Here is a 55,642-nt window from a genome sequence, read left to right on the forward strand (position 1 = left end):
GAGCACGCGCAGCTTGGCGCGCAAAAGCTCGCCCGCGCCGATGAGGACCACCGGACCGGCCTTGAGATCGAGGAACACCGGCAAGAACCGCATACGATACTCGCTTCCCCCACATCCGGGGTTGACTGGAATTATTTTCTATATATGTGTCGTTTCGAGCGCGCAAAGAGAAAATTTTTTCTTCTCTTCTGCACCGCAACTATAGAAAATTCGCCTCCAAACGCAAAGTGGCAGAGATGCATCTTCTCAGGACCGATTCCGGTGCAGATGGGCGGGACTCCCGGACTCCCGTTTCCGAGCAAATTCCCGTCGGGCTGACTGCCCCCAGCATGGATCATCTCGACCAGCTCGAGGCGCAGAGCATCTACATTTTCCGCGAGGCCTTCGGCCGCCTGAAGAAGATCGCCCTGCTGTGGTCGCTCGGCAAGGACTCCAACGTCATGATCTGGCTGGCGCGCAAGGCGTTCTTCGGCCGGCTGCCGTTCCCCGCCCTCCACGTCGACACCGGCAAGAAGTTTCCGGAGATGTACCGCTTCCGCGACCACTACGGAAAAGAGTGGGATCTCGATTTGCGCGTCGAGCCCTGCCCGCCCATCGATGCCGTCGACCCAACGCTGCCGCCGGCCGCCCGTTCCGCCGCACGCAAGACCGAGGGCCTCAAGATGGCACTCGGCAAGTACGGTTTTGACGGCCTGATCGCCGGCATCCGCCGCGACGAGGAAGCAACCCGTGCCAAGGAGCGCGTATTCTCGCCGCGCGGTCTCGAAGGCAATTGGGACGTCCGCGACCAGCCGCCGGAGTTCTGGGATCATTTCAATGCGTCGCCGCCGCAAGGCGCGCATTTGCGCATCCATCCGATCCTGCATTGGACCGAGGCCGACATCTGGGCCTACACCAAGCGCGAGAACATCCCGATCATCCCGCTCTATCTATCGCAGAACGGCAAGCGATACCGCTCGCTGGGCGATCAGGACATCACCAACCCGGTGAATTCGACCGCGTCGAACATCGACGAGATCCTGGCCGAGCTCGAGCAGACCAAGGTGCCGGAACGTGCCGGCCGTGCGCTCGACCACGAGACCGAGGACGCCTTCGAGCGCCTGCGCGTCGCCGGCTATCTCTGATCAAGGACGCGAGCGCCGCATGAACATGATCGTCACCCCCGCTTCGCCTGCCACTCCGAACGGCACCACGCGTCCGCAAGTGCGCATCGTCATCGTCGGCCATGTCGACCACGGCAAGTCGACCCTGGTCGGCCGCCTGCTGCATGAGACCGGCAGCCTGCCCGACGGCAAGCTTGAAATGCTCAAGGCCGTCAGCGCGCGGCGCGGCATGCCGTTCGAATGGTCGTTCCTGCTCGATGCGCTCCAGACCGAGCGCGACCAGGGCATCACCATCGACACCACGCAGATCCGCTTCCGCACCAACTCACGCGACATCGTGCTGATCGACGCGCCCGGCCACGCCGAATTCCTGCGCAACATGATCACCGGCGCCTCACAGGCGGACGGGGCAGTGCTGATCATCGACGCGCTCGAAGGCGTGCGCGACCAGACCAGGCGGCACGGCTATCTTCTGCACCTGCTCGGCGTGAAGCAGGTCGCGGTCGTCGTCAACAAGATGGACCGCGTCGACTTCTCCGCCGACCGCTTCAAGGAAATCAGCGACGAGATCTCCGCGCATCTCAACGGCCTCGGCGTGACGCCGACGGCGGTGATCCCGATCTCGGCCCGCGACGGCGACGGCGTCGCGGAGCGCACCGACCGCATCGGCTGGTACAAGGGCCCGACCGTGGTCGAGGCGCTGGACCAGCTCGAGCCGGCGCGTCCGCTGGAAGCGCTGGCGCTGCGGCTTCCGGTGCAGGCCATCTACAAGTTCGACGACCGCCGCATCGTGGCGGGCCGTATCGAATCCGGCAGCCTGATTGCCGGCGACGAGATCGTGATCATGCCGGCCGGCAAGATCACCAAGATCAAGACGGTCGAGAGCTGGCCGGTGACGCCGGTCGCGGGACGTCAGGGCGCGGGCCGCTCGGTCGGCATCACGCTCGACCGCGAATTGTTCATCGAGCGTGGCGACATCGTCGCGCATGCCGGCTCCGCGCCGCGCGAAACGCGCCGTCTGCGCGCGCGCATCTTCTGGCTGCACGACAAGCCGCTCGCCAAGGGCGACCAGCTCCTGGTCCGCTGCGGCCCGAAGGAAAGCCGTGCCACCGTCGTCGCCATCGAGAAGGCGGTCGATCCCGGCGAGCTGTCGAGCACCGAGAACAAGGCGATCGGCCGCAACCATGTCGGCGAGATCGACATCTCCCTTTCGAGCCCGATTGCTGCCGATCCCTACACCGAGAACCCGCGCACCGGCCGTCTCGTGATCGAAGTCTCCGGGCGCATCGCCGGCGGCGGTCTCGTGCTGTCGGTCGATGCCGGCCAGCGCGCGGTGCCTGTCGATATCGTGCCGGTGGAATCGGCGCTGCGTCCCGACGAGCGCTCCGCGCGCTACCAGCACAACGGCGCGGTGGTCTGGCTGACGGGTCTGCCGGCCTCCGGCAAGTCGACGCTGGCCAAGGCGCTGGAGCGGCGGCTGTTCACCAATGGCGGCTCGCCGATCCTGCTCGACGGCGACACGCTGCGCGCCGGGCTCAACAACGATCTCGGCTTCTCCGCCGCCGACCGCAGCGAGAACATCCGCCGCCTCGCCGAGGTCGCCACGCATCTCGCCCGCAACGGCCACATCGCGATCGTCGCCGCCGTCTCGCCCGCGCGCGAGGACCGCGCCGCGGCGCGCCGCATCGCGGACACCGCGTTCCGCGAGATCCATGTCGCGACACCGGCAGAGGTCTGCGAGGATCGTGATCCCAAGGGTCATTACAAGAAAGCCCGTGCCGGCGCGCTCGCGTCGTTCACCGGCATCGGCAACGACTACGAAGCGCCGCAGGCCGCCGAGCTCGTGATCGACACGTCGACGCGGACGGTCGCCGAGGCGGCAGACGAGATCGAACAGATGCTGAAGACCACCGGCGTGCTGTTCGACGAGATGGTGGATCTCGCCGCGAATATTTGATTGAGCCCGCCTAATCCCCGCTGTCGTCGCCCGGCTTGACCGGGCGACCCAGTATTCCAGAGACAGCGTTAGGATACGGAGAAGCCGCGGCGTACTGGATTCCCCGCTTTCGCGGGGAATGACACTGGTGCGTGGGGCCTCCCACACCTCTTCTTGACATTTTGACAGACCTTTAGGGGTCTTCTCACCGCCCCGATTTTGGGGCTAATAGGCCCTGAAAGCCGCCCCCAGTGGGCGCATTTTGCTGCTGTCGGGTCAAAAGCAGCCAAAAAACAGTCATTTCCAACAAGAAAGCCCATCATGAAACGCGTCGACGCCCACGGATTGAAGATCGCTCCCGTCCTGTTTGACTTCATCGCCAAGGAAGCGGCCCCGAAGACGGGGATCGCGCCGGATGCGTTCTGGGCCGGGGCCGCCGCCATCATCAAGGATCTGGGGCCGAAAAACCGCGCGCTGCTCGCCGTACGCGACACGCTGCAGGCCAAGATCGACGACTGGCACCGTGCCAACAAGGGCAAGGCGTTCGACCTCGATGCCTACACCGCGTTCCTGAAGGAGATCGGCTATCTCGTCCCCGAGCCGGCGACGCAGAAGGTCGAGACCGCCAATGTGGACGAAGAGATCGGCAAGATCTGCGGCCCGCAGCTCGTCGTGCCGCTGACCAATGCACGCTATGCGCTGAACGCGGCGAACGCGCGCTGGGGCTCGCTCTATGACGCCTTCTACGGCACCGACGCGATTCCGCACGATCCTTCCGAGAGCGGCAAGGGTTACAACAAGGCGCGCGGCGACAAGGTTATCGCCAAGGCAAAAGCCTTCCTCGATGCCGCCGCGCCGCTGGCGACCGGCAGCCACACCGACGTCACCGCCTATAGCGTCGTCGCGGGCCAGCTCGCGGTGAAGCTGAAGAGCGGCAATGCCACGGCGCTGAAGAACGCGGCGCAGTTCGCCGGCTTCCAGGGCGATGCGGCAGCGCCGTCCGCCGTGCTCCTCACCAACAACGGCCTGCACGTCGAGGTCAAGATCGACCGCAGCAGCACGATCGGCAAGGACGATCCGGCCGGCGTCGCCGACATGATCATGGAATCCGCCGTGTCGACCATCCTCGACATGGAGGACTCGGTCGCCGCGGTCGACGCCGAGGACAAGGTGCTGGTCTATCGCAACACGCTCGGCCTGATGAACGGCACGCTGTCGGCCGATTTCGAGAAGGGCGGCAAGACGCTGACGCGCTCGCTCAATTCCGACCGCAGCTACAAGACGCCTGATGGCAAGGGCGAGGTCAAGCTGCACGGCCGCAGCTTGCTGCTGATGCGCAATTGCGGTCACCACATGTTCACCGACGCGGTGCTCGACGAGGCGGGCGAGGAGATTCCGGAAGGCCTGCTCGATGCCGCGATCTCGGGGCTTCTTGCCATTCATGACTTGAAGGGCAACTCGAAGACCAAGAACAGCCGCACCGGATCTGCCTACATCGTCAAGCCGAAGATGCACGGCCCGGACGAGGTGTCGCTGACCTGCGAGATCTTCGACCGCGTCGAGAAGATGCTGTCACTGCCCGAGAACACGCTCAAGGTCGGCATCATGGACGAGGAGCGGCGCACCACCGTCAACCTCAAGGCCTGCATCCAGCGTGCCTCGAAGCGCATCATGTTCATCAACACCGGCTTCCTCGACCGCACCGGCGACGAGATCCACACCTCGATGGAAGCGGGTCCGATGATCCGCAAGAACGAGATGAAGGCGCAGGCCTGGATCAAGGCGTATGAGGACTGGAACGTCGACATGGGCCTGATCGACGGCCTGCCCGGCCACGCCCAGATCGGCAAGGGCATGTGGGCCGCGCCCGACAAGATGGCGGACATGCTGGCGCAGAAGCTCGCGCATCCGCAGGCCGGCGCCACCACCGCCTGGGTGCCCTCGCCGACGGCGGCGACGCTGCATGCCCTGCACTACCATCAGGTCAACGTGACCGCGCGCCAGCAGGAGCTGACCAAGGGCGGCCCGCGCGCAAAGCTCTCGGACATCCTCACCATTCCGGTGTCGAAGTCGAACTGGGCCCCCGACGACGTCAAGCAGGAGATCGACAACAACTGCCAGGGCATTCTGGGTTATGTCGTGCGCTGGATCGACCAGGGCGTCGGCTGCTCCAAGGTGCCTGACATCCACGATGTCGGGCTGATGGAAGACCGCGCCACCTTGCGTATCTCCAGCCAGCATCTCGCCAACTGGCTGCACCAGGGCGTCATCACCGAGGCGCAGGTGATGGAATCGCTCAAGCGCATGGCCGTCGTCGTCGACAAGCAGAACGCGGGCGATGCCATCTACAAGCCGATGGCGCCCGCCTTCGACGGCGTGGCCTTCAAGGCCGCCTGCGATCTCATCTTCAAGGGCCGCGCACAGCCGAACGGCTACACCGAGTACATCCTCACCGCCCGCCGGCGCGAAGCCAAGGCGGCTGGCTGACAAGGCGCTTGGATAACAAGGTCGGCTGTGTTCAGTCATCGGAATGTCAAAAGCCCCGGCGCTGGCCGGGGCTTTTTTGCTGGGCGAAACGTCGCGGCGCGCGAAGGAACGGCCGCCCACGCCTCGCGTTGTCGGGCCATCAGCAACGGGAGATGCACATGGACTGGAATCGCATCGAAGGAAACTGGAAGCAGTTCAAGGGGTCGGCCAAGGAGAAGTGGGCCAAGCTCACCGATGACGACCTCACATTGATCGAGGGCCGCCGCGAGCAGCTCGAGGGCCGGCTCCAGGAGCGCTACGGCAAGGCCAAGGACCAGGTTCGTCAGGACGTCGACGACTGGCTCAAGGGACTGCATTAAGCGCAGAACAAATGAAGCCCCGGCTCAGGCCGGGGCTTTTTGTTTGGCACTGCAATACCGCAGCTAGAACACCGTCAGGTATTTCAGCAGCGACACCACGCCGATAATGATGACGATCACGCGTGCGATCTGCTTGGCGCGGCCGTCCATCGGCAGCATGTTGATGAGATAGAGCACGAGAATGACGACGAGAAAGGTGACGAGTACGCCGACCAGCATCGCGAGGACCCCCCTTCAGGCAAATTGCTGACGGTGCTCTAACGTCCATCTCCCACGCAGGTTCCATCGAAGCAAGCCACTGCAACTTCTAGTAAATACGTACTTCTACGATCGGCCGACCTGCCTAAAAACTTTACCCTTTTCGTTTCAGATGCGGAAACCGTTTGGGTCATGCGCCGCAAACGGCATGCGATTGCCGATCTGCGTGCCCCTCCGTTTTCGATGTTGCCGGGGCGTCTCGACGAACTTTGCAATGGGAATTCATGGGGGCTTCGATGCTGAATCGTCTGACCGTGTCCGCGCTGCTGAAGGCGGTGATCGCCATCACGTCGGTCTGTGTGGTGATCGCGCTTTCACTCACCGCCTACGCGTCCTGGGACCGCCTCAAGACCGCCAACCGCATCTCGCAGATCGCCGACGCCTCCGCCGATCTGTTCAAGGCGATGCACAATCTGCGCACCGACCGCTCGACCACGTCGCGGCTGCTGAACGCGACCGAGCCGATGGACTCCGAAATCGAGAAATATCTGCGGAGCCTGCGCGATGCGCAGATGCCGGCGATGGCCCGCGCGCTCGAGCTGCTGCCGAGCATCGACTTCCCGCAATCGGGCACGCTGGTGCCGGAGCTCGCACGCCTCTACAAGCTGCTGGGCGAAGAGCAGAAGCAGTTCTGGGAGGATGTTGCCAAACCGAAGGACCAGCGCCGCGCCGGCCTGCCGAAGGAATACATGGAGACGACGCAGGGCCTGCTCGAGACGCTCGACAAGCTCTCGGGCGTCCTCGCCGCCACCGTCAACCACCAGGATGCCGTGATCGACCAGCTGCTGTCGATCAAGCAGAATGCCTGGCTGCTCCGCAACACCGCGGGCGAAGCCTCGCTGGTCGTCTCGACCGGCCTCGCCGCCGGCAAGATCACGCCCGAGGCCCGCTATAACTACACCCAACATGTCGGCGGCACGGCGGCGATGTGGAAGGCATTGGAATTGGCGACCTCGGGCATGCAGTTGCCGCCCGCGCTCGCATCCGCCATGACCGCGGCCAAGACCGCCTATTTCGAGCCGCAATATCTCACCCTGCGCGACCGTCTCGCGGACACGCTGGTCAAGGGCGAGAAGGCCGAGATGACCGCCAATCAGTGGAGCCCGCTCACGGTCGGCCGCCTGGCGAGTGCCGTCGCGGTGGCGGAAGCTGCGCTCGACGGCGCCAAGGTCCATACGCTGGAGCAACGCGGCGCCGCGCAGCGCGCGCTGATCGTGCAGCTTGCGCTTCTGGCGCTCGCCATCGGCCTCGCCGTCGGCGCGGTCATGCTGGTCAGCCGCCGCGTCATCCATCCCCTCAACACCATCCGCGACGCCATGCTCAAGGTTGCCGGCGGCGACCTCGCCGTCGACAGCGGCTATCTCGACCGCCATGACGAGATCGGCGCGCTGGCCGGCGCGCTGGAAACCTTCAAGCAGCAGGCGACCGAGAAACTCAAGATCGAGGAGCACGAGCGCGAACGCAACGTCGGCGCGGCCGCGCGCCAGCGCGCCGTCGAGGCCTATGTCGGCGAATTCGAGGGCGCGGTGCGCAAGACGCTGGGCGAGCTCAGCGAAGCCTCCGGAGAAATGCGCAAGACTTCGGGCGATCTCTCCGCCGTGTCACGCCAGACCAACGACCGCGTCCAGGTCGCCGGCAAGGCCTCCAATGACGCCTCCATGAGCGTCGACAGCGTCGCGGCTGCAGCCGAGGAGCTCTCGGCCTCGATCAACGACATCAGCCAGCAGGCGGCGCACGCCGCAGGCATCGCCGGCCGCGCCGTCACCCAGGCGCGCGAAACCGACGGCACCGTGCAGGGTCTGGCAAAATCTGCCGGACGCATCGGCGAGGTCGTCGGCCTGATCAACACCATCGCGGCGCAAACCAACCTGCTCGCGCTCAACGCCACGATCGAAGCGGCGCGCGCCGGCGAGGCCGGCCGTGGCTTTGCGGTCGTCGCCTCCGAGGTGAAGTCGCTGGCGAGCCAGACCGCGAAGGCGACGGAAGAGATTTCCGAGCAGATCGCCGACATCCAGAAGGTCGCGGGCGATGCCATCAACGCGATCCAGACCATCGGCGGCATCATCGGCGAAGTGAACGAGGTCGCCACCGCAATCGCCGCCGCCGTGCAGGAGCAGGGTGCGGCGACCCAGGAGATCACGCGCAGCACGCAGTTTGCGGCGCAGGGCACCAAGAACGTCTCGGACAACATCACCGGCGTGAAGGCCGATGCTGACGCTGGCGCAGCCGCCGCGGACAACGTGAAGCAGGCCTCCGAGATGCTGGAGAACCAGAGCCGCCAGCTCGGCCATGAGGTCAGCGACTTCCTGGGCAAGATCCGCGCCGCCTAAGGCGGCGCCCGTAATTTTACGGCAGGAACACTGTCTAAGTTTTTACCCTTTTCGGGCCAAATGCGCTTCAAGCGCCTGCCGAAGGCAGGCGCTTCCGCATGCATCCCTTTGGTCGTTCGAAGTTCGTAGGGGGCTGCCGGCGGCCACGAACTTCGAAACGCGTACCGGGGTGTCCAATGCTCAATCGCCTGACCGTATCCACGCTGCTGAAGGCGGTGGTCCTCTCCACCGCACTCGTCGTCGTCATCGGCTTCTCGATCAGCGCATGGAGCTCATGGGGCCGGCTTCAGCAGGCCAACCGGATCGTCGCGGTTTCGGCGGCCTCGGCCGAGGTGTTCAAGGCGATGGCGAACATCCGGGCCGACCGCTCGACCAGCAATCGCCAGCTCACCTCCGATGTCGCGATGGACAAGGACATCGAGAAATACATCCGCGAGATTCGCGATGCGCTGATGCCGGCGCTGGCCCGCACGCTCGAGATCCTGCCCACGACCGACGTCGTGCAGCGCGAGGCCTTCCTCGCCGACCTCGGCACGCTGAACAAGACGCTGCTTGCAGCACAGGCGGAGTTCTGGACCGAGGTCGTCAAGCCCAAGGCCGAGCGCCGCGCAGGCCTCGCCAAGGAATATGTCGCGACCGAGGACACGCTGATGGCGCAGCTCGACAAGCTCGCCGGCGCGCTCGCAGCGAGCGTCAACCACCAGGACGCGACCATCGACCAGCTCCTGACCATCAAGCAGATGGCCTGGCTGCTCCGCAACACCGCCGGCGAGTCCTCGCAGATCGTCGGCAACGCGCTCGGCAGCGGCAGGATCGCGCCCGAAGTGCAGCTCGCCTACACCAAATTCATCGGCGGCACGGAAGCCGCATGGACTGCGATCGAGCTGGCCGCATCGGGCATGCAGCTGCCGCCGGCACTGGCTTCCGCGATCACCGAGACAAAATCGACCTATTTCGACCCGCAATATGCCTCGACGCGCGACGGCGTCATCGCGACGATTGCCAAGGGCGAGAAGCCGTCGATGACCGCCAACCAGTGGAGCCCCTATTCGGTCCCCCGCATGATGACCGCAGTGAGGCTCGCCGACGCGGCCCTGCAAGCCGCCAAGGACCACTCCGCCGCCCAGCGCGCGGCCGCGGTGCAGCTGCTGCTGGTCAATACCGCCCTGCTGGTCGCCGCGATCGTCCTGACCGGCGCCGCCATGCTGGCGGTCAGCCGCCGCGTGATCACACCGCTGCATAAAATTCGCGATGCGATGCTCAAGGTCGCCGGCGGCGATCTTGGCGTCGACAGCGGCTATCTCGACCGCAAGGACGAGATCGGCTCGCTCGCCGGGGCGCTCGAAACCTTCAAGCAGCAAGCGATCGACAAGCTCAAGATCGAAGAGCAGGAGCGCGAGCGCAATGCCGGCGCCGCCGCGCGCCAGCGCGCGATGGAGGCCTATGTCGGCGAATTCGAGGGCGTGGTGCGCAAATCGCTGGGCGAGCTGAGCGAGGCGTCCGGCGAGATGCGCAAGACCTCGGGCGACCTCTCCGCGGTGTCGCGCCAGACCAATGAGCGCGTCGAGATCGCCGGCAAGGCGTCCAACGACGCCTCTACCAGCGTCGAGAGCGTTGCGGCAGCCGCCGAGGAGCTCTCTGCCTCGATCAACGACATCAGCCAGCAGGCCGCCCATGCCGCGGGGATCGCCAGCCGCGCCGTCAACCAGGCCCGCGAGACCGACGGCACCGTTCAGGGGCTGGCGCAATCGGCGGGACGCATCGGCGAGGTCGTCGGGCTGATCAATACCATCGCGGCGCAGACCAATTTGCTCGCGCTCAACGCCACGATCGAAGCTGCTCGCGCCGGCGAAGCCGGGCGCGGTTTCGCCGTGGTGGCATCCGAGGTGAAATCATTGGCGAGCCAGACCGCGAAGGCGACCGAAGATATCTCCGAACAGATTGCCGACATTCAGCGGGTCGCGGGCGATGCCATCAACGCGATCCAGGCGATCGGCGGCATCATCGGCGAGGTCAACGAGGTTGCGACTGCGATTGCCGCCGCCGTGCAGGAGCAGGGCGCCGCGACGCAGGAGATCACCCGCAGCACGCAGTACGCGGCACAGGGCACCAAAAACGTCTCGGACAACATCACCGGCGTGAAGGCCGACGCCGACACCGCTGCCGGTGCGGCGGACAACGTCAAGCAAGCCTCGGAAACGCTGGAGACGCAGAGCCGGCAGCTCGGCGAGCAGGTGAGTGATTTCCTGGGGAAGATACGGGCGGCGTAGGGCACGCTAGATTAGCGCGCCACTCTCGGTGTCGTCCCCGCCTAGTGCGCAATTGCGCACGGGGACCCATAACCACAGGGAGCAGTTGCAGCGCGAGCTGGCAACGCCGAGTCTTCGCCAAACGTCTCCCTGTGGTTATGGGTCCCGGGTTCACGACTTCGTCGCGCCCCGGGACGACAGTTTTTGTCGGGCGACTAGCGTCGCCAACTCAGCCGACGCCATCCCTACTCCTTCGCGACCACCGGCACCTGGCGGAATCTCGCGCGCACCGATTCCGGCAGCGGCGAAAAGTTCATCGCGACGCCTTGGCGGTCTTTGGCGTTGCGGTTGGCGACCACCAGGCCATCGCTGCCGGCAACGATGTCACCCTTGCGCAGGGTGGGATCGTCCTCGACCTTGACCTGGGCGAGGCCGACCGGATCCTTGCCGTTGCAGGTGCAGCCCGCAACGATCTCGTTGCGGTATCGGAACGCGTTGGGCAGGTCGGAATAGGATTTTCCCTTGTCCGTCGTGGCGTCGTCGATATTGCTGCCGTAGACCAGCGAGGTTTCGGACGTCGGGCAGAAGCTCTTGCAGGATTGCGCCTTGCTTTCGGCATCGTTTCCTTGCGCCGGGAAGTAGCGGCCATCGCAACCGCGCACGCAATAAGCAGTGCCGCCGCCATAAGAGGCCCGCTGGCGCGGCGTGTCGTAGCGCGGCATGTCACCGGTCGGGAACGGAATGCGGATCTCCGGCGCGGAGCGCGCGCGGAAGCCGCCGAACAGCGCCGAGAAGAAGTCTTCCGCATGCGCCGGCGGCGTCAACGCGAGGCCAAACAAGGCGACGGCGAAGCATGCCGCCGCGCCGCCGGCCAGTCTGCCGATCGAACGTCTCTTCATATCACCTCGCTCAACTCTCAGTTCACGGCCGACGTCGCGATGGTCAGCGCCTGCCGTCCCGAAGGCAGCGTCGTCACCGGGCGCTTGCGCACGGGGTCGCCCCCCCTGTCGTAGCCCCTGGCCATCAGCGGGGCGTTCTTCGGCAGCACCACGACCCTGGCGCCGACATTGACACGGCCAAACAGGTCCGTGACGTCCTCGTTGGTCATGCGAATACAACCGGAGGAGACGAACTTGCCGATCGTGGTGGGATCGTTGGTGCCGTGGATCCGGTATTCGCTCGAGCCGAGATACATCGCGCGCGCGCCGAGCGGATTGCCGGGACCGCCGGCGACGAAGCGCGGCAGATAAGGCTGACGCGCGATCATCTCGGCCGGCGGATGCCAGTCCGGCCACTCGGCCTTGCGGCTGACACTCTGCACGCCGGCCCAGGTGAACCCTTCTCGGCCGACGCCGACACCGTAACGGATCGCGCGGCCATTGCCGAGCACGTAATAGAGATAGGTGTTGCCGGTATCGATGACGATGGTCCCGGCCGGCTCGCTCCTGTCGAAGCTGACGATCTGCTTGCGCAGCCGGTCGGGCAGCGCGGCATCCTCGTCGGCGGCCCGAGGCTCCGCGGTGACATAACCCTGCGAATAGCTGGGGGCCTGCGGATATCCCAGCGGCTGCATCGGCGCGTAGCCGAGCGTCTGGGCCTGTGCCGCGAAGGGCATGGTCAGCAATACTGTCGCGAAGGCAATGGCGGTAGCGGCGCGCGGCGAGAAGCGGCGACGAGCTGGAGAGAACCTTGTCATGTGCTGCCCCGTTGGATGTGTGCATCAGGGTGATGCGGCTTCCCAGCAACGCAGTCGCACCGACTCAAGTTCCGCCGCTCGTTGCGGCAGCGAGGTCACAGTCAAGCGAGCAAAACTTCACGAAACCGCGATGGAACCGCAAAGTCCTCCCGGACGTTTTAGTGTCAACAATGGGCGCGCGGAGGCTTCCGTGCGGGAGAGATATTGTGCGCGTCCTTCCCACCGAACGTCTGATCTCCGGCAATAGCGAGGGCGACCCGCTTCCCGACAGCCATGTCGAGCGGCCACCGGTAATCCGCCGCACCGAGTTCGTCGCCTTTGCGCTCGCCGGGCTGTTCCTGATTGCCGTGGTCGCGGTGCTCTACGTCGCCAGGGCGTTCTTCCTCCCGGTCGTGATGGCCATCGTCGCCGGTACCATGTTGTCGCCGGCCGCAAGCTTTCTCGAGCGGCGCCATGTGCCGCGCGCCCTCGGTGCCGTGCTGATCGTGATCGCGGTGACGATGATCGTCGCCTTCGTCGTCGCGCTGATTGCCGCGCCCGCGATGGAGTGGAGCTCGCGCCTGCCGGAGCTCGGCGCGCAGTTGAAGGACAAGCTGCACGTGTTCGACCGACCGCTGGCACTGTGGAGCGAGCTGCAAACCATGGTCGGCGGCTCCGAGGGGCTGCCCAGCCTCCAGCTGCCGAAATTCGAATGGGTGCAGCCAACGCTGGAATTCCTGTCGCCGACCTTCGCCGAATTCCTGCTGTTCTTCGCCACGCTGATCCTGTTCATCGCAAGCTGGCGCGACTTGCGGCGGGCGCTGATCATGACGTTCGCCGACCGCGATGCGCGGCTCCGCACCCTGCGGATCCTCAACGAGATCGAGGTCCATCTCGGCAATTACCTCTTGACGGTGACCGTCATCAATATCGGCGTGGGCGTCGCGACCGGCATCGTCTGCGCCCTCACCGGCATGCCCAATCCGGCCGGGCTCGGTGCGCTCGCCGCGGCGCTCAACTTCATCCCGATCATCGGACCGATCGCGATGTTCGTCGTTCTGGTCGTGGTGGGGCTCGTCGCCTTCCCGACCCTCGGCGGCGGCCTGATGGCGGGGCTGGCTTTCGGCGGCATCACCTTCATTGAAGGGCACTTCGTCACGCCGACCATCATCGGCCGGCGGCTGGCGCTGAACGCGCTCGCCGTCTTCGTCGCGCTGGCATTCTGGACCTGGCTGTGGGGGCCGATGGGCGCGTTCCTCTCGTCGCCACTGCTGATCGTCGGGCTGATCCTGAAGGAGCATCTCCTGCCTGAGAATTCGCCGCAGCTCCCGCAGGCATGACCGGTTTCACCGAACGGAACTTACCCGAGGACGAAACGTTTTCCGGCTATCTCAGCCGCCAACAGTTTTGGAGCTCCTGATGTCAGTCACCAATGGCGAAACCGGGATGAGAGACTGGACCGACAAAGCCACCAGAGAACGCCTCGAGAAGGATGTAGCAGCCGTGAAAAGCGATATCGCCGCCCTCACCGATCAGATCACCGACGCGCTCAACACATTTGCCAATTCCACCAGCAAGCAGGCCCGCCGCGGCTATCGCCAGGCCCGCGAGAACGTGGATTCCGCGGTCGACGACATGTCGGATCGCGGCAGCGCCATGATGGAAGCTGCGCAAGACGCCTACGGCTCGATCGAGGAGACGCTGGAAGACGCCATCACGCAGCGGCCGCTCGCGACCGTCGGGCTCGCGCTCGGCATCGGCTTCCTGATCGGCGTCGCCTGGCGCCGGTAGCGCGGACGCGAGACCTTGATGCCACGGCGGCGCTGATGCGCCGTCGCTGCCGGCTTGTGGGGATCTGAGGAGCAAGGCCATGTTACAGCGCATCATCGACGGCATCAGCGCATCGACCGGCACGACCGTCCGCCTGACATCGCTCGCCGCGGGCGCAGCATTCGCGCTCTTCATCACCACGTGCTTTCTCTGCGCGGCCGCCTTCATCTCGGTCCTGGAGAAATATGGCCCCGTACAGGCCTGCCTCGCGGGCGCCGGCATCTTCTTCCTGCTGACGCTCACCGCGGCGGGGAGCTATTGGGGCTACAAGCGTCAGATTCAGAAGCGCGCCCGGATCGCCGCGGAGCGCGCCGCAAGATCGACCGCGCAGAGCATGCTCGCCGACCCCATGCTGCTGGCAACAGGCCTCCAGATCGTTCGTGCCATCGGCGTCAAGCGGCTGTTGCCTATCCTGGCCATCGGCGGCGTCGCACTTGGAATCATGGCGAGCCGCGCCGGCGCATCCGACGAAGCATCGGCTGAACCGGCTGAATAGCGGCGAATATCCCGGTCTTGCTGCCTCAGTCCCGGCTACGGACGATGCAGAGCGCCGCCACCGCGAGCGGAATAGTCAGCGCGCCCCAGGACAAGGGTAGCCATATCCCGGTCTGGCCGATCAAGGCCGCCAGCAGGCCGAATACACTCAGGGCAGCAAGCAGAGCCGGCCAGCGCCAGATCAAGGCGAGCGAGCGACGAGCCGTCATTCGGCACCGCCCGGCGATGGCAGCGGGATCGCAGCCGAGGAGCGGCTCGGCTTCGTGGCCGGCGATCGCGCAAACCAGAGGTACAAGCCGCTGCCGAGCACGAAGATCGTCACGAGGTCCAGCAACACCCAGATGATCTTCAGCGGCATGCCGCCATAGTCGCCGAAATGCAGGGGGCGCGAGAGCTCGAGCGCACGCAGATACCAGGGCATGGTGACCGCCGAGACCAGAGCGCCGCTTCTGGCGTCCACCAGTACCGGGCTGAACAGGCGCGACGTCAGTGGCTCCTTGCCCTTGGTCCAGACCACGTAATGGAACGGCGATCCGAACGGCGAGCCGGGATACACCACGCTGGTCGCGATCATCTCGGGGAACGCCGTCTTCACGGTGTCGTAGGCTGCTTGCGGCGACGACAATTCGGATGTCTGCGGCACCGGCTTGCCTTGCAGCGGCGCCAGCATCGCGCGCACGTCGGTCTGCTGCCATAACGCGAACAACGGCGTCGAAAGCTCGTTGATCACGCCGGTGGCGCCGACCACCAGCGCCCAGCCGACCGTGACGACGCCGAGCAGATTGTGCAGATCGAGCCATTTCAGGCGCCGCGATCGGGCCGCACGCACCGTGCCGAAATCGAGCTTGCGCATGAACGGCCCGTAGACCGCGATCCCAGAGACGATCGCCACGACGAAGAGCAGTGCCATCGCACCGAGGAACAGCTCGCCCGGCAACCCCATGAAGATATCGCGGTGGAGTATCAGCATCAGTTGAAGGAACGAGAGGCCGTCCGCGCCGAACGGTTTCGTCTGCTTCAGCACGTCACCGGTGTGGGCGTCGAACCGGATCGAGTACAGCGCTTTGCGGTTGGCGTTGAAGGCCTCCCAAGAGCTCGCCATATACACCATGATCCTGGGCTCGTCGTCGTCGACGAATACGGAGATGATGGTCTCGCCGGGATACATCTTCCGGCTGGCATCGACGACCCGGTCGAGACTGACATTGGGCGTGCCCTCCGGCACCTGCGCGTAGGGCAACGCATCGTCGAGCAGGCTGTTGATCTCCTCCCGCAACACCAGCGGCAAGCCGGTGATGCAGACGAGGAGCAGGAACAGCGTGCAGATCAGGCTCGTCCATTTGTGCACGAAGAGCCAGCGCCGCAACGCGGGCTTTCGTTCGTACACGCGTTCCCCGAAGACTGCCTGATCGCTCATTCCGCTCCCCTCCTACCAGCGGTATCGCAGCGTCGCAATCACGTTGCGGCGCAGGCCGTAATAGCAACCGATGTCCTGGCAATAGGTCACGTAGGTCTTGTCGAACAGGTTGGTGGCGTTGACCTGCGCCGAATAACCCTTGAACATCGGCCCGAGCGCGGAGAAGTCGTAATGGATCGCCGCGTCGAACAGCGTCACATCAGGGACATAAAACGTATTGACCGTGTTTCCCGGAAGCTCGCCGATATAGCGGACGCCACCCGACAGACCGAAACCGTCGAGCACACCGCCACGGAAGGTGTAATCCGCCCAGACCGAGGCAGAATTCATCGGAAACCCGACCGGATGCTTGCCGAGCTGGGTAGCGGTGTTGGTCCTGGTCACGACGTTATCGAGATAGGTATACGAGGCGAGCACCGTCAGTTCGCGATTGATCTCGGTCTTGGCCTCGAACTCGACACCGCGCGACCGGATCTCGCCGGTCTGGACGCGCGCGGTCGGGCCGTGTGTCGGATCGGGGTCGGGCGTCACCACGTTCTGCTGGACGAGGTTGAACGCCGCAATCGTGTAGAGCGACTTATCGTTGGGCTGGTACTTGATACCGGCTTCCTGCTGCTTGCCGGTCGTCGGCGCGAACGGCCGACTGAAGAAGTCCGTGCCGGCGGTCGGCTGGAACGACTCCGTATACTGAATATAAGGTGCGACACCGTTGTCGAACTTGTACAGAAGCGCGCCGCGCTTGGTGACCGCAGTGTCGGACTTCGGGGCGATCGTAGTGATGTTTGTTGCGAATGACAGGCTCTCGGTGCGGGACTGGGCGAGATCGTGGCGGATGCCGAGCAGCGCCACCCAGTGATCGTACTTGATCTGGTCCTGGATATATTCGCCGAGCTGCTCGATCCGCTGGCGATTGTTGGTGGTGAACGGCACCGAGCCGAACGGCGTGCCATAGACCGGGTTGAAGGCATTGATCGGCGCCACGACCGCAATCGTGCCATTGAGGGTCTTATCGAGGCCGTTGCGGTAATCGACGCCGGCGAGCACGGTATGCTCGATCGGACCGGCATAGAATTTCGCTTCGGCCTGGTTGTCGACGGCGATGGAGCGCATGGTCTCCTGTGTAGTGTAGGCGCCGCGGGCCAGGTTGGTCGGATCCGAGCCGGAGGGAGACACCACCGCGAAATCTGTGCTGAGGTCAGTGTAGCGCAGGTTCTGCCGGACCTTCATATTGTTGTTGAAGCTGTGCTCGAACAGATAGCCGACCGAGCCGTAGGTGCGGTCGGTCTTGTCGAAGCCCGGCTCGCCTGAATAGAAGCTGGTTGGAATGAAGCTGCCCTTGTAGGGCGTGATGGTGCCGATGCCGCCTGGCGGCAACTGATTGTAGAAGCCGGCCTTGGGATCGCGCTGATAGGTGCCGAGCACCGTCAGCGTCGTGTTGTTGTCCGGCCGCCAGGTCAGCGACGGCGCGATCGAGATGCGCTGGTAGTCGCCATGATCGACCTGGCTGCCGACGTCGAAGCCCGACGCTGTAAGGCGATAGAGAAACTCCTTGTTCTTGTCGATCGGTCCGGACAGGTCGACGCCGGCCTGCACGCGATTGTAGCTGCCTGTGGAAACGAACATCTCGTGATAGGGCTCGAGCGTCGGCCGCTTCGAGACCATGTCGACGAGGCCGCCCGGCGAAGACTGGCCGTACAGGATCGAGGCCGGGCCGTGCAGGACCTCGACCCGCTCGAGATTGAACGGCTCGACCAGCGAATAGGCGAAGATGCCGAAGTTGAGCAGTCGCAGCGAGTCCAGATATTGGTCGGCGAGGAAGCCGCGGACATAGACGGCATCGGTGCGGGCATCGGCGCCGGCGAACTCGCCGCGCGTCCCCGGGGTGTAGCGCACCGCCTGCGCGATGCTCTGCGCGCCCTGGGCCTGGATCTGATCCTGGGTGATGACGGAAATCGCGGCCGGGGTCTCGATCAACGCCGTATCGGTCTTGGTGCCGGTGCCGCTGCGGGTGGCGACCATGCCATCGACATGGCCAAAGGCCGATTCCTTGCGACCCGCCCCGGCCCCGGCAGCCGCTGCAGTCTCAGCGCTGCCAGCCGCATTCGTTCGCGGGACCACGCGCGCGCGTCCCGCGCTGCGGCTGCGCGAGAGTGATGAGTTGGCACGTTTGCGCGCTTCGCTTGGCTGGACGACGACCGCACCGAGGTCGGTGCCCGCCCCGGCGGATGACGCCGTTGTCGATGATTGAGCTGACGCCCCTCCCGTACCGATGATCAAAACGATCGAGCTGACGGCTCCCACGAGCCGCCAGCGCCGCACTTCCAAGACGCCCACTGCAACTTCCCCACTTCCGACGGCCGCATCGATGCGGCCGGAAGGAGGAGTTACCGCAGCGGTTCAATGCTGCCTGCTAGAAGCCCTCCAGTCTGGAGATTTACTAGTTCCAGACTTCAGAGGTGCTACAGCCACACGCAGAACGATGCAGCCACGACCACGGACTGGTGAGCCGACTCACCTGGAAGGTCGCGACGGAAGGCGGGGCCGCTCTCTTTCCGAAAATTGCGGCCCGGCCACGCCACACGGGAATGTGCGAGCGCGCGCCCGCCAATATGCGCAATTTTCTGCCATCAGGGACGAATCGGGCCCCCTCACGCAAACGCTACTCGGATGGGCAGGCGGTTGCCGCTAAAAGCAGCGCCCTGATTCCAAAAGTCATTTTCCACGATGAAACCGTCCGTCAAGGCGAACCTCGCCGCATTCCATCACGACGCCAGGCTGTATTTGACGCTAGGCATTGCCAACTGGTCGGTGTTCGTCGACCACATCCCGAACAACGTCGTCAACCTGCTGACGCTGCGCAATTTCGGCTTCAGCGGCGCGGCCGACCTGTTCGTGTTCGTGGTGGGCTATGGTGTTGCCATCATCCACGGCAGGATGGCGCTGGAGCGCGGCTATCTCGTCGCGGCGACGCGGATATTCCGCCGCGTCTGGCGGCTTTACGCCGCCTATGTCGTCCTCTTCGTGATCTATATCGACACCATCGCCTATGTCGCCTCGCAATCGATGGCGCCGGAGATCATCCACGAATACAACATCTCGGGCATTCTCGAGCATCCGCTGCGCATCCTGGTCCGCGGCCTCGTGCTCCAGGAAGAGCCGCTGAACCTCGACCTCCTGCAACTGATGATCCCGCTGATGGCGTTCTTTCCGTTTGCACTATGGGGTTTGCTGCGGCGGCCGAACCTGACGCTGGCGGCATCGGTCGCGCTCTACGTTGCGGCGCGCTGGTTCGATTGGAATTTCCGGGTCTATCCGGACCAGGAGTGGACCTTCAATCCGATGTGCTGGCAGATGCTGATGGTCCTGGGCGGCTGGTTCGCCGTAACAGGCGCCTCCGGACGCGCGTTGCACGGCATGTCCTGGCTGCGGATCCTCGCGGGTGCCTATCTCATCCTCGCGATGGCCGTCACCTTGATGCGGCATTCGCCCGCGCTGTCCGTCTATTTGCCGGACTTCCTCCTCAACAGCATCACGCCGACAGACAAGGAAAACCTCGCGCCCTATCGCGTGGTCCATTTCCTCGCGCTCGCATTCCTCGCGACCCATCTCATTCCGGCCGACCACCCCGGCCTGAAGTGGCGGCCGCTTCAGGCGGTGATCACCTGCGGCGAGGAATGGCTTGCAGTGTTCTGCATTGCTGTGTTCCTGTCCTTTGCCGGCCATCTCATCCTGATCACCGGACCGAACCTCGTGGTGATGCAGATCGCGGTGAGCCTCGTCGGATTCGCGGCGATGACGGCGGTGGCCTATTACATCACCTGGTCGAAGCGGCAGGACCTGCCGGCCGCGCTGCGGCAGCAGGCCTAGAGCTCCGTTTCGATTTGATCGGAACAGAGCTCTAGATTCCTGTTTTGACGCGCCTTCTTCAGGCGAACCGGTATCCACTTCGCTCGAAAACGCTCTAGCCAAATAATCGTGCGATTCTGCTAGGCCGAGACCTTTGGCTGCGCTATGCGGTAAGACTCTGCGTGAGGAGACCGGCGTGGCGATGGCGAAAGGCGGGGGTGAAGAGGCTGACAGCGCGCCGAGGCGCGGCCGGCCGCGGTCGATCGAGACCACCAATGCCATTCTCGAAAGCGCCTATGCGCTCATGGCCGCCACCGGCCTTGCCGCCACCACCATCGACGCCGTCGCACGCCACTCCAGCGTCTCCAAGATGACGATCTACAAATGGTGGCCGTCGCGGGAAGCGCTGCTGATCGACGCCTTCCTTCATCATGCCGCGCAGATGCTGCCGCTGCCGCCGGCGAGCTCCGGCAGCCCCGCGGCGCGCGCGCGCCGCCATGCCGCGGCCTATGCCGATGCGCTCCAGGGCGAGTTCGGCAAGGTGCAGCTCGCCGTCGTCTCCGAATGCATTTCCAAGACCGGCTCGGCGGAGCTGTTCTACGCCCGCTACCTGCAATTCCGCCGCGACGCGCTGGTCGAGATGATCGCCGCGGGCCAGAACGATGGCAGCATCCTGGCCAAGGGGCCGGCCGAGGATCTTTACGACGCAATCTACGGCAGCCTGTTCTACCGCTACGTCTTCGGCATCGCGCCGATCACGCCGGCTTACGCGCGGAGCCTGGTCGATCTGATATTGCGGCCGAAGGGCTAGACTGGGCGATGAAAATGCTCCACGCTTTTTAAGTCGGGCTCTTCGGACGCCTCTGAGCTGACATGATCGCCACGTCCCGAGGAACGGCACTCGGCGGTCCGCAGACACAAGTCGCGTCTATTCCCACAGCAGCAACGGTCATCATGATCAAACGCATTTTGCCATACGAAGGATTGCTCCACGAGGTGGTCGAGCATGGAGGCGTGCTTTACATCGGCGGAATCGTCGCCGAGGACACGAGCCTCGACATGTCAGGGCAGGCAAACGACGTGCTCGGCCAGTTGTCGCGCTTGCTGAAGGCTCTCGGATCCGACTTGGCCAACGTCCTGCAGGCGACCATCTTCGTTACGAATCTCAGCGAGAAGGCTGAGTTCAATGCGGCTTGGAAGGCGCACTTTGCGGAAGCTCATCTGCCGGCGCGCGCCGTAGTCGGCGTGGCCGATCTCGGTCCAGGCGTCAAGCTCGAGATGACCGCAATCGCTGCTCGACCGACTTCGGCCTGAAGCCGCGCGACCTCTACCGCACAGGCCGCACCGGTGCGGAGATCTTATCCGTGCGATCGCGCTCACTCATGTCGACCACCGTCTCCATCGGCGCGGTCAGCTCGTACACGTAGGAGGCGTCGGTGAAGTAGCGCTTGGCGGTGCCGCCGAGCGCTTCGGGCGCAACACGGTCGAGCAGGATCAGACCGAAATCGGAATCCGGGCGGCGCGTTGCCTCGCTGGTGTTGAACTCCTCCCAGCGGAAATGGAAGACCTCATCGGTCCCCTCGCCCGTCACCGTCCAATTCGCGGTGATGTGCGGATGCTTTCCGACCAGCGACAGACCTTCGTCGGAGTGCGAGGCGAGTTCGAAGAACAGCAGCGACAGGCTCTGCGCGGCGCGCGCGCTGACCGCGATGTCGGGGCCGGTGACGGCGATGCGGTCGGCATGCGGGATGGCGCGCGCCTCGAACAGGCCCTTCAGCTTGACGCCCTGCCACTGGCTCTCACTGAGCAGCGAGACCACGTTGGACATGGCATGGATGCGGCCGATCAGCAGCTCGCGCGCAACGTCGATGTCCGAGCCGTGGCGCAGCGTGCGCGTCACGATAGACTGGATCACCGCCAGGATGTTCTTGACCCGGTGGTTGAGCTCGTCAATGACGGCGGTCAGCCGGCGCTCGAATCCGATCCGCACCTGGATTTCCCGGCTAAGCCGCAGATTGTTGTAGGCGACATAGCCGAACAGACCGCACACCATCGCGGTGATGGCAAAACCGATCGCCGCCACGATGATCGCGGTCTGCTCGGCGCGCCGCGCCGAATTGGTCTTTGCGTAATAGCCGAGATGCCAGTCGCGGCCGCCGAAGCTCACCGTGCGCGTCGCCGACGGCGCCGGCCCGTCCGCCGCCGTCATGCGTGACGAGACCACGCCCTGGTCGTTGGCAACAAGCTCACCACCTTCCCTGCGCGGATCCTTCAGCGCCACCGCGAACAACGACATGTCGTCATTGGCCAGCATCAGGGAGGCGAGCTCGTAGGAAAATGTGACGAAGCCCGCCGGCTCCGTCGCGCCCTCGGGGATGACGGGCGCGGCCACAATGATGCCGATGGGCCCGCCGCCGCGCAGCAACTGAACCGGGTCCGAGGCGATCGACCTCTTCTCGACTCGCGCACGCGTTAGCATGGCGTTGCGCACCTGATCCTGCTCGTAGCTGCGGCCGGGCAGCGTCTTGGTCTCGTTGCTGCGCGGTTCGAGGTCCATCAGCACGTCGATCGGCTCGGTAACGTTCGCAAGATCGATAGGCTTGTCGTCATACGTGCGGATCTGCGGATTGGGGAAGCCGGCGCGCGCGATCGCAGCCTGCGCCGGCACAAGCTCGTTCGGCTTCAGCCGGGCGATCCACCCGGCCACCACGAAATCGGTCTTGAAGGCGTAGATGGCCGAGCGCAGCGGCTCCAGCATGTTCGGCTTGATGACCGACGGCGCACGGAACAAGCCTGAGGCGACACGCGCGAGCAGCTCGCGCTCGGTCAGGCGGTCCTGGACCAGGCTCGCGTGGACATCGATCGCGCGCGCCAGCGCGATCCGGTCCAGTGCCAGCTCCTGATCGTGGACACGATAGGCCGCGAGCCCGGAGAGCAGGGCTCCGAGCAGAGCAATGAAACCGATGATAAAACCCAGCCGGACCACTTCGACTACTCAGGCGAAAGTAGCAAGTCGGCAATAAACACGGAGCATATGAACGCCGCTCGAACGGCCATGTGCCGAAACAGAGTGGACCCCAGTAACGGAGATAATGAAGGAGGAGGCATCAGTACGCAACTTCGGTCGCCTGAAAAGCTTAATTCGCCCGGCCGATGGTCTGGCCATGACGGCTTTGCTCCGGGCACCGGAGGTAGTTAATCGCCGTGTCCGAAATTTGTTCCGCAAATGCGGCTTTTGCCCCAGACGTTAACGGCGGAAAACGCCTGCGCCACGTCGTCGCGCCGTCAGCTTGCCCGTTTCAGGCCGCCTTTGGCCTCGATGAAGCCAACGATATGGTCGAGCCCCTCGCTCTTTTTCAGGTTGGTCATGACGAAGGGGCGCGCCCCGCGCATGCGCCTGGCGTCCGTCTCCATCTTCTCGAGGGAGGCACCGACATGGGGCGCGAGGTCGATCTTGTTGATGACCAGGAGGTCGGAGCGGGTGATGCCGGGGCCGCCCTTGGACGGGATCTTGTCGCCGGCCGCCACGTCGATGACGTAGATGGTGAGGTCGGCGAGCTCCGGGGAAAAAGTGGCAGCCAGATTGTCGCCGCCGGACTCGATCAGCACGAGGTCGAGCCCGGGGAATTTTGCGCGCATGTCCGCGACCGCAGCCAAATTCATCGAAGCGTCCTCGCGGATCGCGGTGTGCGGACAACCGCCGGTCTCGACGCCGGCGATGCGGTCCGGCGTCAGCGAGCCCGAGCGCACGAGGAATTCCGCATCCCATTTGGTGTAGATGTCGTTGGTGATCGCCGCGATGTCGTAGCGCTCGCGCATGGTCTTGCAGAGCAGGTCCATCAGCGCGGTCTTGCCCGATCCGACCGGGCCGCCGACTCCGACGCGCAAGGGGCCGTGAGATTTCGACATGTCACTCGCTCTCTCTTGATTGGTCAAAGGCCGCACCGCTCACGAGCGAAACAGCCGAGTATATTGCGTCTCATGCCGCAGACTGGCGAGATCGGCGCGAAACGTCGCGCTGCCGAGGTCGTCCAATGTCGCATTCAGCGCCCGATTGGCGGTCGCGGCAACGGCGGCTTCCAGCTTCACCAGCACGCGCTGGCTGTCGGTCTGGCCGAGCGGAATGAGCCGGCTCGCCGCCGAAATCCAGTTCGAGACCAGCGCATGCAGGAAGGCGTGCAGCGTCGGCGCCAGCGGCACGCCGTGCATCGCGGCAACGACACCGACGGCGACGGGATAGACCAGTGGCGTGCGGCATGCCGCTACCATGGCATCCAGGCCTTGCGCATCCCACGCGGCGCGGGAGATGTCGACGAACGCGCGGCCCTGCGAGGTCGTCTCGAGCTGCCGCTCGCGCGACGGCACGAAGGCGGCGGCGAGCTCCGCGATGTCGTTCAAGGTCGTGTCTTCGCTGGCCTCAGCGGCGCGATAGGCGTGGACCAGGAACGTCGCATCGCAAAAGCCTGAACCGTCGCCGAGCATCGCATCGAGCCAGTCGGCCAGCGTCGCGGTGTCGGTGATGTCGCCCGCCTCGACCGCCCATTCGATGCCGCTGGAATAGGAGAAACCGCCGACCGGAAAGGCCGGCGACAGCCACGTCATCAGCCGGTACAGCGCCGCCGCCTCGCGTTCGGCGAGGTCACCGGCGCGAGACGGCTCATTTGTGGTCATGAGCATGGCTGTGGCCATGGTGATGATCGGGATGGTCGCAATGCTCGTCGTGGTGATGGTGGTGATCGTGACCGTGGTCATGCGCGGCATGATCATGATGGTGATGATCATGGCCGTGATGGTCATGGTGATGGTGGCCATGATCGTGATGCGCATGGTCATCGTGGCCATGCGCGTGGCCGGCATCGGCATAGGCGCCGCCTTCGGGATCGAACGGCGCCTCGATCTCGATCACGCGCGCGCCGAGGCCTTTCACCATGGCCTCGATGACATGATCGCGGCGGATGCGCAGGCTCTTGGCCATGATCTGTGTCGGCAGGTGGCGGTTGCCGAGATGCCAGCCGACGCGAATGAGGTGGTGCGGATCGCGGCCGCGGATCTCCAGCAGCGGCTCGGGTGCCGCGACCACTTCGACCAGCCGGCCGTCCTCCAGGACCAACGCATCGCCGCCGCGCAGCGCGACGGCATTCTCCAGGTCGAGCAGGAATTCGAGGCCCCGCGTTCCCGTCATCGCCATGCGGCGGCGGTGCCGATCGTCGAAATCGAGCACCACCGTATCCGCCGGCGCTTCCGTGAAGCGGTGTTGTCCCCTGACCTGCGTCGCCCGGATCATACTTTTTACCCCGTTACCGTGTCTCGACCTTCTCGGGCGTGATCACCTCAATCTTCGGCGGCGCCGTAAAGCACTTCACCGCCACGCGGCCGAACGTCTTCATGTGCTCCATGCCGCGATGCGGCACCAGTGCCTCGGCGTTCTCCCACTGCTCGACGAACACCATCTTGGAGGGATCGGTGACGCTCTCATGCAGATCATAGGCGATATTGCCGGGCTCCTTCCGCGTCTCCTTGATGCAGGCGGTGGCGGCTGCAATGAATTCGGCGCGCGTTTCGGGCTTGATGGTCAAGGTGGCAACGACGTAGATCATGAGAAATCCTCCCGGCTTTTCTTCTGGGTTACGAACCGGGCGGGACCTTAGACCAGGCGGGACCGAACGCAAAACCGGAAAAGCCGTCCCAAGACACGCAATCAGGCATGTTCCGGAGACATGCGTCGAGGCGCTATTTCAGTACATGAAATATCGCTGCGCCATCGGCAACACCTCGGCCGGTGCGCAGGTGAGCAACTCGCCGTCGGCACGCACCTCATAGGTCTCCGGATCGACCTCGATATTGGGCGTGGCGTCGTTGTGGATCATGCTCTTCTTCGAGATTTTTCCGCGGGTGTTCTGGACGGCATAGAGCTTCTTCTCGATGCCGAGTTTTCGCGCAAGGCCGCCTGTGACGGCGGCTTTCGACGTGAACACCACGGACGATGCGGTGCGCGCCTTGCCGAAGGCACCGAACATCGGCTGGTAATGCACCGGCTGCGGCGTCGGGATCGAGGCGTTGGGATCGCCCATCGGGGCAGCCACGATCGTGCCGCCCTTGACGATGCAGTCCGGCTTGACGCCGAAGAAGGCCGGCGACCACAGCACGAGATCGGCGAGCTTGCCCTTCTCGACCGATCCGATCAGCTTCGACACGCCGTGCGCGATGGCGGGATTGATCGTGTACTTGGCGATGTAGCGCTTGACGCGGAAATTGTCGTTGTCCTTGCCCTTGTCCTCGGCGAGCGACCCGCGCTGCTTCTTCATCTTGTCCGCGGTCTGCCATGTCCGGATGATGACTTCGCCGAGGCGGCCCATGGCCTGGGAGTCCGAGGACATCATCGAGAGCGCGCCGAGATCATGCAAAATGTCCTCGGCCGCAATCGTCTCCTTGCGGATACGGCTTTCGGCAAACGCCAGATCTTCCGCGATCGAGGGATCGAGGTGGTGACAGACCATCAGCATGTCCAGATGCTCGTCGATGGTGTTGCGCGTGAACGGGCGCGTGGGATTGGTCGAGGACGGCAGCACGTTCTTGAGCCCTGCGACCTTGATGATGTCGGGCGCGTGGCCGCCGCCGGCGCCTTCAGTGTGGAAGGCGTGGATGGTACGGCCCTTGAAAGCCTTGATCGTATCCTCGACGAAGCCGGATTCGTTCAGCGTGTCGGAATGCAGCATGACCTGGATGTCGTAATCGTCGGCGACCGAAAGGCAGTTGTCGATCGCGGCCGGCGTGGTGCCCCAATCCTCGTGCAGCTTCAGCGCGCAGGCGCCGCCCTTGATCATCTCGACCAGTGCGGCGGGCCGCGAGGCGTTGCCCTTGCCGGAGATGCCGAGATTGACCGGGAAGGCGTCGAACGACTGGATCATCCGCCCCATGTGCCACGGTCCCGGCGTGCAGGTGGTGGCGAACGTGCCGTGCGAGGGACCGGTGCCGCCGCCAAGCATCGAGGTGACGCCGGACATCAGCGCGTGCTCGATCTGCTGCGGGCAGATGAAATGGATGTGGCTGTCGAAGCCGCCGGCGGTCAGGATTTTCCCTTCGCCCGCGATCACGTCGGTGCCGGGGCCGACGATGATGGTGACGCCGGGCTGGATGTCGGGATTGCCGGCCTTGCCGATCGCCGAGATCATGCCGTCCTTGATCGCGACGTCGGCCTTCACGATGCCCCAGTGATCGACGATCAGCGCATTGGTGATGACGGTGTCGGCCGCGCCCTGCTTGTTGGTGACCTGCGACTGCCCCATGCCGTCGCGGATCACCTTGCCGCCGCCGAACTTCACCTCCTCGCCATAGGTGGTGAAATCCTTCTCGACCTCGATGATGAGATCGGTGTCGGCCAACCGCACCTTGTCGCCGGTGGTCGGGCCGAACATGTCGGCATAGACGGAACGCTTTATTTTGACGGACATCACAAGCCCCGTTTGCGTTTGAATTCTTGGTTGTTCACAGCGAAGCCCTCGCTGCTCTTACGGCATCGTCGAATTTTGCATCGAGCCACGAATTGCCGCCACGGCAGCCGGCGACGACCTGCTCAGCCCAGCCCGTGTAGTCGGCGAGATCGTCGCGCTCTTCGGCGGACGGGTCGGAATGAACGCGCGCGCCGATATTGCTGATCTTGTCGGCGATCTTGATCAGCTTGGCACCGGCGGATTTCTTGGGCGCATCGGCCACCTGCCGCCCTCGTCGCTCCGGTTTCGGCAGGCTCATGTCATCGGTACATTCGACGACGATGGACGCAACGCGCTCGGAGAATTTCTGCGCGAGCTCCTCGCGCGTGGTGTCGGTATCCTCGATCGCATCATGCAGCCACCCGGCCGCGACAAGCTCTGCATCGGCGCCATCAGTCGCCGTTGCCAGCAGGCTCGCGACCTCTGCAAGGTGGTTGATGTAAGGCTCGTTCCCCCGCCCCTTGCGCGCCATGCCATTGTGACGGCGCGCCGCGAGTTCGGCAGCTTCGGAGACGAGGCGAACGGGTGACAGCATGGCAAATACTCCGTTTTCGCCTCAACCGTGCCGCACCGCGCTCGTTCCTCCGGATGTCACAGCTTCCCCATCACATCGCCACGAAAGCCGTAAATCGTCTTCTTCCCCGCCATGGCGACCAGCTGGACGTCGCGGGTCTGGCCGGGCTCGAAGCGGACGGCGGTGCCGGCGGCGATGTCGAGGCGCATGCCGCGGGCCTTCTTGCGATCGAACTTCAGCGCCGGGTTGGTCTCGAAGAAATGGTAGTGCGAGCCGACCTGGATCGGGCGGTCGCCGGTATTGGCGACCGTCAAGGTCACGGTCTTGCGGCCGACATTGAGCTCGATCTCGCCGTCCTGGATGAAGAGTTCGCCGGGGATCATGCTTCTCGCTCCTACCTGATCGGCTCGTGCACGGTGACGAGCTTGGTGCCGTCCGGAAACGTCGCCTCGACCTGGATGTCGTGGATCATCTCGGGGATACCGGGCATCACCTGGTCGCGAGTAAGCACCTGCGCGCCGGATTGCATCAGCTCGGCGACGGTGCGGCCGTCGCGCGCGCCTTCGAGGATGAAGTCGGAGATGATCGCGATCGCCTCGGGATGGTTGAGCTTGACGCCGCGATCCAGCCGGCGGCGGGCCACGATGGCCGCCATCGAGATCAAGAGCTTGTCCTTTTCGCGGGGAGACAGGTTCATGCGAAATCTCTTCCGTTCAACTCATCAATTCAACCAGAGCCGCGGCAACGTCGCGCCGGTGCGCGCCAGCACGGCCATCATGTCGGCACGCAAGCGCGCCGCATCTTGGGCACAGAACCGCGCCATTGCAAAGCCATTCCAGGTCGAAATCCCGACCTCGCCGGAGAAGGATTCCGACGCCTCGCGGATGCGCTCGACCAGGGCCTCGTCGCCGGGAACGATCAGCGCCGTGCCGATCGCGGCGCTGCCCTTGGCAACGGCGGATCGCCCAAGTTTTGCGCCGATATCGCCGTCGAGCCTGACGGTCTCGGCAAAAACCAGCTTGCCACCACGACGCAGCCGCCAGCGGTCGACGAACTCGCCCTGCTCCATCCGCTCGCCCATGGCGGTGCGGCCGAACACCACGATCTCGCACAACAGGAGCGAGGCGGCCTCGTCGAGCTCGATGTCGAAGCGGCGGTGGACCCGGGCCCGATCGAACAGGATCATCTCCTGGGGCAGCCAGCCGAGGTGAGCGCCGGCGGCGACCTTTAGCGCGATCGTGAGCTCTGCCGCCTGCCCCGGCGCACGGTAGACCTTCTCGGCCGCCGCCGTGGTCAATGTGAGGCGCGCGCCCTCGCCCGCCGCGATGTCGATGTCAAAACTGTCACCGCCGGCAACGCCGCCGGCCGTGTTGACGAACACGCCGGAGAGCCCCTCCCCTTCCGGCGAGGGGAAGCGCACACGCAGGGAGCCGGACTCACGCAAGGTCCCGCGCCGCGTCACGCCATCGCGCGCATGGACGTCGAAGCGCACCGCGCCGCGGGCGCGGTTGGCATCGAATACGGTAGATGTGGCTGATAGTTCGCTGCGCATCCGCCTCCCCAGCCGGTCGCGGCAGAATGACTTACAGCGCCATCTGGCGGCTGATTTCGGCCGGGTCCAGATTGGTGCGGTCGCAGGTGAACTTCACCGCACCGCGATCCATCACCGCGAAACTGTCGCCGAGTTCGCAGGCAAAGTCGAGATATTGTTCGACCAGCACGATGGCGATGTTACCGAGATTGCGCAGATACGAGATCGCCCGGCCGATGTCCTTGATGATCGAGGGCTGGATGCCCTCGGTCGGCTCGTCGAGCAGCAGCAGCTTCGGCCGCATCACCAGCGCGCGCCCGATCGCGAGCTGTTGCTGCTGGCCGCCGGAGAGGTCGCCGCCGCGCCGGCCCAGCATCGATTGCAGCACCGGAAACAGCGAGAACACGTCGTCCGGAATGTGCTTGTCCTCGCGCCTGAGCGGACCGAAGCCGGTCTTGAGATTCTCCTCGACCGTCAGCAGCGGAAAGATCTCGCGGCCCTGCGGCACGAAGCCGATGCCCTTGCGCGCCCGCTCATAGGGCTTCAGGCCCGTGATGTCGCTGCCGTCGAGCACGATCGCGCCCGAGGAGATCGGGTACTGCCCGACCATGGCGCGCAGAAGCGAGGTCTTGCCGACGCCGTTGCGCCCGAGCACGCAAGTGACCTTGCCCGGTTCGGCCGAGATCGAAACGCCGCGCAGCGCCTGCGCCGCGCCGTAGAACAGGTTGATGTCCTTGACCTCAAGCATCGCTCAGCGTCCCAGATAAACTTCGATGACCCGCTCGTTGGACGAGACCTGGTCGATGGTTCCTTCCGCGAGCACCGTGCCTTCATGCAGGCAGGTGACCTTGACGCCGAGCTCGCGCACGAACGTCATGTCGTGCTCGACGACCATCACGGTGTGGGTCTTGTTGATTTCCTTGAGCAGCTCGGCGGTGAGATGCGTCTCGACGTCGGTCATGCCGGCGACGGGCTCGTCGACGAGGAGCAGCTTCGGATCCTGCGCCAGCAGCATGCCGATCTCGAGCCATTGCTTCTGGCCGTGGCTGAGGCTGCCGGCCAGGCGATTGCGGGCGTCGGTGAGGCGGATCGTCTCCAGCACCTTGTCGATGCGCTCGGACTCCGCTCTGCTGCCGCGCCAGAACAGCGTGCCCTTGACGCTGTGATCGACATTGAGCGCGAGCAGCAGATTGTCCTGCACGGTCTGGCTCTCGAACACCGTCGGCTTCTGGAATTTGCGGCCGATTCCGAGCTCGGCGATGCGGGTCTCGTCGAGCCGCGTCAGGTCGGTGACGCCGTCGAACAGCACGGTGCCCTCGTCCGGCTTGGTCTTGCCGGTGATGATGTCCATCATCGTGGTCTTGCCGGCGCCGTTCGGGCCGATGATGGCCCGCATCTCGCCGGGTTCGAGCGCCAGCGACAAATTATTGATGGCGTGGAAGCCGTCGAACGAGACGTGCACGCCGTCGAGATAGAGCATCGCGGAGGTCGCGCGGGTGTCCATGACGTTCATTGCACCTACTCCGCCATCTTGGGTTCGGTGACGCCATCTTCGGCCGCGGCGCTCGCGCTGGTCGCGGCGGCACGCTTTTCCTTCGCCTGGTCCCACCAGGCGTTGAAGGTGCCGACGATGCCCTTGGGCAGCAACAGCGTCACCAGGATGAACAGCGCACCCAGCATGAACAGCCAGTAGGGCGCGAGCATGCCCGAGGTGAAGAACGTTTTCGCGTAGTTGACGACGACGGCGCCGAGCGCCGCGCCGACCAGCGTGCCGCGGCCGCCGACCGCGACCCAGATCACCGCCTCGATCGAATTGCCGGGTGCGAATTCGCTCGGGTTGATGATGCCGACCTGGGGCACGTAGAGCGCACCGGCAACGCCGGCCATGCAGGCCGACAACGTGAACACGAACAGCTTGTACGATTCGACGCGGTAGCCGAGGAACCGGCTGCGCGATTCCGCGTCGCGGATTGCGATCAGAACCTTGCCGAGCTTGGAGGACACGACAGAGCGGCAGATCAGGAAGCTCAGGATGAGCGCCAGGCAGCTCAGCGCAAACAGCGCGGCACGGGTGCCCTCGGCCTGGACGTTGAAGCCGAGGATGTCCTTGAAGTCGGTCAGGCCGTTGTTGCCGCCGAAGCCGAAATCATTGCGGAAGAAGGCAAGCAGCAGCGCATAGGTCATGGCCTGCGTGATGATCGACAGGTACACGCCGGTGACGCGGGAGCGGAAGGCGAGCCAGCCGAAGCAGAAGGCGAGCAGGCCGGGCACGAACAGCACCATCAACGCCGCGAACCAGAACATGTCGAAGCCGTGCCAGTACCAGGGCAGCTTCGAATAGTTCAGGAACACCATGAAGTCGGGCAGGATCGGGTTGCCGTAGACGCCGCGGGTGCCGATCTGCCGCATCAGGTACATGCCCATCGCGTAGCCGCCGAGCGCGAAGAAGGCGCCATGGCCTAGCGAGAGGATGCCGCAATAGCCCCAGATCAGATCGATCGAAAGCGCGAGGATCGCATAGCAGACATATTTGCCCCAGAGCGCGACCAGATAGGTCGGCACCTGCAGGAACGAGCCCGCGGGCAGCAGCAGGTTTGAGAGCGGGATGAGGATGCCGCAGGCCGCGACGATGGCGAGAAAGATCGTCGCGCCGCGGTCCAGCGATCGGGTCAGCATGTGAGGGGTCATGCTTCCACCGCACGGCCCTTGAGCGCGAACAGGCCGCGCGGCCGCTTTTGAATGAACAGGATGATGAGAACGAGGATCGCGATCTTGCCGAGCACCGCGCCGGCGACCGGCTCCAGGAACTTGTTGGCGATGCCGAGCGTGAAGGCGCCCACGAGGGTCCCCCAGAGATTACCGACGCCGCCGAACACCACGACCATGAAACTGTCGATGATGTAGCTCTGGCCGAGATTGGGGCTGACATTGTCGATCTGCGACAGCGCCACGCCGGCGATGCCGGCAATGCCGGAGCCGAGACCGAAGGTCAGCGCATCGACGCGCGAGGTGGCGATGCCCATCGAGGCCGCCATGCGGCGGTTCTGCGTCACTGCGCGCATCTCGAGACCAAGCGCGGTGTAGCGCAGCATCGCGAGCAGGATGACGAAGACGGCCAGCGTGAAGCAGAGGATCCAGAGCCGGTTATAGGTGATGGTGATCTGGCCGAGCTCGAACGCGCCGCTCATCCAGGAGGGATTGCCGACCTCGCGGTTGGTCGGACCGAACATGGTGCGGACCGCCTGCTGCAGCACCAGCGACAGGCCCCAGGTCGCCAGCAGCGTCTCCAGCGGACGGCCATAGAGGAAACGGATGATGCTGCGCTCGATCAGCACGCCGATGCCGCCGGCAACGAGGAAGGCGAGCGGCACGGCGATCAGCAAGGAATAGTCGAACAGGCCGGGATAACGGGTGCGGATCACCTCTTGCACCACGAAGGTGGTGTAGGCGCCGATCATCACCATCTCGCCATGAGCCATGTTGATGACGCCCATCACGCCGAAGGTGATGGCGAGCCCGATCGCGGCGAGCAGCAAGACCGAGCCGAGCGAGAGGCCATACCAGGCATTCTGCACGGTGGACCAGACCGCGAGCGAGCCCTGGATCGAACTGATGGCGCTGGCCGCGGCCTTGGTCACCGAGGCCGGCTGGTCGCCCATGCCTGTCAGCAGCGCCATCGCCTCCTGGTCGCCGCGCGCCTTGAGGGTGGCGACCGCCTCGAGCTTATCGACCTCGGTGGCGTCCGGCTTGAACAGCAGGATGGCTGCGCGGGCTTCGCCGAGTGCAGTCTTGACCGATTTGTTGGTTTCCTTGGCAAGCGCGCCATCGACTGCCTCGAGCGCGGTCTCCTCATGCGACTTGAAGACGGATTGCGCGGCCTGGAGCCGCGTTCCGAGATCGGGCGACTGGAGCGTTAGACTTCCGAGCGCGGCATCGACGCTGCGGCGCAGGCGGTTGTTGAGACGGACCGCGCTCGCGCTGTCGGGAACGCTGGCGACCGGCTGGCCGGTCGCGGCGTCGATCGACTTGCCGTCGGCGCCCGTGACGTAAACCTTCTTGCTGTCGGAATCGGCCATCAGGCGGCCGTCCTGGAGCGCGCTGATGATGGGAAAAGCCAGCGTGTTGCCGCTGCTCGCGACCACACCGATCGCCTCTTCCGTATCGGAGTAATCATCGTTGGCGAACTTGGCGACCGCATCCTCGAACGGACCGGCGAAGGCCGGCAGTGCGAACGCGATCAGGAACAACGAGAGCGCAAACGAACAGAGACGGGCGGACAAATTGGCTGGCACTGTGGAGGACCCCGGCAGAAATGGATGGAGAAGGCGGCGGGATCGCCGCCTTCTCCGATCGTGCTATGGAACGTCAGATCCGGGTCAGGAGCCCGAACCGAGGCACTTGTTGGTCTTGGTGTTGAAGTTGCCGCACTTCTTGCCGACCCAGTCGCCGACCAGGTCCTTCGAGCCGTCGAGCTCCTTCGACCAGGCATCGCCGGCAACGAGACCCGGGGTCTTCCAGACCACGTCGAACTGGCCGTTGCCCTTGATCTCGCCGATGAACACCGGCTTGGTGATGTGGTGGTTCGGCAGCATCTTCGACACGCCGCCGGTCAGGTTCGGCGCCTCGATGCCGGGAAGTGCGTCGATCACCTTGTCCGGATCGGTCGACTTCACCTTCTCGACGGCCTTCACCCACATGTTGAAGCCGATCACGTGCGCTTCCATCGGATCGTTGGTCACGCGCTTCGGATTCTTGGTGTAGGCCTGCCAGTCCTTGATGAACTTCTCGTTCGATCCGTCCTTGGTCTTGATCGACTCGAAGTAGTTCCAGGCGGCGAGATGGCCGACCAGCGGCTTGGTGTCGATACCGGCGAGCTCTTCCTCACCCACCGAGAACGCGACCACCGGGATGTCCTTGGCCTTGATGCCCTGGTTGCCGAGCTCCTTGTAGAAGGGAACGTTGGCGTCGCCGTTGATGGTCGAGACCACCGCGGTCTTCTTGCCGGCCGAGCCGAACTTCTTGATGTCGGCCACGATCGTCTGCCAGTCGGAATGACCGAACGGCGTGTAGTTGATCATGATGTCTTCCTGGGCGACCCCCTTCGACTTCAGGTAGGCTTCCAGGATCTTGTTGGTGGTTCGCGGATAGACGTAGTCGGTGCCCGCAAGCACCCAGCGCTTCACCTTCTCGTCCTTCATCAGATAGTCGACGGCGGGGATCGCCTGCTGGTTCGGCGCAGCACCCGTGTAGAACACGTTGCGCTCGCTCTCCTCGCCCTCGTACTGCACGGGGTAGAACAGGATGTTGTTCAGCTCCTTGAACACCGGGAGCACCGACTTGCGCGACACCGAGGTCCAGCAGCCGAACACGACCGCGACCTTGTCCTTGGTGATCAGCTCGCGGGCCTTTTCGGCGAACAGCGGCCAGTTCGAAGCGGGATCGACGACGACGGCTTCGAGCTTCTTGCCGAGCACGCCGCCCTTCTTGTTCTGCTCGTCGATCAGGAAGAGGATGGTGTCCTTCAGCGTGGTTTCGCTGATGGCCATGGTGCCGGAGAGAGAATGAAGGACGCCGACCTTGATCGTGTCGTCCGCGGCCTTTGCGCCGGTCAATGAAGCCAGACCGAGCATCAGTCCGGCGGTCGCGGCGAGCACGCCGCGGCGGCTAAATGACGCCGCTATATCGTGAGTTGATTTGGTAAGCATGAGTGTATCATCTCCCTGACGCAGACGTGAAAAACGCTGCGAAACGGCCCCACGGCCGCCTGCGATTAATGGAATCGCAAGAACCATGCCATGGGCTGAGCACATGCCAACCCATTGGTCAGGTTAGATAATTTCGCTGCAATCCAACTTTCGCCGCAGTCCGATTGCCCAAATCTTGAGCGAATAAAATGTATGCTTATGCGGCAGACGGGTTATTTTTTGAGCAAAATGGCCACTCTGTCTAAATTTCCGGCATAACTATTTCTGCACTGCAATCGCCGTTTGAGGCCCCGTTGCCTTGAAACTGCCCCCTGAATGTTCCATATGAGGGTCCGAGACCTCTTGCGAATCAAGGGGTCGTAGCGAGCCGCGTGTTCTTAAGCCCTTTCGGGCCTCTGGCTTGCCCCATCCCATCAAGCCATCCGACACCCCAAACACGCAGGTGTCTATTTGACACCCTTATTGCGCGTGCCCCGCTGATTGCGCCGGGCGCCCGCTTTCGACATGGAAAGAACCCATCTTTTGACTTCCTTTCAGGACTTCGGCCTTGCCGAACCCATCGCGCGTGCTCTCGCGGAAGAGAATTACGTCACTCCCACCCCCATCCAGGCCCAGACGATTCCCACGGCGCTGACCGGCCGCGACGTCGTCGGCATCGCCCAGACCGGCACCGGCAAGACCGCATCCTTCGCGCTGCCGATCCTGCACCGCCTTCTCGAGAACCGGATCAAGCCGCAGCCGAAGACCTGTCGGGTGCTGGTACTCTCGCCCACCCGCGAGCTGTCCGGCCAGATCCTCGACAGTTTCAACGCCTACGGCCGCCACATTCGCCTGTCCTCGACGCTCGCCATCGGCGGCGTGCCGATGGGCCGCCAGGTCCGCGCCTTGATGCAAGGCGTCGATGTGCTGGTTGCCACGCCCGGCCGCCTGCTCGACCTCGTGCAGAGCAACGGGCTGAAGCTCGGAAGCGTCGAGTTCCTCGTGCTCGACGAGGCCGACCGCATGCTCGACATGGGCTTCATCAACGACATCCGCAAAATCGTCGCCAAGCTGCCGATCAGGCGGCAGACGCTGTTCTTCTCGGCCACCATGCCGAAGGACATCGCCGAGCTCGCCGACGCGATGCTGCGGGACCCCGCCCGCGTTGCGGTCACCCCGGTGTCCTCGACCGCCGAGCGGATCAACCAGCGCATCGTCCAGGTCGATTTCTCGGCCAAGCCCGCCTTCCTGACCAAGCTCCTGAAGGACGAGCCGGTCAATCGCGCGCTGGTCTTCACCCGCACCAAGCATGGTGCCGACAAGGTTGTGAAGACGCTTGAGAAGGCCGGCATCCCCGCCAGCGCCATCCACGGCAACAAGTCACAGAACCATCGCGAGCGGACGCTGGCGCAGTTCCGCTCCGGTGAAATCCGTACGCTGGTTGCCACCGACATCGCCGCCCGCGGCATCGACGTCGACGGCATCAGCCACGTCATCAATTTTGACCTGCCGAACGTGCCCGAGACCTATGTGCACCGCATCGGCCGCACCGCACGCGCCGGTGCCGACGGCACCGCGATCTCGCTGGTCGCCGGCGGCGAGGAACTCAGCTATCTCCGCGACATCGAGCGGCTGATCCGCGTGGCGCTGCCCCGCGAGGATCACCGGACCGATGCCGGGCGCCGCGATGCGGGTCCTCCCCCACCGCAGCAACGACAGGGCCGGCCGGGCCGCCCCGGCCAGCGTCCGCAAGGCGCACGGCATGGTGAGGGGCGCCACGGTGACGGGCGACGCACCGACGAAAGGCATGCCGATGGGCGCCACCATAGCGCTGCCAAGCACGGCGATGGACGGCCCGGTGAAGGCCGCCATGGCGACGGACGGCATGTTGAAGGAAGGCCCGGCAACGGCCCGAAGGCCTCGAAGGGATCTCGTCGCCGCCGCTCCGGTGGCAAGATTCATTCTTCGTCAGCCGACCGTCCGGAACAGCGTTCCGCGCATAGCGCCGGGACGCCTGATGGGATACAAGGCGTGGCCTTTTTGCGCCGCGAGAGTCGGCCGAATGGCCAATCGAACCGCAAACCCTATTCGCACTAGCCGTCCACGACCTGGAGAAATTCATGGCTAAGGAAGAGCTGATCCAGTTCGAAGGACTGGTCACCGAAATCCTCCCCGACGCGCGCTACCGCGTGCAGCTCGACGCCGGGCACGAGATCGTCGCCTACACCGCCGGCAAGATGAAGAAGAACCGCATCAAGACGCTGGCGGGTGACCGCGTGACGGTGGAAATGTCGCCCTATGACCTCGAGAAGGGCCGGCTGATTTTCCGCCACAAGGACGAACGTCCCAGCGGGATGGGCGGACCTCCGCGTCCCGGACAGCGCGGTGGCCAGTTCCGCCGCCGCTGATCCGCTTCAAGCGCCTCGGTTGCGGAAGTAAAATTCTGACCTGTATGCTGATCCGCCGCGTCGATCGCGGCGGATCAAAAAATCGTGCACGTCAGGATTGTTTTGGTGCCTTAATTCCAATAAAATCACTCATCGATTTTCGGCCGGACGACATTGGCATCCACCGGTACAGCCGGTTCAGACACGCTGACGACCCTTCCAGAAACTCGATCTAACCCGCCTGCGAAAGTAGGCTTCGACACTGCATATCTGAGAAGGAACTACCCCGTGAGCATGGGAACCGTGAAGTGGTTTAACGCGACCAAGGGCTTCGGCTTCATCCAGCCCGACGATGGCGGCCAGGACGTTTTCGTACACATCAGCGCCGTCGAGCGCGCCGGCCTCGGCACGCTGCGTGAAGGCCAGAAGGTCTCTTACGAGATCGTCGCCGACCGTCGTTCCGGCAAGTCGGCAGCGGACAACCTCCGCGCCGCCGGTTGAGCAGTCGGGCCTTCGGCCCGGATCGGCTCTAGCGACCAAGCAAAAGGAAAGGCCGTGCGCGACGCACGGCCTTTTTTCATTCTCATCCGCGATGAACTCGCGGATTTCAGCACGATGACGGTACGCCGTTGTAGGGAACGCAGGTGACTTGGCGCGGCCGCGTGTAGGAGAGATCGTTCAGCGGCAGGCTCGACTTCAACACGTAGCCCACGGTCGGTGTGTAAGTGTAACTCGCCTCGCTGAGGATGAGGTAGCTCGACGGTATCAAGAGCGTCGCGGGAATGATCGTGGTGACCTTGTCGCCAGCCTTCCGAACCGAGGTCGCCAGCGTCGCTTGCGTCGCGCCGCTCGCAATGGTGCCAGCCTTGCTCCACTGGACCGTGGCGATGCTGTTGGCATCGATATAGATCTGGGAGATCGTGCCCTTCACGAGGCTGGCGTCGTAAGGCATGATGACCGAGATGCTCGCCGTGAAAGTGTTCTGCATGTCGGCATCGGCGAGCGTCGTCGACTGCGATGTCAGATCGGACAGGGTCCGCGCAATCAATGTGACTTTGCGATCGATCGCCACGGCCGACGAAAACTCGACGGTACCGAAGAACATCACCAGCATCAGCGGCACGATGACCGCGAATTCGGTCGCCGCGAGCGCGCGGCTGTCGGCGACGAAATCGCGCACGGAGCAACGGACATTCGTCCAGATATTCGCAATCGCCTGCATCGGTCCGCTCAGATCCATCTGCGTCAGAAGGGTTCATTCTTGAAGGCTGCGGTCGCCACCAGCAGCCGCTTGTTGCTGCACCCGATGTTGAGGCCGAGGCCGGTGACGACGAGCGGCCACTGATAGAACAGCCGCACCACGACGACCTGGCCGGAGGTCCCGGCACTGTACTGCATGCCGGTTGGGTTGAAATTGCAGGAATCGCCATAGCTGGTGAGGCTCAGCGTCTTGAAGGAGGTGGTGCTCACGACGTCGACGTAAAGCTTGCTGCAATCGAACAGCGCCGGGATCTGCGTGCAGACATAGGCCTTGAACGTCGTCTGATCACACGCCGAGACCACGTTGGCCGCCGTCTGACAGGCCGCCACCGAGCCGCCCTGCGCTTGCGCCTGGCCGGTCAGGATCGCGCGCGCGGAATTCTGCGTGACGGTCTCGAGCACCTGGCCTGCGAAGAACATGAGCGCCGTCTCGATGATGGCGAACAGCAGCCCGAAGAAGATCGGCGCGACCAGCGCGAACTCCACTGCCGCGGAGCCGCGACGGTTGCCGCGAAACCGGCGCAGCGCTTTCCGGAGTGTGAACCTCGTAGGTGCAGGCGATGGCATCGCGTAAAAATTCCCCAGCAGCGGCGATCATCTGCTCCGTTCAATAGCGGAAACTGATTGTTTAAGTGTTTCAGGCGATCAGCACCCGGCGGACCGCGCCGTTAAGGATGTGTCAACCACGAACGACCCAAGACGCACGGGCACACGGACAAAGGCGCGCGAGAGAAGAACTCTTCCGTGCATGCGCGAGTGTCCGGGCGGGACCAGACGATCCTGCCCGGGCAAGCTCACCGATCCGTCTTGCTAGTTGGGTTTGGTGCCCGCGCTGGCGCCGCCGGCGGCGCTGCTGCTCAGCGAACCGGCCTGGCTCATCGTGTTGTTGAAGTAGTTGTCGCTGTCGCCGAGCGTCACACGGCGCTGGCAAAGCGGCATGCAGCTGTAGGACTCGCGCTCGATCCCGCGATAGACGGTGACGAGCCGGTCGCTCGGACCTTCGACCTGGATCTGGCGATCGACCAGGATCTCACCGCCCCGGTCGAGCGCGATGAAATTGGTGGCACCGTAACCCTTCCCGGTCACGACGATCATGCCGCCGGGCTGGAGCGTGACGTCGGCGATCAGGGGATTGCCGACCACGATGGTCGCCACCTTGCCGGGCAGACGAACCAGCTTGGCCTGGTCGACATTGACGGCGATGGTGTCGGCGGTGGGCTCGGCACGGCCGGCAGCCGGCGATGCCAGCACCGCGGCTGCAACCAGAAGACAAACGCGCGCATGACGGCGCATCAACTCTTTACGCATACTCTTACTCCCGGGACGTCACAAACCGGCAGAGGCGATTCGATACAGCGGAGCCGGTGCCCGACCCCGCTAACCTGCCCTTAATTCGTGAACGTTCCGCAAATTCGCCGGCAATTGTTTGAACGGACCGGCGTTTTGCGGGCTCTCGAAGGCGGCGGCCCCGCGGCCCCCGCCCTAGCGTCGGAACGGATAGGCGAGCTGGCCCCCGATCTCCTTCGGCATGGTCGCTTCGTCCTTGCCGTAATCCTGCGGCAGTCTGCCCTCCGGCATGCGGAAGGTGCCGAACAGCACGTCCCAGATCGGGAACGTGCCGGCGAAATTGGTGTCGCCGCCCTCTTCGAGCGCGGTGTGGTGCCAGCGGTGGAACACCGGCGTCGCCAGCACGTATCTGAACGGGCCGAAGGTCCAGTTCAGGTTGGCGTGCACGAAGGCCGAATGGAAGGTGGTGAACGGACCGACCCAGATCATGACGTTCGGGGAGATGCCGGCCATCAGCAGCACGACGTCGACGCCGATCGTTCCGAGCATGAGATTGACGGGATGGAAGCGGGCCGCGGAAATCCACCCGATCTCCTCCGACGAATGATGGATTGCGTGGTACTTCCAGAATCCGCCGTCGTGGAACAGCCGGTGCAGCCAGTACAGCATGAAATCAGACAGCACCAGGAATAGTATGGCCTGTACCCACAGCGGCAACTGCGCCAGCGGGCCATGACCATTGTCGTAGAAGGCAATGAGCCCGTCGGCGTCGTGGATGTTGAAGACGGCACCGGCACCGACGATCAGGAGTCCGATCCGCATGGTACGGGCGAACACCGGAACGAAGAACCAGTAGCAGATGTCGGTGAGGATCTCGCGTTTGCGCCACCACGGCGCGCCGGGATTGCAGGCCCAGAAATGCTCAAGCACGGTGAAGACCGCCGCGAGCGCGAAGGTGACGGGGACCATCTTCTGGATGGTCTCGCCGAGCATCAGGGCGACTTGCATGGGCAGGCTCGACATCATCGCCTCTCTTCCGGACTTCTGATCCCGCTTACGCCTACTCCGCGAAATTTAAGGGAGGGTGAAGTCGGCGGCGCGCTTGAGGCATTTGGAAATGCAAGAATTGCAACTGCGGCCTTAAGGCCAAATTCACTCTGGGCAAAAGCATCCGGCGGGAATCGGGTTTGGCCGATCGAATTAACTGTACCGAAAGAGCTCGACTCTCATGGTTATCGCGTCAAGCACAGCGCCGAACGGCGATCACACCCCAGACGGAGTTTAGTTCATGAAGAACCTGATTGCGCGTTTCGCGAAGGATGAATCCGGCGCCACCGCCATCGAATACGGCCTGATTGCCGCCGGCATCGCGCTGGCCATCATCACCGTCGTCAACAACCTCGGCAGCTCGCTGAACACCAAGTTCGGCTCGATCAGCACCTCGCTGAAGTAAGCGACCGACCAACGACGGCAAAAGCCCCGGACCTCCGGGGCCTTTGTTTTTCCGAATGCGGCGAGTTCCAGTGGCGTTGCGCGAGTACAGAACCGATGCTGCGGTTGCGGCGAGCGAGGCGGAGGCGGCCTGGACCTCTTCGCCGGCGTACTGGGTTTGCCTGGCGCTGCTGCTCGCGATGGCCGTCCTCGCCGCGCGCATTGTCAGCATCTGGTGAATGCGCCTCCGGCGATTCCTGCTCTCAGGGGCGGCCGCCGTTTTCGGTTTGTTTAGCACTGCCGGCTAGCATGCGGCGACGCTTCGATCCCGCGATGAACCCAGGCTCAAGACGCCGCCCATGATCCTCGACCTTGCGCGCCTTCTGCTCTTCCCGGCCCTGATGGCCTTCGCCGCCGCGAGCGACCTCTTCACGATGACCATCTCGAACCGCGTGTCGCTGGCGCTGATCGCCGGCTTCTTCGTGCTCGCTTTCGCCGGTGGCATGGCGCCTTACGAGATGCTCAGCCATGTCGGCGCCGGCGCTCTGCTCCTCGTCGTGGCCTTCACCTGCTTTGCGATGGGCTGGATGGGCGGCGGCGACGCCAAGGTCGCGGCTTCGGTCGCGCTTTGGTTCGGCTTCGGGCCATTGATGGATTTCCTGCTCTACGCCTCGCTGTTCGGCGGAGCGCTGACGCTGCTCCTGCTCCAGTTCCGGCAATGGCCATTGCCCTACGGGCTGGCGGGCCAGGCCTGGCTGGCACGGCTGCACGACAAGGAGAGCGGTATTCCTTACGGCATCGCGCTCACCCTTGGCGCGCTGATGGTCTACCCGGAGACCGAGTGGGTGAAGGCAATCGACCTCGCTCACCTCGCGCTGCGCTGAACGCACCGGGTAAACCCGGCGTTAAGGCGATTTAGATACGCCTCATTAACCATGCTTTGACGAATAGCTGGTCAACTGCCGATTACGGCGGCGGCAGCGTCGCGGCGTTTTGTGGAAAGTGAAGCGTATGAATAGGGCACGCATAGTCGTCCTGACGGTCGCCATCTGCGCCGGCGGTGTCGCCGCGTACCTGGCGAGCGGCTCGGACTCTGCGCCGCCTCCAGCGGCTCCCGTCGCGCAGCTTCCAACCGTCGACGTCCTGGTGGCCAAGAACGACATCGGCCTCGGCCAGACCGTGAAGCCGGAAGACGTGCAATGGCAAACCTGGCCTGCCGCAACCGCCAGCACCACCTTCATTCGCCGCAACGAGCGTCCGGAGGGCGCGACCCAGGTCACCGGCTCGATCGCGCGCGCCCCCTTCATCCAGGGTGAGCCGATCCGGGACCAGAAGCTGGTCAAGGCCGAGGGCTCCGGCTTCATGGCGGCGATCCTGCCGACCGGCATGCGCGCGATCTCGACCGAAATCTCGCCGGAGACCGGCGCGGGCGGCTTCATCCTGCCCAACGACCGCGTCGACGTGCTTCTGACGCGCCGCCTCAAGAACCCCGACCAGAGCAACGGCGCCCAGGACATCGTCACGTCCGAGATCATCCTGGCCAATGTTCGCGTATTGGCGATCGACCAGGCGCCGAAGGAGAAGGACGGCCAGAACGCCGTGGTCGGCAAGACCGTCACCCTCGAGCTCAATCCCACGCAGACGGCGACGCTCTCGGCGGCCCGGCAGAGCGGCACGCTGTCGCTGGCGCTGCGCAGCATCGTCGACGTCAAGATGAGCGAGATCACGCTCGATGATTCCGCGCAGAAGCGCGATGGCGTTTCGATCATTCGCTACGGTATCCCAAGCGCGACGGCGAAGGCACGATGAGGACTGTCGATATGAAATGCAGGGCAGATTTGACGACGATGCGAACCTCCGCGTTCCGCGCCCTGTCGTTTTCGGCCGCCTTTGCGCTGACGCTCAACCCGCTGCTCACCCCGGTGATCGCCGCCGACTACCGCCCGGTGGCGCAGGTCGCGGCCGACGGTCAGATGAACGCGCGCTTCCTCTCGCTCGGCATCGGCAAGTCGATCGTGATCGACCTGCCGCGCGACATCAAGGACGTGCTGGTCGCCGATCCCAAGATCGCAAACGCGGTGGTGCGCTCGGCTCAGCGCGCCTACATCATCGGCGCCGCGATCGGACAGACCAACATCGTGTTCTTCGATTCCGCCGGTCAGCAGATCGCGGCCTATGACATCGCGGTCAAGCGCGACCTCAACGGCGTGCGGGCCGCGCTGAAGCAGCTCCTGCCCAATTCCGACATCCAGATCGACGGGCTCGGCGACGGCGTCGTCCTGACCGGCTCCGCCGCGAATCCGCTGGAAGCGCAGCAGGCCAACGATCTCGCCGCGCGCCTTGCCGGCGGCGCCGACAAGGTTGTGAACTCGATCATCGTCCGCGGCCGCGACCAGGTCATGCTGAAGGTGACGGTCGCCGAAGTCGCGCGCACCATCGTCAAGCAGCTTGGCATCGATCTTACCGCGAACCTGAACTACGGCACCTCGGTGGTGAGCTTTACCAACTCCAACCCGTTCACGGCGCTTGGCCGCAATCTCGTGGATGGCAACAACCTGACCACGAAATTCGGCTCGACGCCGTCGGTGCAGGCGACCCTGCGCGCGATGGAGACCGCGGGCGTGATCCGGACGCTGGCCGAGCCGAACCTGACCGCGATCTCCGGTGAGTCCGCGACCTTCATCGCCGGCGGCGAATTCCCGGTGCCGGCGGGCTATGCGTGCGATCCCACCACGCATGTCTGTACCACCCAGATCAGCTTCAAGAAGTTCGGCATCTCGCTCAACTTTACCCCCGTGGTGCTGAGCGAGGGCAAGATCAGTCTGCGCGTGATGACCGAGGTCTCGGAACTGTCGAACGAAAATGCGATCACGCTGTCGCAGGCTGTAACCTCGAACTCGGTCAACTCGCTGACGGTGCCCTCGATCAAGACCCGCCGCGCCGAGACCTCGCTGGAAATTCCCTCCGGCGGCGCGATGGCAATGGCCGGCCTGATCCAGCAGCAGACCAAGCAGGCGGTCAGCGGATTGCCGGGGCTGATGCAGCTCCCGGTGCTCGGCACGCTGTTTCGCAGCCGCGACTTCGTCAACAACGCGACCGAGCTGGTCGTGATCGTGACACCTTATGTCGTTCGCGCGACGGCGCCAAAGGACCTGTCGCGGCCGGATGACGGCTTCGCCGCGCCCGCGGATCCGCAGGCCGAGCTGCTCGGCAATATCAACCGCATCTACGGCGTGCCCGGCCGGACCGAACCGGCCAAGAACTACCGCGGCACCTACGGCTTCATTACCGACTGAGGCGGAACGGGGACTTCACGATGATCACAAGACCACCCCAGATTCGCAAACGCGCCATCCGTCTCGGTGGCGCGCTCGTCGGCATGGCGCTCGCCCTCGGCGGCTGCCAGCACGACCAAGAGGTCACGGCCTCCATCCCCGACGATTACAAGCAGCGCCATCCGATCGCGATCGAGGAGCAGAACCGCTCGATCGTCGTCTTCGTCGGCCACGCCCGCGGCGGATTGACGGCCACCCAGCGCGCCGACGTGATGGGCGTCGCCTCGGCCTGGCTGCACGAAGGCACCGGCGCCATCCGTATCGACGTGCCATCCGGCACGCCCAACGCGCGTCCGGTCGCGGACACGATGCGGGAGATCCAGGCGATGCTGGCGGGTGCGGGCGTTCCGCCGCGCGGCGTCAACATTCGCCCCTACCAGCCGGAAGACAGGCGCTTCCTGCCGCCGATCCGGCTCACCTATTCCAAGATCGCCGCGGTCGCGGGTCCCTGTGGCCTGTGGCCCGAGGACATCGGCCCTTCGATCAAGAACAAGAGCTGGTTCGAGAACAAGGACTATTACAATTACGGCTGCGCCTATCAGCGCAACATGGCGGCGATGATCGCCAATCCGTCGGACCTCGAGCAGCCGCGGACTGAAACGCCGTCCTATACGGCGCGTCGCACCACGGCCCTCGAGAAGTATCGCAAGGGAACTTCGACGGCGACCTCCTATCCTGAAGCCGACAAGGCCAAACTCAGCGACACCGGCAAATGATCAGCTACGCTCGCCAGACTCAAGAAGAGCAGCCCGAGGCGCCGACACCGGTCGAGGAGCATATTGCCCCCTCGCCGCGCGTGTCGGTCCAGGCTTTCTGCGAGACCGTCGAGACCGCTGCCGCGGTGCAGTCGGCCGGCGAGGACCGTCGTCTCGGCAAAGCCCATCTGAAGATCCAGATGGGCGGCATGGCCGCCGCGATCGAAGCCTACCGCTCGGCGCCGACGCCGAACGTGATCGTGCTCGAGAGCGACGGCCGCAACGATCTCTTGACCGGGCTCGACCACCTCGCCACGGTCTGCGACGCCGGCACCCGCGTGGTCGTGATCGGCCGCATCAACGACGTCATGCTCTACCGCGAGCTGGTGCGCCGCGGCGTCAGCGACTACGTGCTCGCGCCGGTCGGCGCGATCGACGTCGTGCGCTCGATCTGCAACCTGTTCTCGGCGCCCGAAGCCAAGGCGGTCGGCCGCATCATCGCAGTGGTCGGCGCCAAGGGCGGCGTCGGCGCGTCCACCATCTCCCACAACGTCGCCTGGGCGATCGCGCGCGACCTCGCGATGGACGCGGTCGTCGCCGATCTCGACCTCGCCTTCGGCACCGCCGGGCTCGACTACAACCAGGATCCGCCGCAAGGTATTGCGGATGCCGTGTTCTCGCCGGATCGCGTCGACACCGCCTTCATTGACCGCCTGCTGTCGAAATGCACCGACCATCTCAGCCTGCTGGCGGCGCCAGCGACGCTCGACCGGGTCTATGATTTCGGCACCGACGCCTTCGATGCCGTGTTCGACACGCTGCGCTCCACCATGCCCTGCATCGTGCTCGACATTCCGCATCAATGGTCGGGCTGGACCAAGCGCGCCCTGATCGGGGCGGACGACATCCTGATCGTCGCAGCGCCTGATCTCGCCAATTTGCGCAACACCAAGAACCTTTTCGATCTGCTGAAGGCTTCGCGGCCCAACGATCGGCCTCCGCTCTACTGCCTGAACCAGGTCGGCATCCCGAAACGACCCGAAATTGCGGCCGCCGAGTTCGCCAAGGCGATCGAGAGCCAGCCGGTCGTCTCGATCCCGTTCGAACCGCAGATCTTCGGCTCGGCGGCCAACAACGGCCAGATGATCGCGGAGATATCCGCCAACCACAAGTCGATCGAGATGTTCCTTCAGATCGCCCAGCGCCTGACCGGGCGCAGCGAGACGAAGAAGCAAAAGTCGTCCTTGCTTTCACCCCTGATTGAGAAGTTGCGGGGAAAATAAGCCGCCGCATGGAGTTGTTAAGTGTTCGGTAAGCGTAGCGGAACAGACACCGATACTCGGGCTCCCAAGCCCGGCGCCGTGTCGCCAGAGCCTGCCCCGGCTTCGGCGCCCGCGGTGTCGCGCGCGCCGCCTCCGCCGGCCGTCGCCTCGCCGCCGCTTGCCCCCGCCCGGCCCGCGCCAGCCATAGAATCCCGCCGCTCGGACAATTACTACGAGGTCAAGGCGACGATCTTCGGTGCGCTGATCGAGGCCATCGACCTCGCCCAGCTCGCCAAGCTCGACTCCGAGTCCGCGCGCGAGGAAATCCGCGACATCGTCAACGAGATCATCGCGATCAAGAACATCGTGATGTCGATCGCCGAGCAGGAAGAGCTGCTCGACGATATCTGCAACGACGTCCTCGGCTACGGCCCGCTGGAGCCCCTGTTGTCGCGCGATGACATCGCCGACATCATGGTCAACGGCGCCAACACCGTCTACATCGAAGTCGCCGGCAAGATCCAGCGTACCGGCATCCGTTTCCGCGACAACCAGCAGCTCCTCAACATCTGCCAGCGCATCGTCAGCCAGGTCGGCCGGCGCGTCGACGAATCCTCGCCGATCTGCGACGCGCGCCTCGCCGACGGCTCCCGCGTCAATGCCATCGTGCCGCCGCTGTCGATCGACGGGCCCACGCTCACCATCCGCAAGTTCAAGAAGGACAAGCTGACGCTGGATCAGCTGGTCAAGTTCGGCGCGATCTCGCCGGAGGGCGCGGAAATCCTCCAGATCATCGGCCGCGTCCGCTGCAACGTGCTGATCTCCGGCGGTACCGGCTCGGGCAAGACCACGCTGCTCAACTGCCTGACCAACTACATCGAGCACGACGAGCGCGTCATCACCTGCGAGGACGCGGCCGAGCTCCAGCTCCAGCAGCCGCACGTGGTGCGTCTCGAAACCCGTCCGCCCAACATCGAAGGCGAAGGCCAGGTCACCATGCGCGAATTGGTGCGCAACTGCCTGCGTATGCGCCCCGAACGCATCATCGTCGGCGAGGTCCGCGGACCCGAGGCGTTCGACCTGCTCCAGGCCATGAACACCGGCCACGACGGCTCGATGGGCACGCTGCACGCCAACAATCCGCGCGAAGCACTGTCACGCTGCGAATCCATGATCACGATGGGCGGCTTCTCACTGCCCTCGCGCACCATCCGCGAGATGATCTGCGCATCGATCGACGTCATCGTCCAGGCCGCGCGCCTGCGCGACGGCTCTCGCCGCATCACGCACATCACCGAGGTGATGGGCATGGAAGGCGACACCATCATCACCCAGGACATCTTCCTCTACGACATGGTCGGCGAGGACGCCAACGGCAAGATCATCGGCCGGCACCGCTCGACCGGTATCGGTCGCCCGAAATTCTGGGAGCGCGCGCGCTATTACGGCGACGAGAAGCGCCTTGCCGCTGCGCTCGATGCGGCGGAAGTCGCGCCGAAGACATGAGCAGATCGGCGCAGCCATGAACATGCAAGTCCTCGCCCTCGCCTTCCTCGCCACTGCCGCCGTCGGCGGTATCGCCTGGGTGTTCCTTTATCCGCTCCTGTCCGGAGAACGGAAGGCGGAAAGCCGCCGCGCCTCGGTCGCGCGCGCCGAAGCGCCGGCGGCCAAGCAGACCGAGAAGAGCCAGCGGTCGCGCCGCGAGCAGGTCGAGACGTCGCTCAAGGATCTCGAGGCGCGGCGCCAGCAGGAGAAGAGCGTTCCGCTCGGTGTTCGCCTGTCGCAGGCAGGACTCGACTGGACGACACAGAAATTCTGGATCGTGTCCGCCGTTGTGGCGGGAGTGCTGTTCGCTGTCGCCCTGTTCGTCGGCGGCGGCATGCTTGGCGCCGCCGGTCTTGCCTTTGCCGGCGGCTTCGGCCTGCCACGCTGGGCGCTGAGCTTCCTGAAGAAGCGACGCGAAAGCAAGTTCCTGGCGGCGCTGCCCGATGCGGTCGACGTCATCGTGCGCGGCATCAAGGCGGGCCTGCCGCTGTTCGAGTCGATCAAGGTGGTCGCCGCCGACTCGCCTGAGCCGCTGCGCAGCGAGTTCCTGGCCATCATCGAGACGCAGGCGATCGGCATGCCGCTCGGCGAGGCCTGCTCGCGTCTCTACGAACGCATGCCGCTGCCGGAAGCCAACTTCTTCGGCATCGTCATCTCGATCCAGCAAAAATCCGGCGGCAACCTCTCCGAAGCGCTCGGCAACCTCTCCAAGGTGCTGCGCGACCGCAAGAAGATGAAGGAAAAGATCCAGGCGATGTCGATGGAAGCCAAGGCCTCGGCCGGCATCATCGGTTCGCTGCCGCCGATCGTGATGTTCCTCGTCTATCTCACGACGCCGCACTACATCTCGATTCTGTGGACCCATCCCACCGGCCAGCTCATGCTGGTCGGCTGCGTCGTCTGGATGTCGATTGGCATCATGGTGATGAAGAAGATGATCAACTTCGATTTCTGACGGTGCCGTATGGTCGAATTTCTCGTTTCGAAACTGCATGACGTCCGCTTCATGACCATGCTGCTGGCGGCCATCGCCGCCAGCGCCACCGTCTATACGCTGGTGATGCCGCTTTTCGCCGGCGAAGGCCTCTCCAAGCGCATGAAGGCGGTGGCGAGCGAGCGCGAGCGTATTCGCCAGCGCGAGCGCGACCGCCTCAACAAGAGCGAGAAGGTCTCGCTGCGCCAAACGCCGAAGCAGGTCGTCTCCCGGGTCGTCGAGGACTTCAACCTCACCAAATGGCTCGCGCAGGAAGCCGCGCGCGACAAGCTCATCATGGCGGGCTATCGCGGCCAGGCGCCCTACGTCACCTTCCTCTTCGCCCGCATGGTGGCGCCGCTCGCGCTGTTCGTCGGCTCGATCATCTACGTGTTCCTGATCGCGCATATGCAGCAGTCGATGCCGATCAAGATCGGCATCTGCATCGGCGCGGCCTATCTCGGCCTTCAGGCGCCGATGCTGTTCCTCAAGAATGCGATTTCCAAGCGCCAGCTCTCGATCAAGCGCGCCTTCCCCGATGCGCTCGACCTGCTCCTGATCTGCATCGAATCCGGCATGTCGGTCGAAATGGCGTTCCGGAAAGTCGCCACCGAAATCGTGGGCCAGTCGATCGCGCTGTCTGAGGAGTTCACCCTGACCACGGCCGAGCTGTCCTATCTGCAGGATCGCAAGGTCGCCTATGAGAACCTGGCCCGGCGCACCGGGCTCGAGGGCGTCAAATCCGTGTGTCTCGCGCTTCAGCAGGCGGAGCGATACGGCACCCCGCTCGGGCATTCCTTGCGCGTCATGGCGCAGGAAAACCGCGACATGCGCATGAACGAGGCCGAGAAGAAGGCCGCCGCGCTGCCGCCGAAGCTGACGGTGCCGATGATCCTGTTCTTCCTGCCGGTGCTGTTCGTCGTCATTCTCGGACCGACCGGCATCAAGATCACCGAGCTGCACTGACGTTAGGACGCGGACCGCGCGCGGTCCGCCGGCAGCTTCAGGATTGTCTAATCAGGTTCTGATCAGTCGGGCTGGCTGAGCGAGGCGACCGGCGTCCGCTTCGGTGCGCCGCGTGGAGCGTCGCTGCGGCTCAGCATTTCCTTGAGGTAGGCGACATTGGCCGCGGCCTGGTCCGGCGGCAGGTCGGCCTTCACGATCGTCTCGGCTTCGGCGAAGCGGCCCTGGAGACCGACGACGAGGCCGAGATTCTGCCGCACCCTGGTACTGGCACGTGGCGAGGCGTAGGCCTGCCGCAACGCCTCTTCGGCCTTCGGCAGATCCTTCGACAACATGTAGGACAGGCCGAGATTGGAGAGCACGCCGGGATCACCCGGCGCGATCCTCAACGCGCTCGCATAATAGGAACGCGCCTCGTCGTGGCGGCCCATCTGATCGAGCGCGGTGCCCTGCACTGAGAGCAGGCGCCAGTCCGGATTGTCGGGCGAGTGCGCCTTCGACAGCACGTCGAAGGCCTGCTGAAAATTGCCGTTGTCGGCAAGCGCGCGGCCATACTGCGCGAGCAGCGCCTTGTTGCCGGGATTGGCGATGGTCGCCTGCTCGAGCACGGCGGCGGCCTGGGCGCGCTGGCCGTTGGCGCGCAAGGCCTGGCCGTAGCCGAGCGCTGCGTCGGCGTCCTTGGGATTGGCACGGTAGCGCTCGCCATAGACCTCGACGGCGCGCACGGGATCGGTCGGGGCGGCTTCCGTCCGCGGCCCGACAGAGCCGGTGACGTCGGAGAGTTTCGACATGGCCGTGCAGCCGCCTAGGCCCATGGCCATCACTGCGACCAGCGAGGTGGACGCAAGAAGCCGGACAAGACTGAACCGTTGACGCATGACGCCTTGACTCTCGAGCGGATTGATCGAGCCGAACGCGCCAGCAATAGACTGTTAACCCTAACGGCCGGTTAACATCAGCCTCGCTGCCCCTCACGGCGGCGGCTCGCCACCGAGGGACAGATCGAGGCCGAGCACCCTCACCGGCTCGTTCAGGTCGTGCAGCAATTGCAACCTCCGCCGCGCCTGAGCAACATCCACGCCCACGCTCGGCATCCCGGGCCATTCGCGCCGGAGGTCGTCGCGGTTGACCAGCCGCGTCGCACGGAGCTCGTCGAGCTGAACATCGTCAATGCCGAGCACGCCGGCACAGTGCTCGATCAACCGGCGCAGCAGCAACTTCACCGCGGCCAGCGCCTCGACGTCATCCCTGCGCTCCGATCTCGCGAACTTGCCCTCGATATCGGCCCAGGTATGTGAGGTGACGAGATAAGCGTGGAGCGCGCTCGACCAGTCCACCTCGCCGTCGGCATAGAAAGCGCGGCGCATCAGCAGCCGGCGGACCTGTGCCGCGACCTGATCACGCTTCAGCGTCGCACATGAGGCGATCTCGATCGCCGACTGGACGGCGGGATCGCGGGAAAAATCCCGTCCTGCCGGCAACCTGATGACGCCATCCGGCAGGTTCGAGTCGAGCAGCCCGAAGACGCCGTCGTTGCGCGGCCGCGAATAGCGCGTGATCGCGAACTGGTGCTCGGTGCGGCCGGCGCGGGACGATGCGCCAAAATGAATGATGTTGAAGCCGGCATCGTCGCCGGCCTGCCCGGTCGAGGACGGACAGGAGAGCACGTAGATCGTACGCCAGAAGGCTTCGCCGCTCTCGCTCCGCGTGGCACGCGGATCCGGGATCGAATAGCGGGTCAGCCCCTCGACATGCCGGTGTCCGTGCAGGACCAGATTGACGTTGAGCGACGTCGCCGCTTCGAGGAAAGTTGCGGGCGCTGCGAGATACATCAGCGGTTCGTCGGGCACGCCGAGAAACCGCTTTCCTTCGCCGGTCGCCTGCGGCAGCGGATGATGGTGCAAGGCCAGCACGCGCACCAGGTTTTCCGCGGGCTCGGCATAGTCGGCGCGCCCCACGGATCCCATGCTGCCCGCGAGCTCGACGCTCAGCCGGGCGGAATCCGCAACAAGCGCGTTGTAGACGCTCTCGTCGCTATTGCCGCTCGCGAGCGTCGTGAGGCTCGCGCGGTTGGAATCCAGCAGCACCAGATCGAGGCCAGCCTGGCGGTAATAGACGCTCTTCGAGCGCCGCGGCAGATGCAAATAATCGTAGACGTCGTGACGGCCCGCACGCTTGCCCGGGCGCTTGACGTCGTGATTGCCCGCGACCGCCTGGATGTCGGTGAACAGTCCGGTCTGCCGGAAGGACGCGATGACGGCGAGCGCTTCGTCGAGTGCTCGCGGCGTCGGGTCGTCCACCAGATCACCCGTGATCAGCAGAATGCGATCGGGAACTTCCGCGAAGTCAAACATCCTCTCGCGGATTGCGGCACTGAGCGCCTCGGTCGTCGCCAGCAGCCGGCCTGACCCGTCCAGATGCAGGTCGGAAATCTGCGCAATAACGAACGCTCTATCCATTTTGCGCCGCTCATTTGCGAATGCTGCGCCGCTCAAACGATGAGAAGAATGCCTTCAACGAACAGGTTAGGCCGGCCATCAAGCCGGGCCGCCGCGTTCTTGCGCTCGACCTCCGCAGAACCGCACGGCACAATTTAAAATATTCGTCAATAATGCCACAACCGCAGCGCTAGTAAAGCCCCGCGGCCGCGCTTCCGTGAACGCCGGTTCTCAGCATCGATACGAGATCCGCCGGCGACGGTTTCGCTCACCCGATCAATATTCGATGGCAAGCCGCTTGCGGATTTCGTCGATGCGCTTGTCGAGCGCATCGAACCGCGCGTGGACGGAGCGGTCGTGGAGATAGAAGACGTAGCCGCCGGCAAGAAATGCGAAGATCCAATGGTGATGCTCGACATAACCGAAAATCGCCTCGACGGCCTGGCCGATGAATGTGACCACGCTCCACACAAATTCCATTGCAATTTCCTCCCGGCAGGCCTCGTCTTCGGCCGCCGGTCATCTTCTGCACATTTTTCCCAGTCGATCCGGCAGCCGTTGCCGGAACCTAGCATGGGCTCCTTGCGGCGAGTAGCCGGTCGCCGAACGGTGACCGCAAAGCCGATTGCAGCCGCGGCGAAACTCTGCGAAGTCTCGTCCGTTCGTATGACCTGCTTGATCTGATGATCCGGACCCGCCAATGCTTTCTGTCTTCGAGACATCGCCCACCGCCATCCCGATCACCTTCGTCACCAAGTCGAGCTGGGATCAGATCGCCGAGACGCTGCCGCTGGCGCAACGCCAGTTCGCCACCGCTAACGCCTTTGCCGCCAAGCCGGGCGGCTATCTTGCGCTGCCCGCGCCGGACGGCGCGATCGCGCAAGTGCTGTTCGGACTCGAGGACGAGGGCGCGAGATCGCGCGACCTGTTCCGGCCGGGCGTCCTGCCCGGCCTGCTGCCGCCGGGCATCTATCGCTTTGCCAACGCACCGCACGATACGCGGCTTGCGTCGCTCGCCTTTGCACTCGGCAGCTACCGCTTCGCCCGCTACCGCAAGACCGACCGCCCCGCGGCCCGGCTGGTACCGCCCGATGGCGTCGACGCGGCCGAGATCAATCGTGTGGCGGACGCCGCGATGCTGGCGCGCGACCTCATCAACACGCCGTCCAACGACATGGGGCCGGAGGAGCTGGCCGCGGCCGCGCACGACCTCGCCGCCGAGTTCGGTGCAAGCTTTGCCTGCACCATCGGCGAGGATCTGAAGACGAGTTTTCCGCTGATCCACGCCGTCGGCATGGCCTCCGACCGCGCGCCGCGGCTGATCGACATCAGCTGGGGCGATCCGACCGATCCCAAGGTGACGCTGGTCGGCAAGGGCGTCTGCTTCGACACCGGCGGGCTCGACCTCAAGCCGTCGAGCGGCATGCTGATCATGAAGAAGGACATGGGCGGCGCCGCCAACGTGCTGGCGCTCGCGCGCATGGTGATGGACGCGAAGCTGAAAGTGCGGCTGCGCGTGCTGATTCCGGCCGTGGAAAACGCGGTCGCCGGCAATGCCTTCCGTCCGCTCGACATTTTTGCGTCGCGCAAGGGCATCACGGTCGAGATCGGCAACACCGACGCGGAAGGCCGGCTTGTGCTCGCCGACGCGCTGGCACTGGCCGATGAGGAAAAGCCGGACCTGCTGATCGATTTGGGCACGCTGACCGGCGCGGCGCGCGTCGCGCTAGGGCCGGATTTACCGCCCTTTTACACCAATGATGAGACGCTGGCCGCCGACGTCGCGCGTTGCGCATTGAAGGAGAACGATCCGTTGTGGCGCATGCCGCTGTGGCCGCCTTACGATGCGTGGCTGGACTCCAAGACCGCCACCATCACCAACGCACCGTCCGGCGGCTTCGCCGGTTCGATCACCTGCGCGCTGTTCCTGCAACGGTTCGTCGAGCAGGCGAAAAGCTGGCTGCATGTGGATATTTACGGCTGGACCCCGTCGGCGAAGCCCGCACGGCCCGAAGGCGGCGAATGCCAGGCCGCGCGCGCCATCTACACATTGCTGAGCGAGCGCTATGGGTGATCCAAGACACGACCCAAGACACGACCCAAGGCTGACGCCGGCGCGGGGCGACCTCGCCGCGAAATATCTCGAAGGCAAGGTGCAGGCCGATCGCTTCGTCACGGGCGAGGAATTCGAAGTGGTCGATCCGGTCGCGCCCGTGCGCGAGCAGCCGTCCTCGAGCGCGATGCTGATGACCGAGGCGCTGCGCGGCGAGCGCGTCACGGTCTACGACCGCAACGGCGAGGGCTGGGCCTGGGGCCAGCTCAATGGCGATGGCTATGTCGGCTGGCTGCCCGATGCGGCGTTGATGAAGCCATCGACCGCCCCGACCCATGTGGTCAGCGCGCTCCGAACGTTCTCCTTCCCCGGCCCCTCGATCAAGCTGCCACCGGCCGAGACGCTCGTGCTGGGATCGAAGATCGCGATCGCACGCGAGGACGGCATCTTCGCCGTGACGCGCGACGGACAATATCTGCCGAAGGCGCATCTCGCACCGCTTGATCATCTCGAGCCGGATTTCGTCGCGGTCGCCGAACGCTTCGTCGGCACGCCCTATCTCTGGGGCGGCAAGAGCAGTTTTGGCATCGATTGCTCGGGCCTGGTGCAGGTCTCGCTGACATCAGCGGGCATCGGCTGCCCACGCGACAGCGACATGCAGCAGGCGGGCCTTGGCCGCGCGCTGGAGCCGCATGAGAGAGGCAAGCTGCAACGCGGCGACCTGATCTTCTGGAAGGGTCACGTCGCCATCGTCCGCGATGCCAGCACGATGGTCCACGCCAACGCGCATCACATGGCAACGGTGATCG

56 protein-coding genes (2 of these 56 cut by a window edge) are annotated in these 55,642 nt (G+C 64.5%); 27 read left to right on the forward strand and 29 right to left on the reverse strand.

What is annotated here, in order from left to right; all coding sequences use genetic code 11:
• Positions 1-93, reverse strand: partial view of a siroheme synthase CysG gene (gene cysG / locus JQ627_RS25715; protein WP_212486890.1) — the 5' portion only. It extends 1,332 nt beyond the left edge of the window; the window shows 93 of its 1,425 coding nt (coding positions 1-93); its start codon is at positions 91-93; its stop codon lies off the left edge, out of view.
• A 236-nt stretch (positions 94-329) separates the two neighbouring features.
• Between cysG and cysD the strand changes: the two genes are divergently transcribed.
• From cysD to JQ627_RS25735, 4 genes are all read left to right on the forward strand, one after another.
• Positions 330-1,124, forward strand: coding sequence for a sulfate adenylyltransferase subunit CysD (cysD, locus tag JQ627_RS25720; protein ID WP_035966115.1), 795 nt, complete (start codon positions 330-332; stop codon positions 1,122-1,124).
• Positions 1,125-1,143: 19 nt separating this feature from the next.
• Complete coding sequence (cysC, locus tag JQ627_RS25725; RefSeq protein WP_212486891.1) at positions 1,144-3,060, forward strand: adenylyl-sulfate kinase; 1,917 nt, start codon at positions 1,144-1,146, stop codon at positions 3,058-3,060.
• 300 nt (positions 3,061-3,360) lie between these two features.
• Complete coding sequence (locus JQ627_RS25730) at positions 3,361-5,526, forward strand: malate synthase G (protein ID WP_212486892.1); 2,166 nt, start codon at positions 3,361-3,363, stop codon at positions 5,524-5,526.
• A 158-nt stretch (positions 5,527-5,684) separates the two neighbouring features.
• Positions 5,685-5,885, forward strand: coding sequence for a CsbD family protein (locus JQ627_RS25735; RefSeq protein ID WP_028178419.1), 201 nt, complete (start codon positions 5,685-5,687; stop codon positions 5,883-5,885).
• A gap of 63 nt (positions 5,886-5,948) precedes the next feature.
• Here JQ627_RS25735 and JQ627_RS25740 read toward each other — a convergent pair whose 3' ends face one another.
• Positions 5,949-6,104, reverse strand: coding sequence for a Thivi_2564 family membrane protein (locus JQ627_RS25740; RefSeq protein ID WP_042335954.1), 156 nt, complete (start codon positions 6,102-6,104; stop codon positions 5,949-5,951).
• A gap of 275 nt (positions 6,105-6,379) precedes the next feature.
• Between JQ627_RS25740 and JQ627_RS25745 the strand changes: the two genes are divergently transcribed.
• The gene (locus tag JQ627_RS25745; protein ID WP_212486893.1) at positions 6,380-8,473 is read left to right on the forward strand and encodes a methyl-accepting chemotaxis protein; all 2,094 of its coding nucleotides are present in this window, start codon (positions 6,380-6,382) and stop codon (positions 8,471-8,473) included.
• A gap of 176 nt (positions 8,474-8,649) precedes the next feature.
• Entirely contained in the window at positions 8,650-10,743 is a 2,094-nt protein-coding gene (locus JQ627_RS25750) for a methyl-accepting chemotaxis protein (protein WP_212486894.1), read from the forward strand.
• Positions 10,744-10,967: 224 nt separating this feature from the next.
• On the opposite strand, the gene JQ627_RS25755 is transcribed toward JQ627_RS25750, so the two are convergent.
• Positions 10,968-11,621 (reverse strand): DUF2865 domain-containing protein, encoded by a 654-nt coding sequence (locus JQ627_RS25755; protein WP_212486895.1) that lies wholly within the window; start codon positions 11,619-11,621, stop codon positions 10,968-10,970.
• Positions 11,622-11,638: 17 nt separating this feature from the next.
• Positions 11,639-12,418 (reverse strand): L,D-transpeptidase, encoded by a 780-nt coding sequence (locus tag JQ627_RS25760; RefSeq protein WP_212486896.1) that lies wholly within the window; start codon positions 12,416-12,418, stop codon positions 11,639-11,641.
• Positions 12,419-12,624: 206 nt separating this feature from the next.
• On the opposite strand from JQ627_RS25760, the gene JQ627_RS25765 reads away from it, so the two are divergent.
• From JQ627_RS25765 to JQ627_RS25775, 3 genes are all read left to right on the forward strand, one after another.
• Positions 12,625-13,737 carry an AI-2E family transporter gene (locus tag JQ627_RS25765; protein ID WP_212486897.1) on the forward strand — a complete coding sequence of 371 codons (1,113 nt, stop codon included), beginning with the start codon at positions 12,625-12,627 and terminating at the stop codon, positions 13,735-13,737.
• Positions 13,738-13,816: 79 nt separating this feature from the next.
• Positions 13,817-14,188: a YqjD family protein gene (locus JQ627_RS25770; RefSeq protein ID WP_212486898.1), complete on the forward strand. Its 372-nt coding sequence runs from the start codon at positions 13,817-13,819 to the stop codon at positions 14,186-14,188.
• A 79-nt stretch (positions 14,189-14,267) separates the two neighbouring features.
• Positions 14,268-14,723 (forward strand): hypothetical protein, encoded by a 456-nt coding sequence (locus tag JQ627_RS25775; RefSeq protein WP_212486899.1) that lies wholly within the window; start codon positions 14,268-14,270, stop codon positions 14,721-14,723.
• A gap of 25 nt (positions 14,724-14,748) precedes the next feature.
• On the opposite strand, the gene JQ627_RS25780 is transcribed toward JQ627_RS25775, so the two are convergent.
• Genes JQ627_RS25780 through JQ627_RS25790 form a run of 3 tightly spaced genes read right to left on the reverse strand, consistent with a single transcriptional unit; the run spans position 14,749 to position 18,257 of the window.
• On the reverse strand, positions 14,749-14,931 hold the full coding sequence (locus tag JQ627_RS25780; RefSeq protein WP_212486900.1) for a hypothetical protein: 183 nt from the start codon (positions 14,929-14,931) through the stop codon (positions 14,749-14,751).
• Positions 14,928-16,139 carry a PepSY domain-containing protein gene (locus tag JQ627_RS25785; protein ID WP_212486901.1) on the reverse strand — a complete coding sequence of 404 codons (1,212 nt, stop codon included), beginning with the start codon at positions 16,137-16,139 and terminating at the stop codon, positions 14,928-14,930. The genes JQ627_RS25780 and JQ627_RS25785 overlap by 4 nt, the downstream gene beginning before the upstream one ends.
• Before the next feature lie 12 nt (positions 16,140-16,151).
• Entirely contained in the window at positions 16,152-18,257 is a 2,106-nt protein-coding gene (locus tag JQ627_RS25790) for a TonB-dependent siderophore receptor (protein WP_312015808.1), read from the reverse strand.
• A 606-nt stretch (positions 18,258-18,863) separates the two neighbouring features.
• Between JQ627_RS25790 and JQ627_RS25795 the strand changes: the two genes are divergently transcribed.
• The 3 genes from JQ627_RS25795 (at position 18,864) to JQ627_RS25805 (ending at position 21,299) form a co-directional block, all read left to right on the forward strand.
• Positions 18,864-20,006: an OpgC domain-containing protein gene (locus JQ627_RS25795; RefSeq protein ID WP_212486902.1), complete on the forward strand. Its 1,143-nt coding sequence runs from the start codon at positions 18,864-18,866 to the stop codon at positions 20,004-20,006.
• Between the two features lie 181 nt (positions 20,007-20,187).
• Positions 20,188-20,796: a TetR/AcrR family transcriptional regulator gene (locus JQ627_RS25800; protein WP_212486967.1), complete on the forward strand. Its 609-nt coding sequence runs from the start codon at positions 20,188-20,190 to the stop codon at positions 20,794-20,796.
• 143 nt (positions 20,797-20,939) lie between these two features.
• Positions 20,940-21,299 (forward strand): RidA family protein, encoded by a 360-nt coding sequence (locus JQ627_RS25805; RefSeq protein ID WP_212486968.1) that lies wholly within the window; start codon positions 20,940-20,942, stop codon positions 21,297-21,299.
• A gap of 13 nt (positions 21,300-21,312) precedes the next feature.
• Here the strand turns inward: JQ627_RS25805 and JQ627_RS25810 are convergent, their stop codons facing one another.
• The 15 genes from JQ627_RS25810 to urtA form a co-directional block, all read right to left on the reverse strand.
• Positions 21,313-22,971 (reverse strand): HWE histidine kinase domain-containing protein, encoded by a 1,659-nt coding sequence (locus tag JQ627_RS25810; RefSeq protein ID WP_212486903.1) that lies wholly within the window; start codon positions 22,969-22,971, stop codon positions 21,313-21,315.
• Positions 22,972-23,270: 299 nt separating this feature from the next.
• Positions 23,271-23,894, reverse strand: coding sequence for an urease accessory protein UreG (gene ureG, locus JQ627_RS25815; RefSeq protein ID WP_212486904.1), 624 nt, complete (start codon positions 23,892-23,894; stop codon positions 23,271-23,273).
• Positions 23,895-23,933: 39 nt separating this feature from the next.
• Positions 23,934-24,662, reverse strand: coding sequence for an urease accessory protein UreF (locus tag JQ627_RS25820; RefSeq protein ID WP_212486969.1), 729 nt, complete (start codon positions 24,660-24,662; stop codon positions 23,934-23,936).
• A complete protein-coding gene (locus JQ627_RS25825) occupies positions 24,643-25,269 on the reverse strand; it encodes an urease accessory protein UreE (protein WP_212486905.1) in 627 nt (208 codons plus the stop codon). Before JQ627_RS25825 ends, JQ627_RS25820 begins: the two co-directional genes overlap by 20 nt.
• Before the next feature lie 13 nt (positions 25,270-25,282).
• On the reverse strand, positions 25,283-25,582 hold the full coding sequence (locus JQ627_RS25830; RefSeq protein ID WP_027573733.1) for a putative quinol monooxygenase: 300 nt from the start codon (positions 25,580-25,582) through the stop codon (positions 25,283-25,285).
• 138 nt (positions 25,583-25,720) lie between these two features.
• Positions 25,721-27,436 (reverse strand): urease subunit alpha, encoded by a 1,716-nt coding sequence (gene ureC / locus JQ627_RS25835; protein ID WP_212486906.1) that lies wholly within the window; start codon positions 27,434-27,436, stop codon positions 25,721-25,723.
• Positions 27,437-27,470: 34 nt separating this feature from the next.
• Positions 27,471-28,010, reverse strand: coding sequence for an HD domain-containing protein (locus JQ627_RS25840; protein ID WP_212486907.1), 540 nt, complete (start codon positions 28,008-28,010; stop codon positions 27,471-27,473).
• A gap of 56 nt (positions 28,011-28,066) precedes the next feature.
• Complete coding sequence (locus JQ627_RS25845; protein ID WP_212486908.1) at positions 28,067-28,372, reverse strand: urease subunit beta; 306 nt, start codon at positions 28,370-28,372, stop codon at positions 28,067-28,069.
• Positions 28,373-28,383: 11 nt separating this feature from the next.
• The gene (locus JQ627_RS25850) at positions 28,384-28,686 is read right to left on the reverse strand and encodes an urease subunit gamma (RefSeq protein ID WP_007605424.1); all 303 of its coding nucleotides are present in this window, start codon (positions 28,684-28,686) and stop codon (positions 28,384-28,386) included.
• 24 nt (positions 28,687-28,710) lie between these two features.
• On the reverse strand, positions 28,711-29,541 hold the full coding sequence (locus JQ627_RS25855; RefSeq protein ID WP_212486909.1) for an urease accessory protein UreD: 831 nt from the start codon (positions 29,539-29,541) through the stop codon (positions 28,711-28,713).
• A gap of 31 nt (positions 29,542-29,572) precedes the next feature.
• Positions 29,573-30,268, reverse strand: coding sequence for an urea ABC transporter ATP-binding subunit UrtE (gene urtE, locus JQ627_RS25860; protein WP_212486910.1), 696 nt, complete (start codon positions 30,266-30,268; stop codon positions 29,573-29,575).
• 3 nt (positions 30,269-30,271) lie between these two features.
• Positions 30,272-31,033: an urea ABC transporter ATP-binding protein UrtD gene (gene urtD / locus JQ627_RS25865; RefSeq protein WP_028148379.1), complete on the reverse strand. Its 762-nt coding sequence runs from the start codon at positions 31,031-31,033 to the stop codon at positions 30,272-30,274.
• A gap of 5 nt (positions 31,034-31,038) precedes the next feature.
• Positions 31,039-32,208 carry an urea ABC transporter permease subunit UrtC gene (urtC, locus tag JQ627_RS25870; RefSeq protein WP_212486911.1) on the reverse strand — a complete coding sequence of 390 codons (1,170 nt, stop codon included), beginning with the start codon at positions 32,206-32,208 and terminating at the stop codon, positions 31,039-31,041.
• Complete coding sequence (urtB, locus tag JQ627_RS25875) at positions 32,205-33,812, reverse strand: urea ABC transporter permease subunit UrtB (RefSeq protein WP_212486912.1); 1,608 nt, start codon at positions 33,810-33,812, stop codon at positions 32,205-32,207. Before urtB ends, urtC begins: the two co-directional genes overlap by 4 nt.
• 84 nt (positions 33,813-33,896) lie before the next feature.
• A complete protein-coding gene (gene urtA / locus JQ627_RS25880) occupies positions 33,897-35,225 on the reverse strand; it encodes an urea ABC transporter substrate-binding protein (protein WP_212486913.1) in 1,329 nt (442 codons plus the stop codon).
• 504 nt (positions 35,226-35,729) lie between these two features.
• Between urtA and JQ627_RS25885 the strand changes: the two genes are divergently transcribed.
• The 3 genes from JQ627_RS25885 to JQ627_RS25895 all read left to right on the forward strand — a co-directional run bounded on the left by JQ627_RS25885 (position 35,730) and on the right by JQ627_RS25895 (position 38,092).
• The gene (locus JQ627_RS25885; protein ID WP_212486914.1) at positions 35,730-37,301 is read left to right on the forward strand and encodes a DEAD/DEAH box helicase; all 1,572 of its coding nucleotides are present in this window, start codon (positions 35,730-35,732) and stop codon (positions 37,299-37,301) included.
• A 23-nt stretch (positions 37,302-37,324) separates the two neighbouring features.
• Positions 37,325-37,612 carry a translation initiation factor IF-1 gene (infA, locus tag JQ627_RS25890; RefSeq protein WP_007599789.1) on the forward strand — a complete coding sequence of 96 codons (288 nt, stop codon included), beginning with the start codon at positions 37,325-37,327 and terminating at the stop codon, positions 37,610-37,612.
• Between the two features lie 267 nt (positions 37,613-37,879).
• Positions 37,880-38,092: a cold-shock protein gene (locus JQ627_RS25895; protein WP_028148374.1), complete on the forward strand. Its 213-nt coding sequence runs from the start codon at positions 37,880-37,882 to the stop codon at positions 38,090-38,092.
• Positions 38,093-38,198: 106 nt separating this feature from the next.
• Here the strand turns inward: JQ627_RS25895 and JQ627_RS25900 are convergent, their stop codons facing one another.
• From JQ627_RS25900 to JQ627_RS25915, 4 genes are all read right to left on the reverse strand, one after another.
• On the reverse strand, positions 38,199-38,813 hold the full coding sequence (locus JQ627_RS25900; RefSeq protein ID WP_249143365.1) for a TadE/TadG family type IV pilus assembly protein: 615 nt from the start codon (positions 38,811-38,813) through the stop codon (positions 38,199-38,201).
• Positions 38,814-38,836: 23 nt separating this feature from the next.
• Positions 38,837-39,418: a TadE/TadG family type IV pilus assembly protein gene (locus JQ627_RS25905; RefSeq protein WP_212486916.1), complete on the reverse strand. Its 582-nt coding sequence runs from the start codon at positions 39,416-39,418 to the stop codon at positions 38,837-38,839.
• Between the two features lie 243 nt (positions 39,419-39,661).
• Complete coding sequence (locus JQ627_RS25910) at positions 39,662-40,159, reverse strand: pilus assembly protein N-terminal domain-containing protein (protein WP_212486917.1); 498 nt, start codon at positions 40,157-40,159, stop codon at positions 39,662-39,664.
• Positions 40,160-40,333: 174 nt separating this feature from the next.
• Entirely contained in the window at positions 40,334-41,161 is an 828-nt protein-coding gene (locus JQ627_RS25915) for a sterol desaturase family protein (RefSeq protein WP_212486918.1), read from the reverse strand.
• A gap of 265 nt (positions 41,162-41,426) precedes the next feature.
• On the opposite strand from JQ627_RS25915, the gene JQ627_RS25920 reads away from it, so the two are divergent.
• From JQ627_RS25920 to JQ627_RS25965, 10 genes are all read left to right on the forward strand, one after another.
• The gene (locus tag JQ627_RS25920; protein WP_166813093.1) at positions 41,427-41,591 is read left to right on the forward strand and encodes a Flp family type IVb pilin; all 165 of its coding nucleotides are present in this window, start codon (positions 41,427-41,429) and stop codon (positions 41,589-41,591) included.
• 76 nt (positions 41,592-41,667) lie between these two features.
• Complete coding sequence (locus JQ627_RS25925; protein WP_212486971.1) at positions 41,668-41,808, forward strand: hypothetical protein; 141 nt, start codon at positions 41,668-41,670, stop codon at positions 41,806-41,808.
• A gap of 120 nt (positions 41,809-41,928) precedes the next feature.
• Positions 41,929-42,453 carry a prepilin peptidase gene (locus JQ627_RS25930; RefSeq protein ID WP_212486919.1) on the forward strand — a complete coding sequence of 175 codons (525 nt, stop codon included), beginning with the start codon at positions 41,929-41,931 and terminating at the stop codon, positions 42,451-42,453.
• Positions 42,454-42,580: 127 nt separating this feature from the next.
• On the forward strand, positions 42,581-43,378 hold the full coding sequence (gene cpaB, locus JQ627_RS25935; protein WP_212486920.1) for a Flp pilus assembly protein CpaB: 798 nt from the start codon (positions 42,581-42,583) through the stop codon (positions 43,376-43,378).
• 11 nt (positions 43,379-43,389) lie between these two features.
• Positions 43,390-44,865 (forward strand): type II and III secretion system protein family protein, encoded by a 1,476-nt coding sequence (locus JQ627_RS25940; protein ID WP_212486921.1) that lies wholly within the window; start codon positions 43,390-43,392, stop codon positions 44,863-44,865.
• A gap of 20 nt (positions 44,866-44,885) precedes the next feature.
• The gene (locus tag JQ627_RS25945; RefSeq protein WP_212486922.1) at positions 44,886-45,620 is read left to right on the forward strand and encodes a CpaD family pilus assembly protein; all 735 of its coding nucleotides are present in this window, start codon (positions 44,886-44,888) and stop codon (positions 45,618-45,620) included.
• Positions 45,617-46,882, forward strand: coding sequence for an AAA family ATPase (locus tag JQ627_RS25950; RefSeq protein WP_212486923.1), 1,266 nt, complete (start codon positions 45,617-45,619; stop codon positions 46,880-46,882). Before JQ627_RS25945 ends, JQ627_RS25950 begins: the two co-directional genes overlap by 4 nt.
• A gap of 21 nt (positions 46,883-46,903) precedes the next feature.
• Positions 46,904-48,367: a CpaF family protein gene (locus JQ627_RS25955; RefSeq protein ID WP_212486924.1), complete on the forward strand. Its 1,464-nt coding sequence runs from the start codon at positions 46,904-46,906 to the stop codon at positions 48,365-48,367.
• 16 nt (positions 48,368-48,383) lie between these two features.
• Positions 48,384-49,361, forward strand: a complete 978-nt coding sequence (locus tag JQ627_RS25960; RefSeq protein ID WP_212486925.1) for a type II secretion system F family protein — start codon at positions 48,384-48,386, stop codon at positions 49,359-49,361.
• A 9-nt stretch (positions 49,362-49,370) separates the two neighbouring features.
• Entirely contained in the window at positions 49,371-50,345 is a 975-nt protein-coding gene (locus tag JQ627_RS25965) for a type II secretion system F family protein (RefSeq protein WP_212486926.1), read from the forward strand.
• A gap of 62 nt (positions 50,346-50,407) precedes the next feature.
• Here the strand turns inward: JQ627_RS25965 and JQ627_RS25970 are convergent, their stop codons facing one another.
• From JQ627_RS25970 to JQ627_RS25980, 3 genes are all read right to left on the reverse strand, one after another.
• The gene (locus JQ627_RS25970) at positions 50,408-51,220 is read right to left on the reverse strand and encodes a tetratricopeptide repeat protein (protein WP_212486927.1); all 813 of its coding nucleotides are present in this window, start codon (positions 51,218-51,220) and stop codon (positions 50,408-50,410) included.
• A 93-nt stretch (positions 51,221-51,313) separates the two neighbouring features.
• A complete protein-coding gene (locus JQ627_RS25975; protein ID WP_212486928.1) occupies positions 51,314-52,801 on the reverse strand; it encodes a metallophosphoesterase in 1,488 nt (495 codons plus the stop codon).
• Positions 52,802-53,056: 255 nt separating this feature from the next.
• Positions 53,057-53,260 (reverse strand): hypothetical protein, encoded by a 204-nt coding sequence (locus JQ627_RS25980; RefSeq protein ID WP_018454690.1) that lies wholly within the window; start codon positions 53,258-53,260, stop codon positions 53,057-53,059.
• Positions 53,261-53,480: 220 nt separating this feature from the next.
• Here JQ627_RS25980 and JQ627_RS25985 point away from each other — a divergent pair, with 220 nt between their 5' ends.
• Both JQ627_RS25985 and JQ627_RS25990 read left to right on the forward strand, forming a co-directional pair.
• On the forward strand, positions 53,481-54,854 hold the full coding sequence (locus JQ627_RS25985) for a M17 family metallopeptidase (protein ID WP_212486929.1): 1,374 nt from the start codon (positions 53,481-53,483) through the stop codon (positions 54,852-54,854).
• Positions 54,847-55,642: the 5' portion of a C40 family peptidase gene (locus tag JQ627_RS25990; RefSeq protein ID WP_212486930.1), read on the forward strand. Its footprint extends 71 nt past the window's final position; the window shows 796 of its 867 coding nt (coding positions 1-796); the start codon lies at positions 54,847-54,849; its stop codon lies off the right edge, out of view. The genes JQ627_RS25985 and JQ627_RS25990 overlap by 8 nt, the downstream gene beginning before the upstream one ends.

Origin of the sequence: Bradyrhizobium liaoningense (assembly GCF_018130785.1) — a bacterium.
GTDB lineage: Bacteria > Pseudomonadota > Alphaproteobacteria > Rhizobiales > Xanthobacteraceae > Bradyrhizobium > Bradyrhizobium liaoningense_A.

Bases quoted from the DNA above. Each gene is read 5' to 3' on its own strand.
- ureG (WP_212486904.1), bottom strand. From the start codon at position 23,894: ATGTCGAAATCTCACGGCCCCTTGCGCGTCGGAGTCGGCGGCCCGGTC.
- JQ627_RS25800 (WP_212486967.1), top strand. From the start codon at position 20,188: ATGGCGAAAGGCGGGGGTGAAGAGGCTGACAGCGCGCCGAGGCGCGGC.
- JQ627_RS25915 (WP_212486918.1), bottom strand. From the start codon at position 41,161: ATGTCGAGCCTGCCCATGCAAGTCGCCCTGATGCTCGGCGAGACCATC.
- JQ627_RS25730 (WP_212486892.1), top strand. From the start codon at position 3,361: ATGAAACGCGTCGACGCCCACGGATTGAAGATCGCTCCCGTCCTGTTT.
- JQ627_RS25985 (WP_212486929.1), top strand. From the start codon at position 53,481: ATGCTTTCTGTCTTCGAGACATCGCCCACCGCCATCCCGATCACCTTC.
- JQ627_RS25845 (WP_212486908.1), bottom strand. From the start codon at position 28,372: ATGATCCCCGGCGAACTCTTCATCCAGGACGGCGAGATCGAGCTCAAT.
- JQ627_RS25975 (WP_212486928.1), bottom strand. From the start codon at position 52,801: ATGGATAGAGCGTTCGTTATTGCGCAGATTTCCGACCTGCATCTGGAC.
- JQ627_RS25980 (WP_018454690.1), bottom strand. From the start codon at position 53,260: ATGGAATTTGTGTGGAGCGTGGTCACATTCATCGGCCAGGCCGTCGAG.
- JQ627_RS25755 (WP_212486895.1), bottom strand. From the start codon at position 11,621: ATGAAGAGACGTTCGATCGGCAGACTGGCCGGCGGCGCGGCGGCATGC.
- JQ627_RS25780 (WP_212486900.1), bottom strand. From the start codon at position 14,931: ATGACGGCTCGTCGCTCGCTCGCCTTGATCTGGCGCTGGCCGGCTCTG.
- JQ627_RS25920 (WP_166813093.1), top strand. From the start codon at position 41,427: ATGAAGAACCTGATTGCGCGTTTCGCGAAGGATGAATCCGGCGCCACC.
- JQ627_RS25785 (WP_212486901.1), bottom strand. From the start codon at position 16,139: ATGAGCGATCAGGCAGTCTTCGGGGAACGCGTGTACGAACGAAAGCCC.
- JQ627_RS25820 (WP_212486969.1), bottom strand. From the start codon at position 24,662: ATGCTCATGACCACAAATGAGCCGTCTCGCGCCGGTGACCTCGCCGAA.
- ureC (WP_212486906.1), bottom strand. From the start codon at position 27,436: ATGTCCGTCAAAATAAAGCGTTCCGTCTATGCCGACATGTTCGGCCCG.
- JQ627_RS25750 (WP_212486894.1), top strand. From the start codon at position 8,650: ATGCTCAATCGCCTGACCGTATCCACGCTGCTGAAGGCGGTGGTCCTC.
- urtC (WP_212486911.1), bottom strand. From the start codon at position 32,208: ATGACCCCTCACATGCTGACCCGATCGCTGGACCGCGGCGCGACGATC.
- JQ627_RS25770 (WP_212486898.1), top strand. From the start codon at position 13,817: ATGTCAGTCACCAATGGCGAAACCGGGATGAGAGACTGGACCGACAAA.
- JQ627_RS25885 (WP_212486914.1), top strand. From the start codon at position 35,730: ATGGAAAGAACCCATCTTTTGACTTCCTTTCAGGACTTCGGCCTTGCC.
- cpaB (WP_212486920.1), top strand. From the start codon at position 42,581: ATGAATAGGGCACGCATAGTCGTCCTGACGGTCGCCATCTGCGCCGGC.
- JQ627_RS25840 (WP_212486907.1), bottom strand. From the start codon at position 28,010: ATGCTGTCACCCGTTCGCCTCGTCTCCGAAGCTGCCGAACTCGCGGCG.
- cysD (WP_035966115.1), top strand. From the start codon at position 330: ATGGATCATCTCGACCAGCTCGAGGCGCAGAGCATCTACATTTTCCGC.
- JQ627_RS25745 (WP_212486893.1), top strand. From the start codon at position 6,380: ATGCTGAATCGTCTGACCGTGTCCGCGCTGCTGAAGGCGGTGATCGCC.
- infA (WP_007599789.1), top strand. From the start codon at position 37,325: ATGGCTAAGGAAGAGCTGATCCAGTTCGAAGGACTGGTCACCGAAATC.
- JQ627_RS25855 (WP_212486909.1), bottom strand. From the start codon at position 29,541: ATGCGCAGCGAACTATCAGCCACATCTACCGTATTCGATGCCAACCGC.
- JQ627_RS25930 (WP_212486919.1), top strand. From the start codon at position 41,929: ATGATCCTCGACCTTGCGCGCCTTCTGCTCTTCCCGGCCCTGATGGCC.
- JQ627_RS25960 (WP_212486925.1), top strand. From the start codon at position 48,384: ATGAACATGCAAGTCCTCGCCCTCGCCTTCCTCGCCACTGCCGCCGTC.
- JQ627_RS25850 (WP_007605424.1), bottom strand. From the start codon at position 28,686: ATGAACCTGTCTCCCCGCGAAAAGGACAAGCTCTTGATCTCGATGGCG.
- JQ627_RS25950 (WP_212486923.1), top strand. From the start codon at position 45,617: ATGATCAGCTACGCTCGCCAGACTCAAGAAGAGCAGCCCGAGGCGCCG.
- JQ627_RS25910 (WP_212486917.1), bottom strand. From the start codon at position 40,159: ATGCGTAAAGAGTTGATGCGCCGTCATGCGCGCGTTTGTCTTCTGGTT.
- JQ627_RS25965 (WP_212486926.1), top strand. From the start codon at position 49,371: ATGGTCGAATTTCTCGTTTCGAAACTGCATGACGTCCGCTTCATGACC.
- JQ627_RS25740 (WP_042335954.1), bottom strand. From the start codon at position 6,104: ATGCTGGTCGGCGTACTCGTCACCTTTCTCGTCGTCATTCTCGTGCTC.
- urtD (WP_028148379.1), bottom strand. From the start codon at position 31,033: ATGAACGTCATGGACACCCGCGCGACCTCCGCGATGCTCTATCTCGAC.
- JQ627_RS25940 (WP_212486921.1), top strand. From the start codon at position 43,390: ATGAAATGCAGGGCAGATTTGACGACGATGCGAACCTCCGCGTTCCGC.
- cysC (WP_212486891.1), top strand. From the start codon at position 1,144: ATGAACATGATCGTCACCCCCGCTTCGCCTGCCACTCCGAACGGCACC.
- JQ627_RS25735 (WP_028178419.1), top strand. From the start codon at position 5,685: ATGGACTGGAATCGCATCGAAGGAAACTGGAAGCAGTTCAAGGGGTCG.
- JQ627_RS25775 (WP_212486899.1), top strand. From the start codon at position 14,268: ATGTTACAGCGCATCATCGACGGCATCAGCGCATCGACCGGCACGACC.
- JQ627_RS25760 (WP_212486896.1), bottom strand. From the start codon at position 12,418: ATGACAAGGTTCTCTCCAGCTCGTCGCCGCTTCTCGCCGCGCGCCGCT.
- JQ627_RS25825 (WP_212486905.1), bottom strand. From the start codon at position 25,269: ATGATCCGGGCGACGCAGGTCAGGGGACAACACCGCTTCACGGAAGCG.
- JQ627_RS25945 (WP_212486922.1), top strand. From the start codon at position 44,886: ATGATCACAAGACCACCCCAGATTCGCAAACGCGCCATCCGTCTCGGT.
- JQ627_RS25970 (WP_212486927.1), bottom strand. From the start codon at position 51,220: ATGCGTCAACGGTTCAGTCTTGTCCGGCTTCTTGCGTCCACCTCGCTG.
- urtE (WP_212486910.1), bottom strand. From the start codon at position 30,268: ATGCTTGAGGTCAAGGACATCAACCTGTTCTACGGCGCGGCGCAGGCG.
- JQ627_RS25795 (WP_212486902.1), top strand. From the start codon at position 18,864: ATGAAACCGTCCGTCAAGGCGAACCTCGCCGCATTCCATCACGACGCC.
- JQ627_RS25805 (WP_212486968.1), top strand. From the start codon at position 20,940: ATGATCAAACGCATTTTGCCATACGAAGGATTGCTCCACGAGGTGGTC.
- urtA (WP_212486913.1), bottom strand. From the start codon at position 35,225: ATGCTTACCAAATCAACTCACGATATAGCGGCGTCATTTAGCCGCCGC.
- JQ627_RS25830 (WP_027573733.1), bottom strand. From the start codon at position 25,582: ATGATCTACGTCGTTGCCACCTTGACCATCAAGCCCGAAACGCGCGCC.
- JQ627_RS25900 (WP_249143365.1), bottom strand. From the start codon at position 38,813: ATGCAGGCGATTGCGAATATCTGGACGAATGTCCGTTGCTCCGTGCGC.
- JQ627_RS25905 (WP_212486916.1), bottom strand. From the start codon at position 39,418: ATGCCATCGCCTGCACCTACGAGGTTCACACTCCGGAAAGCGCTGCGC.